Below are 55,616 nucleotides of genomic sequence, written 5' to 3'. Positions count from 1 at the left end.
TTCCCGGCGCCGTTGGGCCCGGTGATCCCGATGCGCTCGCCGGCGTCGACCTGGAGCGAGACCGGCCCGAGCGTGAAGGAGCCCTGCGTCACCGATGCGTTGTTGAGGGTCGCGACGACGGCGCTGGAGCGCGGCGCGGAGCCGATGGTGAACTGCAGCTGCCACTCCTTCCGCGGCTCCTCCACCTCGTCCATCCGCGCGATGCGCGACTCCATCTGCCGCACCTTCTGCGCCTGCTTTTCGGACGACTCGACGCTCGCCTTCCGGCGGATCTTGTCATTGTCGGGCGCCTTCTTCATCGCGTTCCGCACGCCCTGCGAACTCCACTCTCGCTGCGTCCTCGCCCGAGAGACGAGGTCCTGCTTCTTGTCCGCGTACTCCTCATAGGCTTCGCGGGCATGTCGGCGCGCAACGGCACGCTCCTCCAGGAAGGCGTCGTACCCCCCGTCGTACACGGCCACCTTGTTCTGCGCGAGGTCCAGTTCGACGACGGTGGTGACGCAGCGGGCGAGGAACTCGCGGTCGTGGGACACGAGCACGACGCCGCCGCGCAGGTTCTGGATGAACTGCTCCAGGCGCTCGAGGCCGGCGAGGTCGAGGTCGTTGGTCGGTTCGTCGAGGAGTACGACGTCGAAGCGGCTGAGCAGCAGGGCCGCCAGGGCAACCCGAGCGAGCTGGCCACCCGAGAGGGCGGCGGTCAGGGACGCGGGGTCGATGCCCCTGGCGACGTCCGCCAGCACCGACGGCAGGCGGTCCTCCAGGTCGACGGCGCCGGACGCCATCCAGTGATCGAGGGCGAGCGCGTAGGCGTCATCGGCGCCCTTCGTCCCGTTGCCGAGGGCCGCCGCGGCGTCCTCCATGGCGGTGGTCGCTGCCGTCGTGCCGGTGCGGCGGCCGATGTACGCGGCGACCGTCTCGCCCTCGAGGCGCTCGTGCTCCTGCGGCAGCCACCCCACGAAGGCGCCCGGCGGCGTGGTGCGCACGGTGCCGGCGAGCGGCGTGTCCGCTCCCGCGAGCAGGCGCAGGAGCGTGGTCTTCCCCGCCCCATTGGCTCCCACGACGCCGACGACGTCCCCGGGCGCGACCGTGAGGTCGAGCTTCGAGAAGAGGGTGCGGTGGGCGTGGCCCCCGGACAGGTCCTTCGCCACGAGGGTTGCAGTCATTCCTCCAGTCTAGGAGTCGCGGCACCTGCCCATCGAGGTGGCCCCGTCGGTGGGTATCGATGCGGGTGCCTCCGGGGACGGCCCGGTCGATGGGCAGGGCCGCTCCGGGCGCCGTCCGGCTGCCGACGTTCCGATCAGCCGACGTGCCAGAGGCTGTAGTCCTCGTGGTGGAGGATGGCGCGATGGCCGGTGAGCTCGTCGCGGATCCAGACGACGCCGAGGGCCGGTGAGGTGTGCTCCACGCACCCGCGGTAGTGCACCTCGTTCCTGCGGCGTGCCTCGATGACGGTGCCCGCACCGAGGGCGGAGAGGTCGAGGATGCGGGCGGTGGCAGTGGCGAGGATGGTCATCGGTGCTCCTTGGTGGTTCAGGGACGCCCGCTGAGACGGTGGGCGCCTTCGTCCATGATTCTGGAGCGGTGTTGCGGGAACGTTTCCGGGAGGTTATCTTCTCCGGGCGCCGGCCGCAGTGTTACCCGGGATGTACTCGGAGGCCTGCGCAGGCCTCGAACACTTGCCTAAGCTACTCGAATGGACCAACCCACCCGACCGGACACGGCCTACCTGACGTCGATCGACGAGCGGACACGACGGCTCCTGGCCGACGCCGTCCCGGACCCGTCCCCGTTCGCGGGAGCGCCGTCGGACCTGACCGACACCGTCGAGCAGGGCGTGGACGCCGTCGCCGACCGCCTGCGCCACGTGGTCCGGCACCTGCACGCCCACCCCGAGACCGCGTTCCAGGAACATGCCAGCGCGATGCTCCTGCACCAGGAGATCACCCGCCACGGCATCGACGCGCGACTCGGGCAGTACGGCGTCGAGACGTCCGTGCGCGCCGAGGCGGGCCGTGCGGAGGGGGGACCCACCGTCGCGATCCTCGCCGAGTACGACGCCCTCCCGGGGATCGGCCATGCCTGCGGCCACAATGTCATCGCGGCGGCCGGCCTCGGTGCCTTCCTGGCCCTGGCCTCCGTGCAGGACCGGTTGCCGGGACGCGTCGTGTTCCTCGGCACCCCCGCCGAGGAGGGCCACTCCGGCAAGGAGGTGATGGCACGCCACGGGGCGTTCGACGCCGTGGACGCCGCGATCATGGTGCACCCCTACGGCTACGACCTCGCCGACCAGGTCTGGCTCGGCCGGCGGCTGCTGACCCTCACGTTCACGGGAGTGGAGGCGCACGCCTCCGCGCAGCCCTTCATGGGACGCAACGCGCTCGACGCAGCGAACCTCGCCTACCAGGGCATCGGGCTGCTCCGTCAGCAGTTGCCGCCGTCGGACCGCGTGCACGCGAACATCACGACCGGCGGCGAGAGCCCGAACATCATCCCGGGCACCGCGGTGATGAAGCTGTACGCGCGGTCCCAGCAGCCCGCGACGCTGCGGGACCTCAGCGCACGGCTCGAGGACGTGGCGCGCGGTGCGGCCCTCATGACGGGGACGAGCGTGGACGTGCGGTGGGACGAGCACCCGCCCTCGCTGCCCATCCGCACCAACAGTGCGCTGACCGGCCGCTGGGTCGCCGCGCAGCAGCGGCGGGGCCGGTCCCCGCTGCCGCTCGGCGTGGTCTCGGAGACCCTCGCGGCGTCCACCGACTTCGGGAACGTCAGTTATCGCGTGCCGGGCATCCACCCCCTGATCCGCATCGCCGAGCCGGCCACCGCGCTGCATACGCGCGGGTTCGCCGAGGCGGCGGGGAGCGAGGCGGCCGAGCAGGGCGCGCTCGACGGCGCCGTCGGCCTGGCGCTCACGGCCCTGGACTACCTCCTCGATGCCTCCCTCCGGGATGCGGTACACGAGGAGTTCGAGACGCAGGGCGGCGCGATCGACGTGCCCGCCTACTTCGACTGATCCCCGCCCGACCCCCGACCGACCGACGCAGCAACCGCGAAGGAGAACGCATGGCATCCAGCGCAGCCACCCGCCCTGGACTGGCGGACCGCTTCCTCACGGGCGTGGAGAGGGTCGGCAACAAGCTGCCCGATCCGTTCATGCTCTTCCTGATCCTCTTCGCCATCACGGCCGTGCTCACCACGGGCATGGCGCTCGCGAACGTGACGGTCCAGGTGCCCGGCGCCGAGGAGGCCACCGTCATCAAGGGCCTGTTCACCGCGGAGGGCATGACGTGGCTGACCGAGAACCTCGGCGCGAACTACCTCGGCTTCCCGCCGCTGGCCACGGTGCTGCCCATCCTGCTGGCGGTCGGCGTGGCCGAGAAGTCAGGCCTGCTCGGCGCCCTGATCCGCCGTGTCTTCGGCTCGGCGCCCCGTTGGGCGCTGGCGTACGCGGTCGGTCTCGTGGGCGTGGTCGGATCCGTCATGTCGGATTCCGCGTTCGTCGTCATCCCGCCGCTCGCGGCCCTCGTGTTCAAGGCCGCAGGCCGCCACCCCGTGGCCGGCCTGCTCGGGGGATTCGCGGCCGCGGGGGCCGGTTACTCCACCAACCTGCTCGTCACGAGCCTCGACGCCCTGTTCGCCGGCATCACGACGGCGGTGACGGAGAACCTGCCCAACCCCGGCGCCCCCGTGACGCCGCTGTCCAACTACTACTTCAACATCACCTCGTCGGTGATCCTGATCCTCCTCGCCGGCTTCATCATCGACCGGGTGCTCGAGCCGCGGCTCACCCGGCAGGGCGTGCCCGTCGACGAGCTCGTCGAGGACGGCGAGCACGCGGCCCCGGTGGTCCTGAAGGCCGAGCTGGAGCCGCGGGAGGCCCGCGGGCTGCGGTGGGCGATGATCGCGGGCGGCGTCGTGGCCCTGGTCATCCTCGTCGCCGTGATCGTCCCGGACTCGCCCTGGCGCAACGAGACGGGCGGGTTCCTGCCGCGCTCGCCCCTGCTGAGCTCCATCGTCTTCATCGTGTTCCTGCTCTTCGTCGTCCCGGGGCTCGTCTACGGGCGGATCGTCGGCACCATCACCACCGGGCGCGACATACCCCGGGTCATGGGTGAGGCCATCAAGGACATGGCGGGATTCCTGGTGCTGGCGTTCATCCTCGGCCAGTTCATCGCGCTGTTCAACTGGTCCGGCATCGGCTCCTGGATCGCCGTCGCCGGCGCCTCGGGCCTGCAGGCGATCGGACTGACCGGCTACCCGGCGGTGATCGCGTTCATCCTGCTGGCGTCCGTCCTGAACCTGTTCATCATCTCCGGGTCCTCGATGTGGACGCTCATGGCGTCGGTGTTCGTGCCCCTGTTCGCCCTGCTCGGCTACGAACCCGCCTTCATCCAGGGCGCGTTCCGGGTGGGCGATTCGGCCACCCAGGTCATCACGCCGCTGAACCCCTACATGATCGTGCTGCTGACCATGCTGCGGAAGTACGAGCCGGACGCCGGTCTCGGCACCCTGATGGCACGGATGCTGCCCTTCGTGGTGCCGTTCTGGCTCGCCTGGGTGGCCATCCTGACGGTGTTCTTCTACCTCGACCTGCCGCTGGGTCCGGGCAACGACATCTTCATCGAGCAGTAGGCGAGCGGGTCCGCCCGCCGTCGGACCCGCCCGCTCAGCGGACGACGTCGTACACGGCCAGTGAGATCCCGTTCGAGTACACGGCGTGCTCGGTGAGGGAGAGCTTCGTCCTGGTGGCCTGCGCCGCGTCGTCGAAGAGTCGCTTGCCGGACCCCAGCAGGACGGGGAACACGAGCAGGTGGTAGCGGTCCACGAGGCCCGCTGCCGCGAGGCCCCTGGCGAGGGTGCCGCTGCCGTGCAGCAGGATGGCGCCCTCGCCCTCCTGCTTGAGGCGTGCGACGTCGTCCAGGGACCGGAGGACCGAGGTGTTGTTCCACTGGGGATCCGTCAGGGTGCTGGAGACCACGTACTTCGGCATCTCGTTGTACTCGGCGAACTCCTCCATGGTGGGCCAGACGGGGGAGAACTCGTCGTAGCTGACCCGCCCCAGGAGCAGGGCGGAGGCCTCCTCCTGCTCGCGGCCCTTGATCTCGTAGGCGGCCTCGTCGAACTCGATGTCCTGGAAGGTCCAGCCGGCGTGCGGGTGGTTGCCGCCGCCCGGGGAGTCGATGACTCCATCGAGTGACATGAACTCGGTGACGATCAGTGTGCGCATGGTCTCCCTCTTCCGGGTCTCGGGCGGTGCCGGGTCACCGGCGCCTCGATGCGCCCGTGACCCACGATCAGACTGTAGACGGACGCCGCCCGCCGAACTCATCGGACGCGCGGTGCCCGCCGGCCCGGCGACGCGCCGCGGTGCCGTCGCCGGGCTCCCTGCGGAATAGGTACCCGGGTACACCGGTTATCCCACCAAGCCCCACCCTGACGGAAGGATCGCCGTGACCACGGTCTACGCCCTGCACGAGAACCCCGAATGGTTCCCGCCCTTCGCCCGAGCTTTCGAGGCCGAAGGGATCGAGGTGGTCGAATGGCTGCTCACGGACGGGGTGCTCGACCTCGACGCGGTCCCGCCGGAGGGCATCTTCTGGTCCCGCATCAGCGCCTCGGCCCACACGCGCGATCACGGTCTGTCCAAGGACTATGCCCGGTCGGTGCTGTCCTGGCTCGAGGCGCACGGGCGCCGCACGGTGAACGGGCGGCGTGTGCTCGAACTCGAGATGAGCAAGGTCGACCAGCTCACCGCCCTCAGGGCCGCCGGTATCGAGACGCCCCGCACGGTGGCAGCCGTCGGCCGGGACCGCATCCTCGAGGCGGCCGAGGGCTTCGGCACGCCGTTCATCGTCAAGCACAACCAGGGCGGCAAGGGCCTCGGCGTCCGGAAGTTCGACTCCCACGAGGAACTCGCCGAGTACGTGGCCTCCGCCGAGTTCGAGGAGCCGCAGGACGGCATCACCCTGGTCCAGGAGTACATCCAGGCCGCCGAGCCCTTCATCACCCGCGCGGAGATCGTGGGCGGCACGTTCGTCTACGCCATCAAGGCCGACACGGCGCGGGGCGGCTTCCAGCTCTGCCCCGCCGATGCCTGCGCCATCGACCCGACGACGGGCAGGCCCATCATGCCGCCGGGCGCCACGATCGCCCCCGAGCCGGACCAGCAGCTCTTCAGCCTCCGCGAGGGGTTCGACCACCCCGTGATCGCCCGCTTCGAGGAGTTCGCGCGGCGCAACAACCTGGAGGTGTGCGGCATCGAGTTCATCGAGACCGCGGACGGACGGGTTTTGACCTACGACGTCAACACGAACACCAACTACAACGCCGCCGTCGAGGCCGTGGCACCGAAGTCGGCACCCCGCGAGCTCGTCCGGTACCTCGGGACCCTCGCCTGACGCGTGCCTCGTTCATCGCAGCGCGACGGCGCCCCCGCCCCGCGGAGGCGCCGTCGTCGACTCGAGGTGATGACGGGGTGACCGGGATCGCCGGCACCTGCAGTCCTCGCGGATGGACGGTGGCCGACCCCATCGATGGGTAGCGCCGGCTGCGGTAGCGTGCTTGTAGGGCCGGCCGTCCTGACCGGGCGGGCTGCCGCGACGCGAAAGGATGCTGCCGATGTCCCGTTTCAGCAAGGACGGCAAGGTCAAGGCCGAGACGCTGCCGAGCACGTTGCAGCGGTCCGACGAGAAGGCCCAGGACACGTTCGCGGCGACGCTCGACGCCGCCGAGGAGCAGTACGGCGACGGCGAGCGCGCGCGGCGCACGGCGTTCGCCTCCCTCAAGCACGGCTTCGAGAAGGTGGGGGACCACTGGGAGCCGAAGGAGCACAGGGGACCATCCGACGAGCAGGCGGCCGGCGGCGGTGGGGACGCGCGTCCGACGGCGGGCGGCGTGGATGCGAACTCCTCGAAGCGGCACCTCTACGACCTCGCGAAGAAGCTCGAGGTCCCGGGCCGCTCCACGATGTCCAAGGATGAACTGGTGGCCGCGCTGCAGAAGGCGAACGACCGGGCGACGCGGAAGGCGCGCGAGTCGTAGCCATTACGCAACAGAAGTATTTCCTAATCAAACTCTGCTTAGGCTAGCCTTACTTCTATCCGTCCACGGTCCCATGAGGGTCATGGAAGCCCATAGAAGCCGAGGAGCCCCATGGCACCCCTACGCCTGCGCGGCCTGATTGCCGCCGCCGTCGCCGTACTCGCCCTGTCCGCCTGCTCGACCGGCCCTGCCGACGACACCGCGGCGCCCGCCGGTGGCAGCAGTGCCTCCGCCGATGCCGGGGCCTTCCCCGTCACGATCGAGCACGCCTTCGGCGAGACCACCCTGACGGAGAAGCCCGAGCGCGTGGCCACCGTGTCCTGGGTGAACGCGGACGTGTCCCTCGCCCTCGATGTCGTGCCCGTGGGGATGCCCGCCGACACGTACGGCGGCAACGAGAACCAGTCCACCCCGTGGAAGGACGCGAAGCTCGAGGAGCTCGGCGCGACCATCGGATCGGAGAACGCGCCCGTCCAGTACTCCGAGACCGACGGCATCGCCTTCGAGGACATCGCCGCGACGAATCCCGACGTCATCCTCGCCGCCTACTCCGGGATCTCCCGGGAGGACTACGACACCCTGAGCAAGATCGCACCGGTGGTCGCCTACCCCGAGATCGCGTACGGCACCGCCTGGCAGGATTCGACGCGCATCATCGGTGAGGCGCTCGGCCTGACGGAGGACGCCGAGCAGCTCGTGAGCGAGACGGAGCAGGCGATCGACGACGCCGCGGCGGAGTACCCGCAGCTCGAGGGCAAGACGTTCATCTACGGCAACCTCGAGCCCGCCAGTGCCGAGGGAGTCAATGTCTACACGGCCAACGATAACCGTCCCCGGTTCCTGACGTCGCTCGGCATGGTCCAGGCGGACGTCGTCACCGAGAACACGAAGGGCTCCGAGGAGTTCTTCATCCCGTGGTCCGCGGAGCGAGCCAACGAGCTCGAGTCCGACATCTTCGTCACCTGGGTGCCCGACGAGGGCACGAGGGACGCCATCGCCGGCGACCCGCTGCTCGGCCAGATCCCCGCCGTGGAGCGCGGGGCGCTGGTGGCGGACAGCGACAACACGCTGACGCTCTCCATCTCGGCCGCCAACCCGCTGAGCCTGGTCTGGGCACTCGACCGCTTCCTGCCGATGCTCGGTGAGGCGGCGGACAAGGCCTGAGGCGCGGGCGATTGCCCTCCGGCAGTATCTGGGCTGGAATGGGAGCGGACCGACATCTCGTCCTACGAAGGGAACCCGATGGCCCAGTCGGAAATCAACAAGCTCCAGGCGGCAACCGCCTGGGACAGCAACGGCAAGAAGCTCGGCGACGTGAACGACGTGCACCTCGAGAAGGAATCCGGCATTCCGGCGTGGATCACGGTGTCACTCGGGCTGCTGAACTCGCGCAAGCACTACGTGCCCCTCGCCAATTCGCGCTTCGAGGGTGATGCCCTGTACCTCGCGTGGCCGAAGAGCACGATCACGGGGGCGCCCGGCGCACTGAGCAGTGTGAAGCTCTCTCCCGAGGAGGAGTCCGCGCTGATCGACTACTACCGGCTCCGTGACGACGCCGCGACGACGCCGTGACCGCCTAGCAAGCCCGAGGCGTTGCACGAAGAAGCCCCCTTCCGCTCAGGCGGAAGGGGGCTTCTTCGATCGGAAGCGCTCAGAACATCTGGAAGATGCCGACGATGTTCCCGATGATGAAGACCAGGACCAGTAGGACGATGAGGCCGATGACGCCGAGCCAGAGACCCGTGACACCCTTCGACTGCGTCTTGTCCTCGACGTCCGGCTGCTGCCAGGTGGTGCTGGCTTCGCCCGGAGGTGTCTCGCCCGGGGGAACGCCCCCGCCCGGTTCGAGTCCGGTGAGGTTCATCTCGTCCGGGTCCGGATTACCGGCGTTCGACGGATCGGGGTTCTTTCGTTCGCTCATGCTGTCCTCCGCGTGGTTGGCCGGGTGAGTCTTTTTCACCCTACCCCGCGGATCGTAAGTGTGCTTATCAGTTGTGTGGCGTCCGCCGTACTGGACTATTGGCCGAGACCTGCTGTGCTGCCGCCGGTGGGATCGAACCTCTGGCCCGCGGCGCTGTGCTGGAGGTCGTTGCCGTCGCCCGATCCGGCGCCATTGCCTACCGCAGCACCGGCGGATGCCATGACTGCCTCCTCGCGGGGTGTCCATGACATCGTGATGTTCACGCCCTGCTCGGTGTCCTCCACGAAGAGGTGGAGGTCCTCGCCGATCAGCGCCTCGTGGTGCACCGGGTCACCTGCCTCCCGTGCCATGTCCGCGAGGCGGCAGATCGCAACCGACATGGCGCGTCCCCAGTCGTGCGGGTGCTTGCTCGTCGACGCCTCGGTAGCGCTGAATTTCCTATCGGTCATCGCCATCGTCTTCCCTGCCGTTGGAGAGGAATTAGAGACCTGCCCTTTCGGGTGAGAGCAACTGTAGCAGCGCCCGCCGAGGGGTAGAACCTGCTCGCGGATGAACTTTCGGTGCCGGAACGGGGGTGTCCGGGGCGCCCGACCTCCTGCCCTGTCTCCTGTCGGTGGCATCGGCTACTGTTCCTCGTGCCGGGGTCTAGAAGCAGGCTGCGGCTCCTGACCATCATCGGATCCCCCCTATGACAGAGTCCCTGCCCGTTCCCGATGTCGCTGACGCAGTCGGTGGCACCTCCCTTCGTCCTGCCCTGCAATCGCCGCTCATCGTCGACCGGGAATCCTCCGTGGACGCGCCGACGCCGCGGGAGCGCGAGACCCTCTGGATGGAGGCCGCCCTCGACGCCGGAGACCTGGCGTGCGTCCCGCTCGCGGAACTGCGCGTGCTGGCGAACAGGATGTTCCGCCTGCTCGACACCGACCACCCGCCCCAGCAGGCCGCCGAACGCTATGCCGCCCTGGTCACGGAGATCGAGGACCGAGCCCGCCGGGCCGCCGCGCGCGCGGACATCCGGGAGGTGTTCAAGGACTCGCCCTTCAACTCGCGCTTCGAGCTGTACTTCGACGGCCACCTCGCCGCGTACATCCGGTACTCGATGCTCGGCGGCCGCCTCACCCTCAGGGCCCTGGTGGAGAAGGCAGGTTTCGAAGGGCGCGGGCTGGGCGTGGTCCTGATGCGCCGCGCCATGCTCAATGCCCACAAGCGGCGCCTGAGCGTGGTGCCCGGGTGCCCCTCGGCGCAGGCGTTCCTCGAGCAGAACCCGCAGTACCGGACGCTGGCGCGCACCTCGGACTGATGCCGATCTCGGGGGCCCCGCCCACACCCGTGCACGTGAGCACAGCATCCCCCGCGGGGAATCCAGGGCCTAGCTGCGCAGGGCCGCCCGCGCCGCGTGCCCGATGACCGCGCTGTACGTGGGATAGGCGAACTTGACGCGCGCGAGCGTCGCGAGATCGGTGCCCGCCGCCATCGCGGAGGCCACCGCGGTGATGACCTCGACGGCGTTCTCCCCGACCGCGTGCGCGCCGAGGATCAGCTCCCGCCGCCGGTCGATGACGAGCTTGAGGAAACCCTGCTCGCGGTCGTCGATGATGGGCCGCTCCACAGCGGCGTAGGGCATGGTGACTGCGTGACATTCGGCGTCGCGCTCCCTCGCCTTCGCCTCGGTGAGTCCCACGCCGGCGTAGTCCGGGTCGGTGAAGCCGCCCTCGGGCAGGAGGTGGTGCGGCGTGGTGCGGGTGGCGCCCAGCACCGCGTTCTCGGCTGCCGTCTCACCCTCGAAGACGGCAGCCTGCACGAGCATGCTGCTGCCGTTGGCGTCACCGGCCACGAAGATATGGGGGACGTTGGAGCGCAGGTACTCGTCCACCGGTATGAAGGAGCGCGCCGTGCGGACGCCGGCGGCGTCGAGTCCGAGACCGGGGAGGTTCGCGGGCCAGCCCGCGGCCATGACGACGGCGTCCACCGTGCGCGACTGCGGTTCCCCGTCGCGCTGCCACGTGAGGCTCAGGGCGCCGTCCTCCCGGCGGATGCTGTCCACGCCGCCGATGCCGGTCTCCACCTGCACCCCCTTGCCGGTGAAGCTCGCGGTGACGGCCGCGGCGACGTCCTCGTCCTCCGTCATGAGGATGCGCGGAGCGAGATCCAGCAGCAGGACCTTCGAGCCCAGCGCGTCGAAGATGGTGGTCATCTGCGCACCGGTGTGGCCGCCGCCGATGATCGCCACCGTACCGGGCAGTTTCTCGAGGCTCAGCACCTCGTGCGGAAGGACGGCGAGTTCGGCACCCTCGATGGGCAGGCGGCGGCCGCTGCCGCCGATGCACAGGATGATCGAGCCCGCCGTGATCTCGCGCCCGTCCACGGTGACGGAGTGCTCCCCGGTCAGCTCGGCGTCGCCCTCGATCAGTTCGATGCCGAGGCGCTGCATCGTGGGGCCGTACCCCTTCGCATCGAGGACCCGGGCCACCGTGGCGCGCACCCGCTGCACGGTCTTGTCCCAGTCCACGGACGGCTCGTCCACGACGATCCCGTAGTCGTACGCCGTCCGGACCTCGCGGTAGAGCCGTGCGGTCTTCGCGAGTACACGGGTGGGCACGCAGCCGGAGTTCACGCAGGTGCCGCCGAGGGCCGAGCGCTCCACGACGGCGGTCCGCGCCCCCAGCTCGGCAGCCCGGGTGGCTGCCGCCATGCCGGCAGGCCCACCACCGATCACGAGGACGTCGAACGTGTGGTCCATGGAGGCTCCTTCGGAGGTCGGGTGGCTCGTCCCATCCTCCACGGATGCGGCCGGGGCCACAACGGCGCGCGATTCGGCACGGGAGGTGGTGCACCGGGGGCACTCCTGCGCCTAGGATCGGAACTCACCCTCGACGGGAACGGATGCGGATGCCTGGGGACGCTGGGGAGCGGTCACGCTACACATTGACGGACGACGGCGCCTTCCTGCGCCTCCGATGGGCCGCGGGGGTCACCATCGAGGCGGACGACGTACGCTCCACGATGGCTGCCGTGACGGCGGCGTCCCCCGCGGGCAAGCGGCCCCTCCTGGTGAACATCGGTCTGGTCGACGCGATCACCCTGGAAGCCCGTCACCTCCTCATCGAGGACACGTGTTCCCTGCGCACGGGCGTTGTGGGCGTCGACGCGGTGGGCAAGGTGCTCACGGCCTTCAACTACCGGTCCGCGACCCCGAGCAGGTACTTCACCGTCGAGGACGAAGCCATCGCGTGGCTGCTGGGGAAGGCCGAGGGCGGAGAGGCCACCAGCCGGGAGGCCCTGGATCCCGATCCGTTCAGGGCCCGGCTGGAGGAGGGCATCGTGCTGGTCGACTGGGACCACGGCACGAGCGTGACGACCGAGGCGGCGGAGGCGCTCGTCGCCGCCATCGCGGCCCTGGATCCTCCCCGGAGCCTTCCGATGCTCGCGCTCAACAACGACATGGTGTCGCTCACGCACGAGGCACTGAGCGTGTTCGCCGAGCGGCTGGACGTGACGGCGCTGGCGATCGTCGGGGCGGCCGGCGACCGGACGATCGCCACCTACTACAAGCAGCTCCATGCACCTCCCTACCCCACGAGGTTCTTCACCACCGAGACCGAGGCCCGGCAGTGGCTCGCCTCGGAGAGGCCTTCCTGACGGCGACATGCAGACCGGGGCGCGGCGGGCGAGGCCTGTGCCGGTTCCGGACCGATTCTCCGGCACCGGCGGATCCGACCTACCGTTGGGGGAGTGAGCCTTCACGCGGGCGGCCCGGTCCGACCCCGCCCGCCGATCCCCGATCCCTCAGGAGAATCCATGAGAACCGTCAAAGCATACGCAGCCCCGTCCGCCACGGAGCCGCTCGTCCCCACCACCATCCAGCGGCGTGACGTGGGACCGAAGGACGTGCTGATCAAGATCGCCTACGCCGGCATCTGCCACTCCGACATCCACACCGTCCGCGGTGAATGGGGACCGCAGCAGTACCCGCTGACCGTCGGCCACGAGATCGTCGGTGTGGTCGAGGAGGCGGGCTCCGACGTGACCCGCCACAGGGTCGGTGACCGCGTGGGCGTCGGCTGCATGGTCAATTCGTGCCGCGAGTGCGCCAACTGCCGGGCGGGCGAGGAGCAGTACTGCCTGAACGGCAACGTCGGCACCTACGCCGGCGTGGACCGCGACGGTTCGATCACGCAGGGCGGCTACTCCACGCACATCGTGGTGGTCGAGGACTTCGTGTTGTCCGTGCCGGAGAGCATCCCCTACGAGGCCGCGGCGCCGCTCCTGTGCGCGGGCATCACCACCTACTCGCCGCTCGCCCACTGGAACGCGGGACCCGGCAAGAAGGTCGCCGTCGTCGGACTCGGCGGACTCGGGCACATGGCCGTCAAGATCGCCTCCGCCATGGGCGCAGAGGTCACCGTGCTGTCGCAGAGCCTCAGCAAGCAGGACGACGGCAAGCGCTTCGGCGCCGAGCACTACTACGCGACCAGCGACCCGGACACCTTCAAGCAGCTCGAGAGCACCTTCGACCTCATCATCAACACCGTGAGCGCGAAGATCGACCTGGACGCGTACCTCTCCCTGCTCCGCCTCGACGGGACCATGGTCAACGTGGGTGCTCCGGCCGACGCCCTCCCCCTGCACGTGTTCACCCTGTTCAACCAGCGGCGTTCCTTCGCGGGCTCGGGGATCGGAGGGATCCGCGAGACGCAGGAGATGCTCGATTTCTGCGCCCAGCACGGCATCGCCCCCGAGATCGAGGTCGTCTCCGCCGACGCCATCAACGAGGCCTACGAGCGCGTGCTGTCCTCCGACGTCCGCTACCGCTTCGTCATCGACACGGCGACGCTCGGCTAGTCCGCCGGCCCGACGGGAGCAGGGGCGCGGTGGCCGTCCCTGCTCCGAAGCCGATGGACCCACCCGCTCCACCCGGCCTGCCGTCCGCCGCACGGTAGGAGCCGTTGGCCCGCCCGACCCCGGCGGGGCAGCGCTGGACGGGGGCGACAGCAAGTATGCTGTCCATCGGTGGCCGCTCCCGGCCACGTCTCCGGTCCTGGTCCGATCGCGGCAGGACACGGGTTCCCGGTGGACGGATAGGGATGGGCGAGGAGCGCATGCAGGTGGTCGCGCGGAGGCTGGCAGCGCTTCCCCCGGTATCGGTCCACCTCCTGTTCGCCGTCCTCCTCACCGCCGCAGCATTCTTCGGCCGCCACACCAACCTCGAGGCCTCCGGGCTCGCCCTCGTCTGGCCGGCGGCCGGCATCACCTTCCTGTGGGGCCTCTGGGCCTCGCGCGCCCGGCGGGATCTCGCCGTCGCCCTCGCGGCGACCGTGCCCATCCTCGCCGCTGTCAACCTGGTGACCGGCCTCAGCCCGGCGCTCGCGCTCGCGGTCGCGTTCGGGAGCGCCGCCCAGACGGCCGTGGCCGCCGCCCTTTTCCGGCGCGTCGTACCGGAACTCACCGTGCAGTCCGTGGGGGACTACCTCCGACTCAGCGCGGTGGCCCTCGTGGCCTGTTCGGTCGGCGCCCTGTTCATCGTGGCAGGCAGCGCCCTCGACGGTATTTCGGAGCCCGTCAGGGCCTTCATCCCCTGGCTGGTCCGCCACGCGGTGTCCCTGACGGCGCTCGGATCGCTCGGCATCGTTGTCGCAGCGGGCATCAGGGCGCGTGCCGTGGGCGAGGCGCATCCGACGCTCACCCCCGCCCGCCGCGCCGAGTACGCCCTCCTGGTCGTGGTCTCCGTCATCCTGTACGTCGCGACGTTCGGTGCCGAGGCCGCCCTGCCGGTGGCCTACGCCACCATCCCGGCGCACATGTGGGCCGGGCTGCGCCTGCGCGCGGGCTGGGCGATGCTGCACGGCCTGGTGAGCGGCGCGTTCCTGCTCTTCTTCACCCTCGCGGGCCTCGGGCCGTTCCAGGAGCTGGGCCCCGGGACCGGCGTCTATGTGGCCCAGTCCTTCATGTTCATCGCCTTCTCGCTCTCGGCGGTCCTGGCGCTCAGCATGGACGAGCGGCGCCGTCTGATCGCGCGGCTCTACCGCGCCACGGAGGAGGCGAAGGCGGCGGCCGAACTCCGCGACCTCGTGATCGGCAGGATGAACGACGGCGTCCTCGTCGCGGCACCCGACCGCCGGCTCATCTTCCAGAACGCGGCGAGCGAGCGCTGGCTGGGACCGGGGACCGCCCGGCCAGGCGAGACGTGGCGGCGCGAGTACGAGGTCACAGCCCCGGACGGGCAGCCGCTGAGCGAGGAGGAGAACCCTCTGACCCTCGCGCTGCAGGGGGCCGTCACCGAGCGCAGGGACCTCGACCTCACCCACCGGACGGGGGAGGTGGTGCACCTCTCGGTCGACGCGGTGCCGCTCCCCGGGGACCGGGGCGCCGTGATCGTCATGCGCAATGTGACCGGCGAGCGTCTGTACCAGCGCGACCTCAGCCGTTTCGCGTCCGTGGTCGCGCACGACCTCCTGACACCGCTGACGGTCTTCGACGGGTGGCTCGAGCTCCTCGAGGACCCGGACCTGCCGCAGGCCGAACAGCAGGCCAGCATCGAGCGGCTCCAGCAGGCGAGCCTGCGCATGAGGACGCTCATCCGCAACCTCCTCGCCTACAGCCTCGCGAAGGAGGAGCGGCTCACCGCGTCGAGGATCGATGTCGGTCGGGTGGTCGAGGGCATCATCGACCTGCGCACCGCCCTGCCGGGCACGCAGCTGCCCGAGGTCCGTTTCGCGGTGGACGCGCCTGATCCCGTCTACGCGGATGAACGGCTCTTCCTGCAGCTCATGGAGAACCTCGTGGGCAACGCCATGAAGTACGGCAGGACCGACGGCACGGGGGAGGTGACGGTGACCACCTCGGTGGACGCCGCAAGCGGCCGGACGCTGGTGCATGTGCGCGACAACGGGATCGGCGTTCCCATGGGTGATCTCGAGCGCGTCTTCGACGAGTTCCACCGCTCCGAGAACGGCCTCCGACAGGCGACGGGAACGGGCCTCGGGCTGGCCATCTGCCGTCGCATCGCCGAGGGCCACGGCGGGTCCATCAGCGTCAGGAACCTCGCAGAGGGCGGCGCGGAGTTCACTGTCGGACTGCCGGGCGCACCGGACCAGCTGCCCGAGGGCATCCCGCTGGTCAGCGACGAGCGCACCCCCCGCGTGCCCGCACCCTGACGCCCTCGGGCCTACTCCCCGGAGCGCGGGTACAGCTTGGGCGACGCGCCGAGACCCCGGCCTCCCCGCAGGCCCGCCAGGACCTCAGCCATCGCCTCGCGCGAGGAGTGCCCGGCCTCCCAGCCCAGGACCTCGCGTGCCCTCGAGGTGTCCATGACGGGACACAGTGCGGCCATGTCGATCCAGCCCGGATCGGTCCGCTGGAGGCCGAGGCTCCAGCTCGCGCCGACGATCCACCGCAGGAGACGCGCGGGGAAGCCGATGACCCGCCGGGCGCCCAGGAGGTCGGCGACGCGCTCCGGCGTGAGCTCGGGCTCTGCCGCGATGTTGAAGGCGCCGGAGGCGCGGCGTGCCACCACGCGCCAGTAGGCGTCGGCGACGTCGTCGGCGTGCACGGCCTGGAAGACGAACGACGCCGGGACGGGCACCAGCGGCAGCGGCAGGCCTCCCAGCAGGACCTTCGGCACGAGTGGGCCCAGGAAGTAGCGCCCGATCTCGCTGCCGGCCCGGCCCTGGAAGATCAGTCCGGGCCGCAGCCGTGCCACGGGGATCTCCGGGAAGTCGTGCTCGAAGGCATCGAGCAGCCGCTCCTGTTCGGCCTTGTGGCGGCTGTAGTGGGAGGAGCCGATGCCCCCGGTGGGCCACGACTCGTCCTTGCGCGTGTCCTTGTCGGCGGGGGAGTAGGCGCCCACCGAGGAGGCGCACACGAAGTGGCGCACGCCGGCGGCGCCGGCAGCGGCGAGGGCATTGGCCGTGCCGGTGACGTTCGTCCTGTGCATGGCCGCCTCGTCGCGGTTCGGCTGGATGGCCCACGCGAGGTGCACGACGGCATCGGTGCCCGCGAGCGCCAGGGTCAGGGCCTCGCGGCCCTCGTCGGTGCCGATGTCGATGGCATGCCAGTCGACGCCGTCGTACGGTGCCTGGGACGTGTCCGGCACGGTGCGGGCGATCGCGGTGATCGAGATGCCGCCTGTGTCCTGCGAGGTGTCGAAGCCCGAGCGCTGGATCGCCTCGCGGTCGGCGGCGGCACGCTGGAGCCGGGAGAGGACTGCCGTGCCGACGTTTCCGGTGGCACCGATGACTGCGATACGCATGGTTCTACTCCTGGCCGGGGGAAAGGTGGGACACGCTGCCGTGCCGGTCGCTACTGGACTACTAAGTAAGCTTATGGTGCAGTTGAAGCAGACGTACAGTCGTAAGCACGCCCCACGCGGATGTCGGGGCCAGACCGGGAGGTATCCGTGAGCAGCAACAGCAGGGTACAGGGCGAGCCGCGCAGTGACACGGCCAAGAAGGCCCAGAACGCACCCGATCCCAATGATCCACGCAAGCCGGACGATCCGAAGGACGTCAAGAAGCCGGCCTGGAAGTACGTCCTCAAGCGCTCCGCCAACGAGTTCGGCAAGGACCAGTGCACCGATCTCGCGGCGGCGCTGACCTACTACGCGGTCCTCGCGATCTTCCCCGGCATCCTCGCGCTGCTGTCCCTCCTCGGACTCTTCGGGCAGGCCCAGAACACCACCAACCAGGTGCTGGAGATCGTCGGCCAGTTCGCCCCGCCGGACACGCTCGACACCATCAGGCCCACGATCGAGGGGCTCGCCTCGAACCAGGCGGCCGGGCTGACCTTCGTCATCGGCCTCCTCGGTGCCATCTGGTCCGCCTCGGGCTACGTCAACGCGTTCTCCCGCGCCATGAACCGCGTGTACGAGGTGGAGGAGGGCCGCGGCTTCATCAAGCTGCGCCCCCAGATGCTGCTCATCACCGTCATCGTCCTCGTCCTCATCGTGGCGATGGGTCTGATGCTCGTGCTCTCCGGCCCCGTGGCCGAGGCCGTCGGCAACACCATCGGCCTGGGCAGCACCGCCGTGACCATCTGGAACATCGCCAAGTGGCCGGTCCTGGTCGCCTTCGCGGTCCTCATGATCGCCGTGCTGTACTACGGGGCGCCGAACGTCAAGCAGCCCAAGTTCCGTTGGATGAGCCTGGGCGGCTTCATCGCTCTCATCGTCCTCGCGATCACCACGGCGGCGTTCTCCCTGTACGTGGCCAACTTCGGCAGTTACGACAAGACCTACGGCGCCATCGCCGGCGTCATCATCCTGCTCCTGTGGATCTGGCTCGCGAACATCTCGCTGCTGTTCGGCGTCGAGTTCGACGCCGAGATGGAGCGTGGACGCCAGCTGCAGGGCGGGATCGAGGCGGAGGAGACCATCCAGCTGCCCCCGCGCGACAGCAAGGCCGCCGAGAAGAAGGCCGAGAAGCACCTCAAGCTCGTCCGCGAAGGGCGGGAGCTCCGCGAGAAGTACGGGCGGGAGTCCGCGCAGCGGTAACCCCTGCACCCGTCCGCCAGGAGGCCCGGCCGTGTTCTTCGGCCGGGCCTCCTGCACGTCCGCCGCCCTAGACTGGCACCATGACCGACACCGAGCAGGCCGAGACGTCCGAGCACAGCACCAAGGGGTCCTACGTGACCGACGGGGCGGAGTTCACGCGGGACACCCAGTACATCGAGACGCGGATCACGCGTGACGGCGCCGACGGCTACCCCGTGGAGGCAGGACGCTACCGGCTCATCGCGGCCCGGGCCTGTCCCTGGGCCAACCGGACCATCATCGTGCGCCGACTGCTCGGCCTCGAGGATGCCATCTCCCTCGGCACCCCCGGCCCCACGCACGACAGCCGGTCCTGGACCTTCGACCTCGACCCGGACGGCAGGGATCCGGTGCTCGGCATCGAGCGCCTGCAGGAGGCCTTCTTCAAGCGGGATCCCGACTACTCGCGCGGCATCACCGTGCCGGCCGTCGTGGACACCACCACGGGCGCCGTGGTGACCAACAACTTCCCGCAGATCACCCTGGACTTCTCCGGCGAGTGGAAGGACTTCCACCGCGAGGGCGCTCCCGACCTGTACCCCGAGGCGCTCCGGGAGGAGATCGACACCGTGAACCGGCGGGTCTTCACGGAAGTCAACAACGGCGTGTACCGGTGCGGATTCGCAGGTTCCCAGGAGGCCTACGACGCCGCCTACGACCGCCTGTTCACGGCGCTCGACTGGCTCGAGGAGCGACTGACCTCCCAGCGATTCCTCGTGGGCGACACCATCACGGAGGCCGACGTCCGCCTGTTCACCACGCTCGTCCGCTTCGACCCCGTGTACCACGGCCACTTCAAGTGCAACCGGAACAAGCTCGTCGAGATGCCTGCCCTGTGGGGCTACGCACGGGACCTGTTCCAGACGCCGGGCTTCGGGGACACCGTCGACTTCGAGCAGATCAAGCAGCACTACTACATCGTCCACGAGGACATCAACCCCACCAGGATCGTGCCCAAGGGTCCGGACCTCGCAGGGTGGACCACGGCGCACGGACGGGAGGCGCTCGGTGGGCGGCCCTTCGGCGAGGGCACGCCACCGGCCGCCGCCTAGGCAGTCCGGAGGGGCCCGGCGGGCACTCCCGCCCGGCCCCTCCCGGACCCCGCATTAGGGAACAAAGTCGTTTCTTAATGGCCCGGAACGTAGGCTAGCCTTACTTCAGACCGATCGTCCGTCTGAGGGAGGCACCATGGCAGTCCAGGCCTCCGCCCTGCGCCCCGGTCCCGCCGCCCCCGATCGTCCCCGCCGCCGCTCCTCGACGCCGCGCACCCTCGCCAAGCTCGTCCTCACAGCGATGGTCCTCCTCGCGTTCTGCCTCGCGTCCCTCACCATCGGCGCCCGATCCGTCGGCGTCGGCACCATGCTCGACGCCGTCACCGCCTTCGACCCGTCGAACGGCGACCACGCCGTGGTGCTCTCCCGTGTCCCGCGGACCGTGATCGGACTGCTCGTCGGCGCGGCGCTGGCCTGCGCCGGGGCCGCCCTGCAGGGTGTGGCCCGCAATCCGCTGGCCGACCCCGGCATCCTCGGCATCAACGCCGGTGCGTCCCTCGCCGTCGTCGTCGGTATCCACCTCTTCGGCCTGACCGGCGCCTCCGGCTACATCTGGTGCGCGTTCGCCGGGGCCGGTACGGCAGCCGTCGTGGTCTACGCCGTGGCCAGCCTCGGACGGGAGGGTGCGACGCCGGTCAAGCTCGCGCTCGCCGGTGCAGCCCTGGCGGCGGGCCTCGCGAGCCTCACCAACGCCGTCCTGGTCTCGAGCCAGGAGACGCTCGACGCCTTCCGGTTCTGGCAGGTCGGCACGCTGTCCGGGCGCGGCTGGGACGTCATCGGCACCGTCGCCCCGTTCCTGGTGGTCGGCCTCGCGCTGACGCTCGCCACCGGCAAGGTCCTCAACAGCCTGGCGCTCGGCGACGACGTGGCCCGTGGTCTCGGGCAGAACGTGGGGCTGGCCCGCGGCGTCACGGCGCTCGGCGTCGTGATCCTGTGTGGTGCCGCCACGGCCGCAGCCGGGCCGATCGCGTTCGTGGGGCTCGTCATCCCGCACATGGTGCGCCTCGTCGTCGGCGCCGACTACCGCTGGATCCTGCCGTTCTCCGCACTCCTGGGACCCGTGCTGCTGCTCGGCGCGGACATCCTCGGCCGTGTCGTCCTGCCGCCCGGCGAGGTGCAGGTGGGCATCATGACCGCCGTCGTGGGTGCCCCCTTCTTCATCTGGCTCGTGCGGCGCCGCACCATGGCGCAGCTGTGAGCGCGTCGCTGACGGGTGCACGCCCCGCCCCGCGGCTGCCGGTTCGTCCCGCGACCGCTCTCGCCGCCGTCCGGATACGCCGCCGCCGGAGCACTGGCGCGCGACTGGCCGCGGCGGGAGCCGTCGTCGTCGTGCTGTTCGCCGCGAACGTCCTCCTCGGCTCCTACACCGTCACCGTCCCCGACTTCTTCCGCATCCTCGCCGGCGCCGACATCCCCGGCGCCAGTTTCATCGTGCTGGAGACCAAGCTGCCCCGGGCCGTGATCGGCGTGCTGATCGGGGTCGCCTTCGGCATCGCGGGCTCGGTGTTCCAGACGATGCTGCGCAACCCGCTCGCGAGCCCGGACATCATCGGCATCAGCTACGGCGCGAGCGCGTCCGCGGTGACGGCGATCGTGCTCTTCGGGGCCGCGGGTGCCGCGGTGTCCCTCTCGGCGCTCGCCGGAGCCCTGGCCGTCGCCGCGGCGATCTACCTCGTCTCGCGGCGCGGGGGAGTGGCGGGCTACCGGCTCATCCTCGTCGGGATCGGCTTCGCCGCGGTGCTGCACGCCCTCGTGAGCTTCCTCATCACGCGCACGGACCTGCGGACGGCGAGCGAGGCCGTCTTGTGGCTCGGCGGGTCCCTCAATTCCAGCAGCTGGGATCGTGCGACGGTCCTGGCGCTCGCGCTCGTGGTGCTGCTCCCGGCCGCGGCCGTCCTCTCGCGCAGCCTGCAGGGCCTCGAACTGGGCGACGACGCCGCCGCCGGCCTCGGTGTCCGCGTCGAGGCGTCGCGGCTGGGACTGATGTCCACCGCCGTCGCCCTCGCCGCCGTCGCCACCGCCGCCGCCGGGCCCGTGGCCTCCGTCGCGTTCCTGTCCGGGCCGATCGCCCGCCGGCTGCTCGGCAACCGGCCGTCCCTCGCCATGGCGGCCCTGGTGGGTGCCGTCATCGTGCTCGCCGCGGATTTCGCCGCCGCGAACCTCGTCCCCGGGATCTCGCTGCCCGTCGGCGTCGTCACCGGTGCCCTCGGCGCCCCGTTCCTGCTGTGGCTCCTCGCCACCGCCAACCGCTCAGGCCAGGGAGGCTGATGATGGTCCAGCCCATGGACACGAGGACGCCGGACACGCTGTCCGCCGCCGGGCTCACCCTCGCCTACGACGACCGCACCGTGGTGGACGGGCTCACGGTGCAGCTGCCCGCCGGCAAGGTCACGGTGATCGTCGGCGCCAATGCGTGCGGCAAGTCGACGCTGCTGCGGGGGCTCGCACGTCTGCTCAGACCCGTCGCCGGCACCGTGGTCCTCAACGGCGCGGACATCTCCACGCAGTCCACGAAGGCAGTGGCCCGCGTGCTGGGACTCCTCCCGCAGACGCCGATCGCTCCCGACGGCATCAGCGTCGCCGATCTCGTGGGCCGGGGCCGTTACCCGCACCAGGGCTGGTTCCGTCAGTGGACGCCGGAGGACGACGGCGCCGTGGCCGACGCCCTGGAGGCCACCGATACGCTGGCCCTCGCGGACCGCACCGTGGACGAGCTCAGCGGTGGGCAGCGCCAGCGCGTATGGATCGCCATGGCCCTCGCCCAGCAGACCGGGATCCTGCTGCTGGACGAACCCACCACCTTCCTCGATGTCACGCACCAGATCGAGGTGCTGGACCTCATCACCGATCTCAACCGGCGCTCCGGGACCACCGTCGTCATGGTGCTGCATGACCTGAACCTCGCAGCGCGCTACGCCGACCACCTGATCGCGATGCGCGAGGGCCGCATCGTCGCAGAGGGCGCGCCGTCCACCGTGGTCACCGAGGAGACGGTCTCCGGGGTCTTCGGTCTCGACTGCCGCGTCATCGAGGACCCGGTGTCCCGCACCCCGATGGTGATCCCCGTCGGCCGGCACCACGGTGCCCCGGCAGCCGTTCCGCCCGACCCGTCCCCGACCGTCCGCGAGGCGGCACGGGGCTACCGGCCCAATCCGCAGGACACCGTTCCTGCACGCATGGAGGCATCATGACCGACGTGACCCAGCGAAGCGCGCGGAGGACCGCCGCCGACACCGAGCCCATGGTGCTCGCGTTCGACGTCGTCGTGACCGCCGTGCAGGACCTCACGGCGAACTTCCGCCGCATCACCTTCGGCGGTGCGTGCCTTGAGGCCTTCGGCGTCGCGGGGGACACCCTGGACCTCCGGATCAAGATCGTCATCCCGACGGCGGGACGCGCGTGCCCGGACATCGCCGGGATGATGCGCGGCAGCGTCGCGTCCAGCTGGTACCAGCTGTGGCTCGGCATGGACGCCGAGGAACGCGGTTCCATGCGCACCTACACCGTCCGCGAGTCGCGCTGCACCGGGCCGCAGCCGGAGATCGACGTGGACTTCGTGATGCACCTCGACGGCGACGGCCGCGGCGGACCCGCCTCCGAATGGGCCGCCGCAGCGCAGCCCGGTGATCGCGTGTGCATCATCGGCCCCAACTCCTCCGCCGCGCAGTGCACGACGGCGGGAGCCTACGGCGGCATCGAGTGGAGCCCCGGACTCGCCCAGCACGTGCTCCTCGCGGGCGACGAGACGGCCGTGCCGGCGATCAGCGCCATCCTCGAGGCGCTCCCCGCGGACATGAGCGGCCACGCGATCCTCGAGGTGCCGGACGGGCAGGACGTCCAGCCCATCAGGACGTGCTCCGCGGTCACCATCACCTGGCTCGCCCGCGGGCAGCGCCCCCACGGGGAACTGCTCGAGGCGGCCGTCCGGAACGCCATCCGCGTGCCGGGCTGGGTCTCGCTCTCCGGTCGCGGTGCTGCCAGCGGCGGGAGCGAGCCCGAGGAGGTCGACATCGACCGGGCGATCCTCTGGGAGACCCCGCAGCTGCTCGAGACGGCGATCGTGCAGTCCGGCGTCAATCCCGGACGCCCGCCCGGAACCCAGCCCTTCTACGCGTGGATCGCAGGCGAGGCGGCCGTGGTGCGGGGGCTGCGCCGCTATCTCGTCCGTGACGTCGGCGTGGACCGAAAGCAGGTCGCCTTCATGGGCTACTGGCGCAAGGGGCGCGCCGAGCTGTCCTGACGCGGACGGGCTGAGACGCAGGTCCCGCTGGGCATTCCGAAGGATTTCTGGAGCGGGAGGCAGTGTCGCACATCTGATCCACAGGCAGGATAACGGAATTGTAACTCCGCATTCCGTCGCCTAGTGTTTGAGCGGTCGATGCTCGTTCATCCGATCCAGGTCCGCACGCCTGACCCTGTCAGCGGACCGCCAGGACAACCCGGTGACAGGGGTGGAGGAGCCAGGTTCCGGCGGCACCCGTTGCCTCGCCGGTAGTGCCTCGCATGGTCCATCCGCTCTGCCCATCCCGCGGTCCTCCCGCGATCACGGCTGCGCCGACGGGGCTCGCCGACTCCCGCTCGAGTCCGACGGCCGACGACGCAGGCGTCGAGAAAGAGGTAGTCAGTTGACCCAGACGGTCATGTCCGGGCGCCGCCGCGCGTCCGACGATCGCGCGCAGCATACCCCTCCGGCCCCGCGCCGCTCTGCACAGACCCCTCCTCCGGGCCGTCGCGCGCTCCGCACGGACCACGCGCGTACGGACCGTGCCATCGCCCGGCCCACATCGGGCGCCGTCGCCGAGGCGGCCGCCGCCCTGCCGTCGCGCCGCAGTGCCCGCCCCGCCGCCGTGCGGCCCCGGCCCCGGATGCGGTGGCGACCGGCGGCGCATCCCTCGGCCGTCCACCGGGTAGCCGGCCGTCCGACGCCGTTCGTGCGCCTGCGGGACAACGCGGCCACCGCGGGCATCGTGCTCGCCTCGGCCGGCCTGCTGATGGGCGCCGTCGCGCCGTCGGCCACGTCCACCCCGGCGGACGGGGCCGAGATGACGGTCGCCACCGGCGTCGCACAGGCCGTCACCGCGCCCGCGAACGTCACGGTGGACTTCGGGCTGGAGACCGCCGGTCCTGCAACCGAGGGCATCGCGCCGAGCATCGCCGACGCGCGGGCCCTCTCGGGCTCCCTCACACCGGCGGCGGAGGAACGCACGGCGTTCAGCGTACCGGTGGAGAACCCCGTGCTGGCCTCGACCTTCGGGTACCGCGTCGATCCCATGGGCGGTTCCGGATCAGAGCTCCATACGGGCCTCGACTACGCCAGCGCCTGCGGTACCCCGGTGAACGCGGCGGACGCCGGGACCGTCGTCGACTCGGGCTGGCACGCCCACGGCGGAGGGCAGCGCATCGTGATCGACCACGGCGACGGACTGAAGACCACCTACAACCACCTGGGCGTGCTCGAGGTGCCGGCGGGCACCGCGGTGCAGCGCGGCCAGCTCCTCGGCGCCGTGGGGAGCACCGGCAACTCCACCGGCTGCCACCTCCACTTCGAGGTCCTGGTCGACGACGAGAAGGCCGACCCGCAGCCCTGGCTCTAGACGAGGGCGTCACGAGCGCCGACGCGGCTCAGGGGAGCGGCTCGCTCACGACGGCCGGATCCTTGTAGCCGAGCGGCATCCTGAGTCGGAGCGAATCCGGCTTGACCTCGAAGGTCATGTGCGTCGCCTTGCCGAGCGGATCGCCGTCGAGCTGAACCTCGAGCGGTTCGCGCAGCGTGACCTCGGCCGTCCTGCACTGGAAGTACTCGAGCGAGGGGTCCTTGCCCTTCCCGCGGGTGAACAGCTTGCCGGCGACAGCCAGCCACCCCAGCTTGCCCTTCGGCGCCACCGTCATGAGGTCCATGAGGCCGTCGTCGATCCTGGCACCCGGGAAGATCTCCAGGCCGCCCATGATCTTGCCGCAGTTGCCGCCCATCACGCTGCGCAGGCGGCGCTCGAAGGGCTTGCCCCCGTTCACGGAGATGGTGGTGCGCGAGGGCCTGCCGGGCAGGTTCCTGATCCCGGCGTCGACGTAGGCCAGCCAGCCCACCTTGTCCTTCAGGTCGTCGCGCGTGTCCGACATGATCGCGGCGTCGTAGCCGATACCCGCCATGACCAGGAACACGTGGGCGTCCTGCGCGCGATCCACGGTGACGTGGACGACGTCGATGGTCCGCTCGGTGCCGCGGAACGCGGACTCGACGGCGGCGTCGGGATCATCGACGGCGATGTCCAGGTTGCGGGCCAGCAGGTTGCCCGTGCCCAGCGGGACGAGGGCCATCATGGTCCCGCTCCCCGCGAGCTCCTCGGCCACGCAACGGACCGTGCCGTCCCCGCCGGCCGCGATCACCAGGTCCACCCCGGCGGCGAGCGCCTCGCGCGCCTGGCCGTGCCCGGGATCATCCGCGGTGGTCTCGATCACGAGGGGTTCCTCCCAGCCGTCCTCGGCGGAGATGCGCCGGACGGCGCTCTCGACGTCGACGGTGGTGGCCTTGATGGGATTGACGATGAGCGCGGCGCGACGGCCGCCCGATCCCGCGTCCGTGACGGTGTCGGGGGCCGCTTCGGTTGTAGCGTCGGTGGGCATGGTGTCCTTCGTGCGGGGTGTCAACGGATGGCTCCGTCGAGCTTATCCCGGCGGTCCCAGGCGCTGAGGGTAATCTTTGGGACGTGAACTTTCCCCAGCGATACGTGGCCCTCGGCGATTCCTTCACCGAAGGGGTGGGTGACTGGGATCCGGCGTCCCCCAACGGTGTGCGCGGCTGGGCCGACCGCGTCGCCGAGCAGCTCGTCCTCGCGGACCCCTCCTGGGGCTATGCGAACCTCGCGATCCGCGGGAAGAAGATGCGCCAGATCCTCGACGAGCAGATCGACGCCGCCCTCGTGCTGCAGCCGACCCTCGTCACCGTCTACGCGGGTGCCAACGACATCCTGCGGCCGCGTATCGACATCGACGCCCTCATGAAGCACTACGACGACGGCATCGGGCGGCTCCGCGAGGCGGGCGCCGCCGTGGTGCTCTTCACCGGCTTCGATGCAGCCGGTTCCGCCGTCTTCGGGAAGACCCGCGGACGCACCGCCGTCTACAACGAGTGGGTCCGCGAGATCGCGGACAAGCGCGGGGCCACGATCGTCGACTACTGGCGACTGCGCGAGTTCCAGGACTGGGGCTACTGGGACGTGGACCGGATGCACATGTCCACGGCAGGGCACACGCTCATGGCCGCGCGGGTGCTGGAGGCCCTGAAGGAATCCCACCGGATCGACCTGCCCGAGCTCGAGGCCAGGCCCGTCCTCAGGCGGACCGAGCAGCTGCGGGCCGATGCCCAGTGGGCGCGGGAGTACCTGAAGCCGTGGGTGGGACGACGGCTGCGCGGCGTCTCGTCGGGTGACGAGCTGACCGCGAAGTACCCGACACCGGTCCACCCGCGCGGGGCCTCGGTCACCGCCTGAGGCTTCCGACGACGTCGGGCCGCAGTCCGCTCCCCCATGGGGACCTCGCCGGCCTCCCGGTCCGGGGCCTCGGGGGGCCGTGTGTCGGCGCATGTGACGGGCGATCCATGGGAACGACGACGTCCTCGCGCATGATGGTGGCATGACGCATTCCACGCGGGAGGACGCATGATCCTGCCGGGTACCCGGGACCCCCGCCTGGTGACGATCAGGCGGGGTGGCTCGCTGACGGACGCGGACCACCGGGCGCTCGCCCTGTGGTCCGCGGACTGCGCCGAGCACGTCCTGTCTTCCTTCGAGCAGGTCCGGCCCGCCGATGCCCGGCCGCGCCGGGCGATCGACGCAGCCCGGGCGTGGGCGCGCGGCGAGCTCGCGATGATGAGCTGCAGGGCATCGGGCGGGCACGCCATGGGTGCAGCACGGCCGCTCCGGGGCGCCCCTCGGTTCGCCGCCTATGCCGCGGGGCAGGCCGCGTGCGTCGCCCATGTCCCCGAGCACGACCTGGGTGCCGCGGCCTACGCCATCCAGGCCGCCCGGGCCGCAGCTCCGGGCGGACGGCACCACGAAGCGGGCAGGGCCGAACGCGACTGGCAGCGTGCCCGGTTGCCCCAGCACCTCGAGGACCTCGTCCTCGAGGACCAGCGGCGGCGCAACGACATCTGCTGGAACGTGTTCGATGACTGACGGGGGTGCCGGTGCGACCGTGCCTCCGGTGGTGCTGCAGTACCCGCTCCTGGGGCACTTCCGCGCCCGGAACAGCCCGGCACGGCGGGTGCCGAGCCACGGGACGCACCTGATGGGCACCACCTACGCCATCGACCTCGTCCCCGTGGACGCCCGGGGCCGCGTAGCGGCCAGGACCTGGCGAACCCTCGTCGCCTCGGAGTCGGCCGAGGGGTTCGTCGGCTTCGGGGCCCCGGTCCTTGCACCGCATCCCGGCATCGTCGTCACGGCGCACGACGGCGAGGAGGACCACCTGGCGCGGAGGTCGCAGCTGGCACTGCTGCCCTACATGGCGGGCCAGGCGCGCCGACTGCAGGACGGGCCGGGCGCGATCGCGGGGAATCACGTGGTCATCGCGATCGACCGGGACGGACCGTTCGTACTGATCGCCCATCTCCGCAGGGGCTCGCTCCAGGTCCGTGTGGGGGAGCGCGTTGCTGCGGGCCAACCCATCGGCGGATGCGGGAACTCCGGCAACAGCACCCAGCCCCATGTCCACCTCCAGGTCACGGACAGCACCGATTGGGTCACCGCACGGGGCCTGCCCCTGGCCTTCCGGACCCCCGCGGGCTCCGAGGTTCCGGCGGAGTCGCAGATCATCCACCGGTGACGGGCAGCCCCTCGCCCCGGGAAGCACAGACGATGCCTCGGACATCCCGGACCGCAGGGCGGCTCGCATCGAGGGCGTCGACCTCCCTGGGAAGCAGCACCCGGCGGGCTCCCGCACACCGGCCCGGCACCGGCCCGGGCGCTGCGGCGCCCGGGAACCGGTGTGCCAGAATGGGCCCATGGCGGCGCAGTGGCTTGACCCCGACGAGCGGCGGGCATGGCTGGCACTGTATGCCCTGACGTCACTGGTCCCCGCGAGCCTCGACGCGCACCTGTTCCGCGAGGCGCGCATCACCCTGTTCGACTACCACGTCCTCGCGATGCTCTCCGAGTCGCAGGGCCGGCGCCTGCCCATGAGCGAGCTCGCGGCACGCTCGACGGCGTCGCTCTCGCGCCTGAGCCACGTGGTGAAGAAACTCGAGGGACGCGGCTGGGTCTCCCGGCTCCCGTCGGACTCCGACGGCCGCGTGACCACGGCAGCCCTGACTCCTGCCGGCTTCGACATGCTGACCGGGCTCGCGGTGTCGCACGTGGCGCAGGTGCGGGCCACGGTCTTCGACCCGCTCGACGCGCAGGACGTCGCCGACCTCGAGCGGGTGGGGCGCAAGATCCTCCGCGGCATGGACAGCGCGCACTGGACTCTGTCCGACGGCGAGGCGGCCGGCGAGGACGTGGCCGAGTCCGCCGCCCGTGCACCCGAACAGGACGAAGCGGCATCCTCCAAGCAGCACACCTACAGCACCGGGCACTGACCCGGGCAGGACAGGACGGCAGATGGGTCGGCACGGACAGTTCGGGCATCAACCGCGCGTTCTCGCGATCGTCCTGGCGGGCGGTGCGGGAGGCCGGCTCGGTGCCCTCACCGAGCACAGGGCCAAGCCGGCCATGCCCCTGGGCGGCAGCTACAGGTTGATCGACATCGCCCTGTCCAACCTGCAGCACAGCAGGATCTCCGATGTGTGGATCATGGAGCAGTACCAGCCGAAGACCATCAACGACCACCTCCGCAACGGCCGCCCGTGGGACCTCGACCGCACGCGCGGGGGCCTGCTGGTGCTGCCACCCTTCAGCGGCAACGAGGGCGAGGGCTTCGCCGACGGGAACGCGGACGGCCTGCTCCGCCAGGCGTCGTTCATCAAGGATTTCGGGCCGGACCTGGTCCTGGTGCTGAGCTCCGACCACCTGTACCGCTTGGACTTCCGCGACGTCGTCGACACCCATCTCGCCACGGACGCCGACCTCACCATGGTCACGGTCGACTTCGACGGGGACGCATCCCATCACGGGGTGGCGACCGTGGGCGACGACGGCCGGGTCACCGACTTCGCCTACAAGCCCGAGGACCCGCCCACGAGCATCGTCGCCGCGGAGATCTTCCTCTACACGGCCGATGCGCTGCTCGACACGCTCGAACGGCTGCAGGACACCGAGGACGGACTCGGCGACTACGGGCACCACCTGGTACCGCGCCTCGTGGAGAAGGGAACCGTGGTGGAGCACCGGCTCGAAGGGTACTGGCGCGACCTCGGCACGCCGGTGAACTACCTCCGCGCCCACCTCGACCTCCTGGCCGGCACGGGGTTCGACCTCGCAGATCCGCAGTGGCCCATCCTCACCGAGCCCCCGCAACTGAACCCGGGGTTCATCGGCGACGGCGCCGTCGTGGCCGATGCGCTCATCGCACCCGGAGCCACGGTGCGCGGCACCGTCCGCAGGAGCGTCGTCGGCTCCGGGACCACGGTCGAGGCCGGTGCCGTGGTCGAGGACTCGGTGTTGCTGAACCGGGTGCGGGTCACCTCCGGAGCCGTGGTCCGGCACGCGATCGTCGACTCGGACGCCGTCGTGTCCCGAGCGTGCGAAGGTGCGGGACCGGACGACCCCGCCGTCGTCGACCGGGACGGCGGGATGGGCGACTGACCCGTTTTGGCCAGGCCTGATCCTGCCGGTAGTATGGTAGGGCGTTTGGCTGTGGCCGACGCCGCCCCTTCTCCGGACGGGACGGAGTCTGCCCTGCTACCCGCGACTACCTGGAATTCCAGGCTGCATCGGCCGTGAGGCCGTGCTGCCTGATCTTCACCGTCTTCCCCGCGGCGAGGCGCTTCGGCAGGTTCTCACCCTGCCAGGCCAACCTCCGGAAAGCTGCAGTAATAACGGTGTCATTACTGGTGGCGGGACGCCCAACAAGTGATTCCGTCACGTTCATCTAATCTGGAGGAGAGTTATGGCAGCCCACTGCCAAGTGACCGGAGCCGAGCCCGGCTTTGGACACAGCATTTCGCACTCGCACCGCCGCAACAAGCGCCGGTTCGACCCCAACATTCAGAAGAAGCGCTACTACGTGCCTTCCCTGCGCCGCAACGTGACGCTGCAGGTCTCTGCCCGCGGCATCAAGACGATCGACGTCCGCGGCATCGACGCTGTCGTCGCGTCGATCCTCGCGAGGGGAGTGAAGCTCTAATGGCAAAGGACAAGGACGTACGTCCGATCATCAAGCTGAAGTCCACCGCAGGCACGGGCTACACCTATGTGACGCGCAAGAACCGTCGTAACGATCCGGACCGCATGGTCCTGATGAAGTACGACCCCAAGATCCGCAAGCACGTCGAATTCCGAGAGGAGCGCTAAACCATGGCCAAGAAGTCAAAGATTGCTCGCAACGAGCAGCGCAAGGTCATCGTCGAGCGCTACGCGGCCAAGCGCCTCGAGCTCAAGAAGACCCTCGTCGACGAGAACGCGACCGACGAAGCACGCGAAGCGGCACGCCTCGGCTTGCAGAAGCTTCCCCGCAACGCCTCGCCGGTGCGCCTGCGCAACCGCGACCAGATCGACGGGCGCCCCCGTGGCACCCTCCAGAAGTTCGGCATCTCGCGTGTCCGCTTCCGTGACATGGCACACCGGGGCGAGCTGCCCGGCGTGACGAAGTCGAGCTGGTAACAGCCTCCGGCGCTCAGCGCCTTCTGCACGGCACGTCGGAAGCCGGCAACCCTCGGGTTGCCGGCTTCTGCGTTCTCCGGTGGTCGCACGGACCCCGAAGAGGCCGAAACGGGCCCGAAATTGCCGTGTTCGGGCCGAAAAGCCGCGTAAACACGCGGAACACGGCACGCAAGCTGATAGGTTTCCGAACAGAGGCTTTTCGAATACCGCGGAAAGCTCGTTCCGAAGAGTACGTCCAGGAGGACCTAAATTGGCTAAGAACCGTAGTGAACTTGTCTCCGAGGTAGCAGCGAAGGCTGACACCAGCCAGGCCGCAGTCAACAGCGTCCTCGACGCGCTGTTCGACGTCTTCGCCGAGTCCATCGCCAAGGATGAGAAGATCACCATCCCCGGCTGGCTCGCCGTCGAGCGAACGAGCCGCGCAGCGCGCACCGGCCGCAACCCCCAGACCGGCGAGACCATCCAGATCGCAGCCGGTCACAGCGTCAAGCTGACCGCCGGATCGAAGCTGAAGGCGTCCGCCAAGTAGTCCGCGGATCATCGGAGGGCCGCTGCCGGGAAGGCAGCGGCCCTCCGTCGTCCATGTGCCCATGCCTCGTCCGGAGGGCCGGACACGCGGAGATTGGCCCTATTTCTACTGCGGGTAGAGAATGGTGTATGTGTCGACCACTGCGAAGTACCCGCGCGAGACGCGTGCCGGCGTCTCCTCCGAGCGCGCGATCGGCCCCACCTGGCTGATCCTCGCCGGCGTCGCCGTCCTCGCCGCCCTCGTGGTGGCCCTGTTCTTCTCGGGAGCCGCGGCAGCCCGCCAGCTCGGGGATCCCGGCGCCCTGACCCGGTGGGGCCTGCCCGTGGCGAAGGTGCTCAACAACACCGCAGCGGCCGCCACCATCGGCGCCCTGGTCTTCGCCGTCGTCATGCTGCCACGGCAGGTCGGCACCGGGGGGCGCAAGCCCCGCGACGGCGCCGCCGAGCACCCGGCCTTCACCCGCGTGATGCTCCTCGCCTCCGTCTCCGCGGTCGTCTGGACGCTCGGTGCGCTCGGTGTCATGGTCTTCACCTATTCCGACGCCGCAGGGCTCCCGCTCAGCACCGACCCCGCCTACACGCAGGGGCTCGCCGCCTTCCTCACCGACTTCTCCACGGGGCGCGCCTGGCTCGTGACGTCGATCGTCTCCGCGGTCCTGGCCACCGTCCTGTTCGGGGTGCGCTCGCAGACCGGACTGGCGCTGGCCATGGTGCTCGCCCTCCTGAACCTGCTGCCCATGGCACTGATCGGCCACTCCGCGAGCGGCGACGACCACAATGCGGCGGTCAATTCGATCGCTCTCCACCTGGTGGGGGTCTGCCTGTGGGTGGGCGGCATCGTCTCCCTCGCCGTCGTCAGCGGCACGCTGGGCGATCAGGCGCTGGCGGTCCTCAAGCGCTTCTCGGCCCTGGCCGGCTTCGCCTTCCTGCTCGTGGTGGCCTCCGGCGTGGTGAACGCCAGCCTCCGGATCACGGACCTGGCGCAGCTCAGCTCGCAGTGGGGCCTGCTCGTCACGTTCAAGACCATCGCGACGCTGCTGCTGGGCGGGATCGGCTGGATGCACCGGCAGTGGATCATCCCGCAGCTCCAGGCCCCGGCGGGCACCGCCGCATCGAAACTCTCCGCCCGCCGCGTGCTGTGGCAGCTCATCACCGTGGAACTCGTGATCATGGCCGCGGTCTCCGGCGTGGCCGGCGCGCTGGGCCGCACGGCGCCGCCGCGCGCCGAGGAGCTGCCGACGGAGGCAGGACCGGCCCGGATCCTGACCGGCTACGACCTCCCGCCGGAGCCCACCGCGGCCCGCTGGCTCACCGAATGGCGGCCGGACTGGCTCTGGATCACCGTCGCCGTGACCCTCGGCACCGCCTACCTCCTCGGCATGGTGAAGCTGCACCGCCGCGGCGACTCGTGGTCCCCGCTGAAGCTCATCTGCTGGCTCGTGGGTCTGGCGCTGCTGACCTACTTCACCTCCGGCGCCCCCGCCATCTACGGCATGGTGCTGTTCAGCGCCCACATGATCGACCACATGGCCCTGACCATGGTGGTGCCGCTGTTCCTCGTCCTCGGCGCACCCGTCACCCTGGCACTCAAGGCGCTCGGCGCACGGCGCGACGGAACACGTGGCATCCGCGAGTGGATCCTCGTGATCGTGCACTCCCGGCCATCCAGGATCATCACGCACCCGCTCTTCGCGGCCGGCAACTTCGTGGCCTCCATCATCGTGTTCTACTACTCACCGCTGTTCGGGTTCGCCCTGCGCGAGCACGTGGGCCACGAGCTCATGATCACGCACTTCCTCCTCACCGGGTACGTCTTCGTGCTCTCGATGATCGGCACGGACCCCGTACCACTGCGCGCGCCCTACCCGCTGCGCATCCTGCTCCTGTTCGCGACCATGGCCTTCCACGCCTTCTTCGGTGTGACGCTCATGGGGTCCACGTCGCTGCTCGAGGCGTCCTGGTTCGGCAACATGGGACGCGAATGGGGCGCCTCCGCCCTGGCGGACCAGCAGGTGGGCGGCGCCGTCACCTGGGGCGTCGGCGAGCTGCCCACGCTCCTGCTCGCCATCGGTGTGGCCGTCATGTGGTCTCGCTCGGACGCCCGGGAGACGAAGCGCAAGGACCGCGCGGCGGACAGGAATAACGACGCCGACCTCACGGCTTACAACAGCATGTTCGCCGACCTCGCTGCGCGCGACCCACGCCGTCCCGCGCAGCAGTCCCCGGCGCGAGCCACCACGACCGCAGGAGACCCTGCAGGGGAGACCGAATGACCGAGACCACCGTGCGCACCGGCTACCGCGTGCGCGGTTCAGCCCTGACCGGCCGCAACTGGCTCAACACCGGCGGCAGGCAGCTGCAGCTCGAGGACCTGCGCGGGAAGATCGTCATCCTCGATTTCTGGACCTTCTGCTGCATCAATTGCCTGCACGTCCTCGACGAGCTGCGACCCCTCGAGGAGCAGTACTCGGACGTCCTGGTCACGGTCGGCGTGCACTCCCCGAAGTTCGAGCACGAGGCCGACCCCGTGGCCCTCGCGGCCGCCGTCGAGCGCTACGACATCCACCACCCCGTCCTCGACGACCCCGAGCTCAGCACCTGGCAGGCCTACACGGCGCGTGCCTGGCCCACGCTCGTGGTCATCGATCCCGAGGGCTACATCGTTGCGCACCTCTCCGGTGAGGGCCACGCCACGGGGCTCACGTCGCTCGTCGAGGAACTCGTCGCCGAGCACGAGGCCAAGGGCACGCTGCACCGCGGAGACGGGCCCTACGTCCCGGCCGAGAGCACCGCAGGGGACCTCAAGTTCCCGGGCAAGCTCCTCGCGCTGCCGGCGACGGGCACCTTCCTCGTCGGCGACACCGGACACCACCGGCTCGTGGAGCTCGAGGCGGACCTCGTCACCGTGCGCCGCACCATCGGTTCGGGCACGAAGGGCTTCCGCGACGGCGGCGCCGACGAGGCCGAGTTCAACGAGCCCCAGGGCGTCGCGCTCCTGCCGGCCGGACTGGCCGCCGAGGTGGGGTACGACGTCGTCGTCGCCGACTCCGTGAACCACCGCCTGCGCGGAGTGGACCTCGCCACGGGGGAGGTGCGTACCCTCGCCGGCAACGGCACGCAGCGCCTCCTCGACGCCGGGAACCACACCAAGACCGGACGGCAGGAGAACGCGCACGAGGTGGGCGCCGAGAGCGAGACCCCGCGCCTGACGGAGACCCGGCTCGGCACCGATGCCCTGAACGTGTCACTCTCCTCGCCGTGGGACGTGCTCTACTCCACGGTGCTGGACCGCGTGGTCATCGCCATGGCCGGCACCCATCAGATCTTCACCTACGACCCCCGCAGCCACGCGGTCGAGGTGCTCGCCGGCACGGGCCTCGAGGGACTGCTCGACGGCGACGCCTCGGCGGCCTGGTTCGCCCAGTCCTCCGGCCTCGCCGAGGACGCCAACGGCACCATCTGGGTCGCGGACTCCGAGACGTCCTCCGTGCGGCTCCTGTCCTTCCTCGAGGTCAACGGGCGCAGCCGGGTGCAGGTGCAGACGGCCGTCGGGACCGGTCTCTTCGACTTCGGGTTCCGTGACGGCGACGCCGACCAGGCACGCCTGCAGCACCCGCTCGGTGTCACGGCCCTGCCCGACGGCTCCATCGCCGTCGCCGACACCTACAACGGTGCCGTCCGCCGGTACGACCCGGCCACCCGCCAGGTGTCCACGCTGCTGCGCGGCCTGTCCGAGCCGTCGGACGTCCTGGTGGACATGACGCCCGTGGCCGACGGCGGCGACCCGCTGCTGATCGTCGTCGAGACGAACCGGCACCAGCTCGTCCGCGTCCCGCTGCCCAAGGAGGCCCTCGCCGTCGACGAGGGCGCGTCACAGACCCAGCGGCCGAAGACACCCATGGCCGCGGGGCCCATCGGGCTGACCGTCCGCTTCACCGCGCCCAAGGGCCAGAAGCTCGACGACCGCTGGGGTGATCCCACCCAGCTGAAGATCAGCGCATCCCCGGAGTCCCTGCTCGTGTCCGGCGGCGGCACGTCCACGGGCCTGACCCGGGAGCTCGTCCTGTCCCCGGAGGCGGGCGACGGCGTCCTGCACATCACCGCGCGGGCGGCGTCCTGCGACGGCGAGCCGGGCGGGGAGATCCCCGACCACGCGGCCTGCCACCTGTACCAGCAGGACTGGGGCATCCCGGTGTCCGTGACGGCCGACGGCGACACCGCCCTGACGCTGGACCTGCGCGGCCTCGACTGACGGTCCGGATCCACCCCGGCACGGACTTCGCCGACGGACGGTCGGCAGCATCACGACGAGGAGCGCACCATGACGATCGACGACGGAGCAGCAGCACAGGACCAGGGGACGGCCCTCGTGGTGGGAGCCACCGGCATCGCCGGTTCGGCGCTCGTCGACAGGCTCACCGCGGAGGGGTGGCAGGTCCTGGCGCTGTCCCGCAGGCCCGGTGCCGAGCGCGACAGCGTCCGCTGGCTGTCCGCGGACCTGACATCGGCGGAGGCGCTCGCCGCCGTCCTCGCGCCGGAACACCCGACCCACGTCTTCTTCACCGCCTGGTCCCGCCGGGATACCGAGGAGGAGAACATCGAAGTCAACGCCGGCATGCTGCGCGACCTGCTGCTCGCCCTCCGCGGCAAGGACGTGGCCCACGTGGCCCTCATGACCGGGCTCAAGCACTACCTGGGCCCGTTCGAGGCGTACGCCGCCGGGGAGATGGCGGATACGCCGTTCCACGAGGAGGAACCGCGCCTGCCGGTCCGGAACTTCTACTACGCGCAGGAGGACGAGCTGTTCGCGGCGGCGGGCGAGCAGGGCTTCACATGGTCGGTCCACCGCGCCCACACGGTGATCGGCCACGCGGTGGGCAACGCCATGAACATGGGGCTCACGCTCGCCACGCAGGCCACCCTCTGCCGGGAGGCGGGGGAGCCGTTCGTCTTCCCCGGGTCCGAGACCCAGTGGAACGGGCTGACCGACATGACCGACGCCGGGCTCCTCGCCGAGCACATGCTGTGGGCCGGTACCACGCCCGCCGCCGCCGACGAGGCCTTCAACATCGTCAACGGTGACATGTTCCGGTGGCGCTGGATGTGGCCGCAGCTGGCCGACTACTTCGGCGTCGCCTGGGAGGGGTACGCCGGAGCGCCGCGGCCGCTCGAGCAGACCATGGCAGCACGGGAGGAACAGTGGGCCGGGATCGCACGGCGCCACGGGCTCTCCGAGCCCCGGCTGGACAGGATGGCCTCCTGGTGGCACACCGACGGCGACCTCGGACGGGACATCGAGGTGGTCACCGACATGGGCAAGAGCCGCGTGGCCGGTTTCACCGGATACCGGAGGACCCCGGATGCCTTCTTCACGCTGTTCGACCGCTACCGGGCCGAGCGTCTCATCCCCTGACGCGGCGCGCGGGCCAGGACCTGATCCTGACGCGGGACCGGGCAGTATCGGGGCCCTCGGCCAGCGCGGCGGGGACTAGTAGCGCACCACGGGCGTGACGGTGATGGCGTCACCGGTCACCGTGAGCTCGGCGTCGAACTCGAAGGGGACGGGTTCGGAGACGTTCCGGACGGCGCCGGAGAAGAAGTCCTGGAGCCTCGTGTCGATGCGGGCCGTTCCGCGCAGCGGCCCCAGGAGCCATCCGCCGTCGCCGGGTGGGATGGACGCGGACGGGTACTCCTCGATGGACCAGGAGATGTCGCCGGCCAGCCGCTCGTCGGTCGGATAGGTGAACGGGCAGTTCCTGGGCTGGAAGACGGTCTGCTCCGCGCAGCCGTCCAGGAAGGCATGCAGCTGCTCGTCCACCGCGCGGGTCAGCTCCGGCGTGGCTTCGGTGGCGAGGGCCAGGGGTGGCGGTGTCCCGCGTCCGGTCACCGCCGCGTGCTGCTCGGGCGCCGCGAAGTACTTCCCCTGGTACTGCGCGGTGACCGCAGCCGGGTAGAAGGACGCGAGCGCTGTGACACCGCCCGGGAGCCCGACGTCGACGCCGTTCACCACGGCCTGGACGCTGTTCGCCGCCGAGACCTCGATGGTCGGCAGCGCCGTCCGCTCGAACTCCCACACGTCGAACAGTCCCCACTCGGTGCCGGTGCGCTGGAGGGGGAACACGGTGGTGGTCTCGGCGCCGTCGAGCGTGTAGGTCACCGGCACCTCGACGCGGTCGGGCGCTGTCCTGCGTGCCTCGCCGACCGTCGCGTCCTCGAGGGGTGCGCTCGCGCGCCGGAGGGCGTCCCCGTCGAGCAGGGTCGGATCGGAACCCTCGGGCACGGAGGCGTGGAGCAGGCCCAGCGCCTTCCCGCCGTCGCCCTCGCGCAGCGCGTCGAGGTACAGGCCCACCTGGTGTTCGGGGCCGTAGAGCCGCCCGTTGAGGAAGGACACGGTGGCGAGGAACGCGGCCACGACCACCAGGACGCAGAGCAGCCAGGCCGCGATCACCTTCACGACGGGAGTGGTTCGCACCCCTCCACGGTACCGGGTGCGCCCGGTCAGCCCGGCAGGAAGCCCAGCAGCACCCCGGCGACGGCGCACACGAGCCCGACGACGGCGACCACCCGGGTGCCTCCGTACGGCTCCTCCAGGGACCAGCGGGTGGGGTTGCGGGCGTGGTAGAAGATCGTGACGTCCCTGCCGGGTGCGAGGGGCGGCGGCGGGCCCTGGGCCTGCTGCCGCCGCCGGATGCCGCTGGCCCAGAGAGCCTCGACGATCCGGAACCGGTGGTCGTGCCAGCGCAGGTAGGGATGTCCCTCGTGGTCGTACGTGATGGCCTGCGTGCGGGTCCACGAGCCGTAGAGCAGGCGGATGACGAGCGCGGCGAGGAGCAGCCCCACCCCCAGCGCCGTAAGGGCCGCCGAGACGAACTCGATCACGACCATCGGGGCATGTCCTCGGCGGTAGCCGGAATCCGCAGCCTCAGTACCATCTGCGCTTGCGGTGCTTGGTGCCGAAGAGGCCGCGCGCCAGCTCCTTGCCGATCACCCCGGCGGCCTTCAGGGCCAGATCGGCCATCTCGTCCCTGCCCGGGCCGCGCTGGGCGGTGGTCCGGCCGGTACCGTACTCCGCCCCGTACTCCGCGGCACGGTCCTCAGGGCGGGGAGCGGGGACGTCGTCGTACCGTCCGTCCGTGCTGCCGGCGGGACGCCCGGCGGCGCCGGGGTTCTCCTGCCGGTCACGCCTCCGTGCCGGACGGGACGGTACGCCGAGGATCTCCTCCTCGATGCGGCGGGCCTCGGCGTCGCGTTCCTCCCGCGAACGCTCCGCGACCGGTGCGCCGGTGGGGGGAGCGATGTCGGTCCGGCCGCCCAGCTTCTCGAACGCGGAGTGGCTGTCCACGGCCTGGCCGTACCGGGGGAGCAGGGGGGAGGCGGCGACGACGGCGGACACCGTGCCCTCGGGCGCCCTGCCCATGACGGACTCGGGGGAGCGGAGCCGCGTCCACGCAACGGGGGTCGGGGCGCCGTGCTCGTTCATCACGGTGACCACGGCCTCACCGATCCCGGCCGAGGTCAGCACCTCCTCCAGGTCGTAGGCGCTCGTGGGGAAGGTGGAGACGGTGGCGCGGAGGGCCTTGGCGTCGTCGGGCGTGAAGGCGCGCAGCGCGTGCTGGACACGGTTGGCGAGCTGCCCGAGCACCTCGCCGGGCAGGTCCTTCGGGGTCTGGGTGACGAAGAAGATCCCTACGCCCTTGGAACGGATGAGCCGGACGGTGGTCTGGATGGACTCGCGGAAGGCCTTCGAGGAGCCGGTGAAGAGCAGGTGCGCCTCGTCGAGGAAGAACACGAGCCGGGGTTTGTCGGCGTCGCCGATCTCGGGCAGCTCGGCGAACAGGTCGGCCAGCAGCCACATCAGGAATGTCGAGAACAGCCGCGGCTTCTGCTGCAGGGCGACGAGTTCCAGCGCCGTGATGACACCGCGGCCGTCCGGTGCGGTGCGGAGGAGGTCTGCGGTGTCGAACTCGGGCTCGCCGAAAAAGGCGTCCATGCCCTGCGCCTCGAGCGTGACGAGTCCGCGCAGGATGACACCGGCCGTCGCCCTGGACAGACCTCCGAGCGAGTCGAGGGCCTCCTTGCCCTCGTCCGAGGTCAGGAAGCCGATGACGGCGCGGAGGTCGGCGAGGTCGTAGAGCTCCAGCCCGTTCCTGTCCGCGTAGTGGAACACGAGCTGCAGGCTCGATTCCTGGGTCTCGTTGAGGTCCAGGACGCGGCTGAGTAGGAGGGGGCCGAAGGACGAGATGGTGGCGCGGACGGGGATCCCGCCACCGCCGAGGGTGAGGAACTCCACGGGGAAACCGGTGGGTGTCCACTCCTGGCCGACGCTCGCGGTCCGCTTCGTCAGTCGGTCGGAGGCTGTCCCCGGCATGGTGAGGCCCGTGAGGTCGCCCTTGATGTCCGACAGGAAGACGGGCACTCCATGGGCCGACAACTGCTCCGCCATGACCTGCAGGGTCACGGTCTTGCCGGTGCCCGTGGCTCCGGCGATCAGACCGTGGCGGTTCATCATCGCGAGGGGCAGGCGCACCTGCGCGTCGGCGTGCAGTGCGCCGTCCACGAGGGCCGCCCCGAGATGCAGGGTCGGTCCCTCGAAGACGTAACCGGAGGTGATGTCGGCGACCTGCGCGCCGCCGTCGTGTTCGACCATAGGGTCAGACTACACAGCAGGACCGGCACCTGAACCGGTGCCGGTCCTGCTGGTGGGGCTGCCCAGAAGGGGCGGCCGGACGGGCCGGATCAGCCTGCCGCGTGCTTGCCGCCCGCGGCTGTCGCACCCCCGGAACGGCCGGCCCCGGCGTCGACGGTGGCGTTCCCGGAGGCCGACGTCCCGTTGCCGGAGGTGCCGTTGCTGCCGAAGGCACGGCCGCCGTCGCGGTCGGCCTGCTGGGCGGTGGTGATCTCCTCCGCACGGTCCTCCGCCGCCTCGCGCGTCAGCTGGGCCCCGGCCTCCGCGTCCCGCGTGAGGTTCTCGCCGCTCTCGGCGTCGAACAGGTGGAGCTTCCGGGTGTCCAGCCAGATCTCCGCCTCCCGCCCGCCGCGGATGCGGCTCGCGGCGTCCAGGGTGACCACGACCTGCGGGCGCAGCTCGTCGGCATCCATGTCGCGGGCGAGACTGTTGAGCAGCTCCCTCATCTCGGGTGCCGGGTCGAAGTTGATGTACCCGTACTGCTCGTTGCCCAGCCACTCGGTGTGCGTCAGTGTGGCCATGAACGTCGAGCCGTGCGAGCGCTTGCTGTCCTCCACGAGCTTGGCGTCCTCGAAGAACTCCGGACGGACGCCCACCAGGACCACCCTCTTGCCGGCCGCCTTGCGGGCCTTGTCCTCCGGGATGCTGATGTCCCCGAGCGCGGTCCTGAGGGTGGTGCCCTCGAGGGTCGCCGGCAGGAAGTTCATCGACGGCGAGCCGATGAAGCCGGCGACGAAGAGGTTCACGGGCTGCTCGTACAGCTCCCGCGGAGAGGCGATCTGCTGCAGCTCGCCCTTCTTGAGCACGGCCACGCGGTCGCCGAGGGTCATGGCCTCGGTCTGGTCGTGCGTCACGTAGACGGAGGTGACGCCGAGGCGCCGCTGCATCTGGGAGATCTCGGACCGCATCTGCCCGCGCAGCTTCGCGTCCAGGTTGGACAGGGGCTCGTCGAAGAGGAACGCGTCCGCCTGACGGACGATGGCCCGACCCATCGCGACGCGCTGCCGCTGGCCGCCGGAGAGGTTCGCGGGCTTGCGCTGCAGGTGGTCGGTGAGCTCGAGGGTCGCCGCGGCCTCGGTGACGAGCTTGTTCACCTGGTCCTCCGAGTGCTTGCCCTTAGCCAGGCGCAGGGGGAACGCGATGTTCTCGTACACCGTGAGGTGCGGGTACAGGGCGTAGTTCTGGAACACCATCGCCAGGTTGCGGTCCCGGGGCGCCTTGTCGTTGACCCGCTGGCCGTCGATGAGCAGGTCGCCGTCCGTGATGTCCTCGAGGCCCACGATCATGCGCAGCAGCGTGGACTTCCCGCAGCCCGAGGGGCCGACGAGGATGATGAACTCCCCGTCCGCGATGTCGATGCTGATGTCATTGACGGCGGGGAAGCCGTCGCCGTACTTCTTGACCAGGTGGTTGAGGGTGATTGAAGCCATGGTGCGATTCCTTTTCTTGAGCGCGCCGGGAAGGGCCGTCAGCCCTTGACGGCGCCCGAGGTCAGGCCGGAGACGATCTGGCGTTGGAAGAGGAGGACGAGGAGGACCACCGGGATCGTGACGATGATCGCGGCCGCCGAGATGGCTCCGGTCGGGGACTCGAACTGCGAGGCCCCGGTGAAGAACGCCAGCGCGGCGGGCACGGGGCGCGCCGCTTCGGTGGACGTCAGCGAGATGCCGTACACGAAGTCGTTCCACGCGATGAAGAACGCGATGATCGCCGTCGTGAACACCCCCGGCAGGGCGAGCGGGACGATGGCCTTGCGGAACGCCTGCCACGTCGTCGCGCCGTCCACCTGGGCCGCCTGCTCCAGTTCCCAGGGGATCTGCCGGAAGAACGCGGCGAGGGTCCAGATGGAGATGGGGAGCGTGAGCGACAGGTACGGGATGATGAGCCCCAGCCACGTGTCGTACAGGCCGATGGTGCGCCACAGGTTGAACAGCGGGGTCACGATCGAGATGACGGGGAAGATCGACACGGCCAGCGCCGTGGTCAGGATGAGTTTCTTGCCGGGGAAGTCCAGGCGGGCGATCGCGTAGGCGCACAGCGTCGCGAGGACCACGGCGATGAACGTCGCGATGAGCGAGATGCCGATGGAGTTGCGCAGGGCCGAGAGGAACAGTCCCTGGGCGTCGCCCACGAGGATCTGCTCGTAGTTGCTCGTGGTGGCCGTGCCCGACGAGGGGAGGAACTTGCCGCTCGTCAGGTCGCTCGGGGACTTGAAGGACGTGGCGAGGATCGAGGCCACCGGGAAGAGCGCGTAGACGAGGACGAGGATGGTGGCGATCGCCCAGAGGACCTTGTTCCTGGTGCTGGTGTTCGTCATCACTTTCCTCCCTGCGTTCCGGCGAGATCGACCTTGAACAGCTTGATCGCCACGAAGCAGATCAGCAGGACGCAGAGGAACAGGAGCACGGACACGGCCGAGCCGAGTCCGATCTCCAGTCTGCTGATGGACTGCCGGTAGGCGAGCAGCGAGAGCACTTCCGTGCCGTAGGCACCGTTGGTCATGATGAACACGTTGTCGAAGATGCGGAAGGCGTCGAGGGCCCTGAACAGGACGGCGACCATGATCGCGGCCTTCATGTTGGGGATGATGACCTTGCGCATCTGCTCCCACCAGGTGGCGCCGTCGACCTTCGCCGCCTCGCTGAGCTCGTCCGGAACCTGTGCGAGGCCGGCGAGGAGGAGCAGCGAGATGAACGGCGTGGTCTTCCAGATCTCGGAGGCCATGATGACGAACAGGGCCGTGGGGCCCTGGGCGAACCAGTTGAGGTTCTCGTCGATGCCCGGCAGCCAGGCGAACCAGCTGTTCACGTAGCCCGAGTTGATGTCGAAGGCGTAGAACCAGGCGAACGCGGAGACCACCGTGATGATGCCGTACGGCACGAGGATCGCGGTGCGCAGCAACCCCCGGACCGATTTGAGCGCCTTGTGCATCACGAGCGCGAGGGCGAACCCGAGCACGAGCTCCACGAGGACGGTGACGACGGTGATGAAGACCGTCGTCCACAGCCCTGACCACCAGACCGGATCCGACAGGATCACGAGGTAGTTCTCGAGGCCGATGAACGCCCGCTCGTCGGGCGCCGTCAGCCGGAAGCGGAACAGCGACTCGTAGATGGCCTGCAGGATCGGGTACAGCGTGACGAGCAGCATGATGATGAACGCCGGGCCGGCGAGGATCCAGCCGAGCCGCCGCTCCGCACGGGTGCGGTCGCTGTACTGCTTCGGTGCCCTGCCGGTCTTGGTGCGGTTGCCGTTGCCGCTGCCTGCCTCGAGGCGCGGGCCGGCTTCGGCGGGTGACGCCGTCGTCGTCTTCGCTGGGATGGCGGAGGTCACAGGAGTTGCTCCCCTCTGAGGACCGATGTGATGAAGTCGCTCGACGACGCGGGCGTGCTGTCCGGGTCGACGGCGGCGGGTGGCGCCCAGCGCTGCTGGATACCGGTGGAGACCTCGTTGTAGAACGGGGTCTGCGGACGGGGAGCCGCGACCTGGAGGGAGTCCCTGATGGTCTCGGCCATGGGGAAGGACTCCTCGATCCGGGGGTCCTCGTAGGCCTCGGTGTTCGCCGGCGGGTTGCCGTTGGTCACGAAGTACTCCGACTGGTTCTCGACCGAGACGATGCACTCGATCGCCTCGTAGGCGAGCTCGGGATTGTCGCTCGCCGCTCCCACGCCGAGATTGATGCCCCCGAGCGGCGGGGCCGCCTCCTGGTCCTCCGACATCCTCGGGTAGATGCCCCAGCCGATGTCGTCGAGGACCGCCTGGTCGAGGGTGCCCGCCTCGACGGCGGCGACGGTGGCGGGGTAGACGAACGGCCAGTTCACCATGAAGGATCCGGTGTCCCCCTGGAAGGCGATGAGGGAGGCGTTCTCGTCCTGCGTGGGGAGCCCCGGGCCTCCGAGGCCGTCCTTGCCGATCGTGGAGATGACCTCCGCTGCGGCGATGCCGGCGTCGGTGTCCAGTCCGAGTTCGACGGTGTCCGCCGTGGCCTCGGGGTCCACGATGATCGACCCGCCGGCGGATTCGATGAGGGCGTTGAGCCAGACCGTCATCGATTCGGCCTGGGCGCCCTGCACCCCGAGGGTCTTCTCCTGGGTGCGGGCCGCCTCCATGACCTGCTCCCAGGTCACGGGATTCGTCGTGTCGATCCCGGCCGCCTGCGCCACGGATTTCCGGTACCAGAGGATCTGCGTGTTCGCCCAGAACGGGACGGTGACGAGCTCGTCCTTCCAGGTGGCCCCGGCGATGGCGCCCTCGACGACGTTCTCCGTGGTGGCCTTGGCGACGTCCTCGGGCACCGGTGCCAGGAAGCCGGGTTCGGCGAGTTCGGGGATGAAGGGCGGATCGAGGCTCATGATGTCGAGCGAGGTGTCGCTCGCAGCCAGGCGGCGTGCGAGCTGTTCACGCTGCGAGGCGGCGTCGTTCGGGAGGAGCGAGGTCTCGATGCTGTAGCGTCCGCCGGACTCCTCGCTGCACTTCTCGGCGATGGCCGCCTGGCCGCCGGCGTCCGGGTTGATGTACCAGGTGAGGGTGTTGTCCGCCTCCGCGGGGCCGCAGCCGCTCATGACCAGCGTTCCCATGACGAGGCCCGCCAGGACGGTGCCTCTCGGACGGGTTCTCACGGGGGTGCGTGTTCGTCGACTACTGGGCATTCGTACCGAGCCTCCACATCTTTGTAGACAACCCGGCTGACGCCCCGGTCGGGCCGTCAGCCTGAGCGACCTTGCTTTTTCGACCCTATGCCTTGGCGCGGTAAATCGCTAGACAGGCTGCTTACGATCCCGCAACGCGCGGACGCGTGCCGGCAGGACGTCAGGAGACGGCGGAATTGTCCAGGGCGAACGGGGGGCGTTCGACGTCGCCGGTCACGGCCTCCGCAGGATCGGAGCCGAGCTCCACGATCCGGTTGTCCGCGTCCACGTGCACGACGACGGGCGTGAACGCGCGCGCTTCCTCGGTGGTCAGCTGCGCGTAGGTGATGAGGATGACGAGGTCGCCGCGCTGCACGAGATGCGCGGCGGCGCCGTTGATGCCGATGACACCGGAGCCGCGCTCGCCGGCGATGGTGTAGGTCTCGAGCCGGGCGCCGTTGGTGATGTCCACGATCGAGACGAGCTCGCCGGGCAGGATGTCCGCGGCCTCGAGCAGATCGAGGTCGACGGTCACGGAACCGACGTAGTGGAGGTCGGCGTGGGTGACCGTGGCGCGGTGGATCTTCGACTTGAACATTGTGCGATTCATCGCCTCAAGAATACTGCCGATTCCGCGCCCGGAGCCGGGAGGGGAAGGTGTCCTTGGGCACACCGCATGGTCCTCCCCGAGGGGAGCAAGAGCGGGCGACGGGAATCGAACCCGCGTATCGAGCTTGGGAAGCTAGCGCTCTACCATTGAGCTACGCCCGCACGGTGCTTGAACCGCTCCATCACCTTACAACAGTTCTTCCGGCTTCCCGGGATCCGCACTGCTGCTCCGTGCCGGACCGGCGTCACGCAGGCTGGTGCCGGTGCCGGTGCCGGTGCCCGTGCCCGTGCCCGTGCCCGTGCCCGTGCCCGCGCCGTCGTCCGTCCCCGCCGCCCGCGCGCGGTCGATCAGTTCCCGCCACGGATCCCCGAGGCGGCTCTCGGGGAGGTCGACCTCCGTGTAGCCGATCGCGATCCGGTAGGTGAAGCGGTCCCGCGCCGGCCCCGGACCCCGCGGGCCGGCGCCCCCACCCGCCGCACTGCCGTCGGACGGCGCTCCGCCTGCTCCCTCGTCCGCCGCGGCCTCCGCGAGCGGGAGCCAGCGCTGCTCGGCCTCCGTCCGGCTGACCTCGAGGCTCCAGGTCCGGGTGAGGCCGCCGAAGCCGCCCGAACGGGTGATCTCGATCCTCACGGGAGCACGCCGACCTGCACCCAGGCCTCGGCCACCGCGCCGGCTTCGCGGCTGTCGGTCCCGAAGCGCTTCTCGGCCGCCTCGTTCGTCGCTGCGGCGAACGTGCGGAAATCGCACTGCGGCGGGATGCCCCCGCCGAGGACGGCGTCGAACCAGATGCGGCCCGCCCCCTCCCACGCCGGGCCGCCGAGGGTGGTGGCCGCGAGGTAGAAGGCGTGATTGGGGATACCGGAGTTGATGTGGACGCCGCCGTTGTCCGCGGCCGTCTCCACGTAGTCCGCCATGGTGGCCGGTTGGGGGTCCCTGCCGAGGATGTCGTCGTCGTAGGCCGTGCCGGGAGCCTTCAGCGAGCGCAGGGCGGTGCCCTCCACCGCCGTCGTGAAGATGCCGGCCCCCACGAGCCAGGAGGCGTCCGCGGCGTCCTGGCCGAGTTCGCGCTGCTCCACGAGGACGCCGAAGACGTCCGACAGCGACTCGTTGAGGGCCCCCGACTGGCCCTGGTACTCGAGGTTGGAGGAGTACTGCGTGAAACCGTGGGTGAGTTCGTGGCTGATCACGGTGAGGGAGGCGGTGAAGCGTCCGAAGATCTCGCCGTCGCCGTCGCCGAAGACCATGCGCTCGCCGTCCCAGAAGGCGTTGTCGTAGTTCGAGCCGTAGTGCACGGTCGCCTCGAGGGGCTTGCCCGCGCCGTCGATCGACGACCACCCGTACTCCTCGCTGAAGAGCCGGTAGGTGGCACCGAGGCCGTCGTACGCCTCGTCCGCGGCGGCGTCACCCGTGGCGGGGGCTCCCTCGCCCCGCACGAGGTTCCCCGGGAGCTCCTCACGGCTGCCGGCGTCGTACACGCGGCGGGTCAGGGTGCCGACGACGGCAGAGCCGCGGCGCACCGGCGCACCGAGTGCCTCCGCGCGGATCTGCAGGAGGGGATCGAGCTCCAGCAGCGCGTGCCGGGCGGCGTCCGAGGCGACGGACAGCCGCGGATCCCGGAGGGCGGCGAGGCGGGTGAGCAGGTGCGGCGGGACGATGCTGCAGCGGATGTGCATGAGGGCCTCCTTCGGCTGGTCCCAAGGTAGACCCGCCGGCCGACACTCTGCCGTTCGGGCGGCCGATCATCGCCCCACGTAGGCTTGCCGCATGAGCGTGGAGCGGAACACCCGCAGGCTGGAACAGGGCATCGAGCGGGACTTCTCGGACAGGATGAGCTACGGCTCGTACCTGGACCTGGACAGGCTGCTCGACGCGCAGCACCCGGTGAGCTCGCCGGAACACCACGACGAGATGCTCTTCATCATCCAGCACCAGACCTCCGAGCTGTGGCTGAAGCTCGTGCTGCACGAGCTGCGCGCCGTCCGCCTGCACCTGCGCGCGGACGACCTCCGGGCCGCGATGAAGGGGATCGCCCGGATCAAGCACATCCAGCGCTCGCTGACGGAGCAGTGGTCCGTGCTGGCCACCCTCACGCCGTCCGAGTACGCGGAGTTCCGCGGTGACCTCGGTTCCGCGAGCGGTTTCCAGTCCTACCAGTACCGGGCCGTGGAGTTCCTGCTCGGCAACAAGAACGCGGCCATGATCGAGGTGTTCGACGCCGATCCGGTGGCGCGGGCGCTGCTCACCGAACTCCTGGGGCAGAGCAGCGTGTACGACGAGTTCATCGCCCTGCTGGCGAGGCGCGGCTATGCCGTGCCGGCGGACCTCCTCGGGCGCGATGTCGGCGTGGCCCACGAGTTCACGCCCGCGCTGGTCGCCGTGTACAAGCAGGTGTACGAGGACGCCGCGGGGAACTGGGACATCTACGAGGCGTGCGAGGAGCTCGTGGACCTTGAGGACAACTTCCAGCTCTGGCGGTTCCGGCACCTCAAGACGGTCGCGCGGACCATCGGGTTCAAGGCGGGCACGGGCGGTTCGTCCGGCGTCGGTTTCCTCCAGCGAGCCCTCGAGCTGACCTTCTTCCCCGAACTCTTCGCCGTGCGCACCGAGATCGGGCGCTGAGGCGGGTCCAGCAGGGCTGGTAGCTTGGGACGGTGCTGATCTCAGACCGCGATATCCGAGCAGAACTCGACGCCCAGCGGATCGTCCTCGACCCGCACGATCCCGCGATGGTGCAGCCCTCCAGCGTCGACGTGCGCATCGATCGCTACTTCCGGCTCTTCGACAACCACAAGTACGCGCACATCGACCCCGCCGAGGACCAGCCGGACCTCACGCGCCTGGTCGAGGTGGCCCCCGACGAGCCGTTCATCCTGCACCCCGGCGAGTTCGTGCTCGGCTCCACCTACGAGACGGTGACGCTGCCCGACGACATCGCAGCGCGCCTCGAGGGCAAGTCCTCGCTCGGCCGCCTCGGGCTCCTCACCCACTCGACGGCCGGGTTCATCGACCCGGGGTTCTCCGGCCACGTGACGCTCGAGCTGTCCAACATGGCCACGCTGCCGATCAAGCTCTGGCCCGGCTCGAAGATCGGGCAGCTGTGCTTCTTCAAGCTCACCTCGCCCGCCGTGCACCCCTACGGCTCGGGCGAGTACGGGAACCGCTACCAGGGCCAGCGGGGGCCGACGGCGTCGCGCAGCCACCTGAACTTCCACCGCACCGAGATCTAGGGGATCAGGCCTCCGGCACGACGGCGCGCGTCACGCGCGCGGGCGGCTTGACCGGCAGCAGGACCAGGAGCCCGGCGAGCAGGACCACGAGGATGCCGATCACGCCGTAGAGCTGGGACCCGAAGATCCCGATGCACAGCGCGAAGAGGGTCGGGGCCAGGAAGCTCACGGCCCGGCCCGTCGTCGCGTACAGCCCGAACAGCTCGCCCTCGTCCCCCACCGGGGCGAGGCGCGCGAGGTAGGCGCGCGACGACGCCTGGGCCGGACCGACGAACAGGGTCAGCAGCAGGCCGAAGACCCAGAACGTGGTGTCCGAGGTCCATTCCATGCCGAAGAAGGAATGCGTTCGGGTGCCGAGCAGGAGGATCGCCGTCCCGGCCACCAGCAGGCCCACGAGGGCGGCGATGATGACGCGCTTCGGCCCGATGCGGTCGTCCAGGAAGCCGCCGATCACCGCGCCGATCGCCGCGACCACGTTGGCGGCGATCGCGAAGACGATCACCATGCTCGCCGAGAAGCCGAAGGCGCCCGCCGCGAGGATGCCGCCGAAGGTGAAGACGGCGGCGAGTCCGTCGCGGAAGATGGCGCTCGCGAGCAGGAAGAAGATGGTGTGCGGGCTCTCGCGGTAGATGGTTTTCACGCGGCGCGCCAGCAGGCCGTAGGAGGCCAGGAAGTTCAGCTGCGCGGCCCTGGCGCGCCGCGGCACCTCGGGCACCGCGAACATCACCGGCAGCGCGAAGGCGGCGAACCACAGCGCCGAGAAGACGGCCACCAGGCGGATGTTCAGCCCGTCCTGGCTCGAGGCGCCGGCCCAGTCGACCACGGGCTGGATGAACACCACGAGGACCACCACGAGCGCCGCGATCCCGCCCACGTAGCCCATGGCCCAGCCGAAGCCGCTGACCCGGCCGATGGTCGCCGGCGTCGAGATCTGGGTCAGCATCGCGTTGTAGTTGACCCCGGCGAACTCGAAGAAGATGTTCGCGGCGGCGATCAGTGCGACACCGAGGGTCAGCATCCCCGGGCTCGGGAAGACGAAGAAGCACAGGGCCGTGAGGACGGCGACGATGACGGTGTTCACGCCGAGCCAGAGCTTCCGCCGCCCACCGCTGTCCGAACGCTGGCCGGTGACGGGCGCGAGGAGGGCGATCAGCAGGCCGGCGGCGGCGAGCCCCCAGCCGAGCACCTGCGACGTCCGTTCCTCTCCGCCGAAGGCCTCCGACGTGAGGTAGACCGTGAAGACGAACGTGGTCATGATGGCGTTGAACGCAGCCGAGCCCCAGTCCCAGGAGGCCCACGCCAGGACGGGCTTGCTGAAGATGCGGCCGGAGCCCGCGGTCGGCAGCGGTGCAGGGGCCTCCGCGGGCGGAGGTAGCTGCTGGTGCGTACTCATAGGGGAAATGCTAGCGCCGCATGACGCACGTCACGCCCGGGCCGCTCCGGCGGCGTCGGGTCGACGACCGGCTCCGTATCGGTGGAAGGTTGAAGTAATTCCTTCGGTAGACTGGGTGGAGCCCGACCGTCCCCCAGTGGAAGATCGAGACTCCCATGCTCTCCGTGCTGATCGCGATGTTCGCGCTGGCACTAGTGGCGCCCGTCCTCTTCTCCCGGCTCGGCAGGTCCGCCTTCTTCGTCCTCGCCGCAGCCCCGGCGGCGGCCTTCGTGTGGCTCCTCGTCGAACTCCCCGGCGTCCTCGCCGCCGACCAGGCCGCGCCGAACGGTGCGCCCGGTGCGCCGCCGTCGCTCGTCATCCCCTGGATCCCCAGCCTGCAGCTCGAGCTCGCCTTCCGGCTCGATGCCCTGGCAGCCGTCCTCTGCATCCTGATCCTCGGCGTCGGGGCCCTCGTGCTCTTCTACTGCGCGCGCTACTTCAAGAACGACGACCCCGACGTCGGGGCCTTCGGGGCGCAGCTCCTCGCCTTCGCCGCCGCGATGTTCGGGCTCGTCCTCGCCGATGACCTGATCCTGATGTTCATCTTCTGGGAACTGACCACGATCCTGTCCTACCTGCTCATCGGCTACTCGCGGCACCGGCTCTCGGCCCGCCGTTCCGCGCTGCAGGCCCTCATCATCACCACCTTCGGCGGCCTGGCCATGCTCGTGGGACTGGTGATGCTCGGGCAGGAGGCCGGGACCTACCGCCTCTCGGAGATCCTCGCGGATGCCGGCGCGCTCGCGGCACGGGGGACGCTGGTCGACGTCGCCATCGCCCTGGTGCTGGTGGGAGCCGTCACCAAGTCGGCGCTCGTACCCTTCCACTTCTGGCTGCCCGCCGCGATGGCGGCGCCGACCCCGGTCAGCGCCTACCTCCATGCTGCGGCGATGGTGAAGGCCGGGGTGTTCCTCGTGGCGCGCTTCGCCCCCGGTTTCAGCGAGACGGCCTTCTGGCACCCGGTGATCTTCGTCCTCGGGATGGCCACGATGCTGCTCGGAGGGTGGCGGGCGCTCCGGCAGTTCGATCTCAAGCTCGTCCTCGCCTACGGCACCGTGAGCCAGCTCGGCTTCCTCACCATGGTGGTGGGGCTCGGTGGACGCGACGGCGCGGTGGCCGGTCTGGGCCTGCTCCTCGCGCACGGCTTCTTCAAGGCGACGCTCTTCCTGGTGGTCGGCATCATCGACCACCAGGCCGGCACCCGCGACCTCCGGGTCCTGTCCGGTGTGGGAGCCACGTCGCCGGTGCTCTTCGCCGTCGCCCTCGTGGCCGCGGGGTCCATGGGTGGCGTGCCGCCGCTGCTGGGTTTCGTCGCCAAGGAATCCGTCTTCGAGGCCTTCGCGCATCGTGCCGAGGACGGCGCGGCCGGGACACTCCTGCTCGGTGGGATCGTGGTCGGCTCCGTCCTCACCTTCGCCTACAGCGCCCGGTTCGTGTGGGGGGCCTTCGCGCTCAAGCACGGCGGGCCGCGGACCGCCTTCCCGCGCGTGCGGACCTCGTTCCTGCTGGCACCGGCCGTGCTCGCCGTCGCCTCCGTGGTGTTCGGTGTCTGGCCGGGGCCGCTGGATGCACTCGTCCAGCCGTACGCCGCCCTCTTCGCGTCCGACGACGCCGCCCCGCACCTGGCCCTGTGGCACGGCTTCGGACTCCCGCTGCTGCTCTCGGGCGTCACGCTGGTGGCGGGAGGGGCGCTCTACCTCCTCCGCCGCCCCTTCGAGCAGTTCCAGGAGCGCCTGCCGTCGATGCGTGAGGCGGAGGTGGTGTACCGGTCGGTGATCGGCGTGCTCGACGACGTCGCGGTCTGGATCACCGGACGGACGCAGCGCGGTTCCCTGGCGTTCTACCTCTTCGTCATACTGGCCACCGCGGTCGTCACCCCGCTGACCGCGCTCATCATCTTCGACGCCCCGCTGCCCACGAGCTTCCGGATCGCGCAGTCCCCGGCGCAGATCGTGGTGGTGGGTGCCATCATCGTAGGGATCATCGCCGCGCTGCGCTCGAACAAGCGCTTTATGGCGGTGCTCATGGTCGGGATCACCGGCTACGGCATGGCTGCCGTCTTCGCCCTGCACGGGGCGCCCGACCTCGCGCTCACGCAGATGCTCGTCGAGACGATCGTGCTGGTGGCGTTCGTGCTCGCGCTGCGCTCGCTGCCGGCCCGCCTCTGGAACCGGGCCGAGAGCCGGCACCGCCTGCTGCGTGCCGTCCTCGGCATCGCGTTCGGCGGGATCATGGCCGTCATCGCGATGTCGGCGATGGCGTCCCGCAACGCCGCGCCCATCTCGCTCGCCTACCCGCAGATGGCCTACGACGATGGCGGTGGCGCGAACGCCGTCAACGTGCTGCTCGTGGACATCCGCGCCTGGGACACCTTCGGTGAGATCACGGTCCTGGCCCTCGCCGCGACCGGCATCGCCAGCCTCATCTTCATCCGCGGGCGCAGCGACCACCGGCGCCGGGCCGACGGCGTCGAGGACGGGTCGGTGGACAGGGGACAGGAACTCCTCGACGCCCGCGGGCGGTCGGGCGCCGCGCTGGCACTGGCGGCCCGCTTCGCCGACGTCCCGCGCGACCCGTGGCTCGTCGCCGGGCGGACCCTCGCCCCAGAACGCCGCTCGATCGTCTTCGAGGTGGTCACGCGGCTGATCTTCCACACCATGATCGTGCTCTCGATCTACCTGCTCGTCGCAGGCCACAACCTGCCGGGTGGAGGCTTCGCCGGAGGTCTCACCGCCGGGATCGCCCTGGCCATCCGCTACCTCGCGGGAGGCCGCTTCGAGCTCGCCGAGGCGAGCCCCGTCAGCGCCGGCGCCCTGCTGGGTGCCGGGCTCGCGATCGTGTCCCTGACCGCCGCGGCGCCGCTGCTGCTCGGCGGGGCGGTCCTCGAGAGCTACATCCTCGAGTTCTGGCTGCCGGTGTTCGGGGACGTGAAGTTCGTGACGTCCACGATCTTCGACATCGGCGTGTACATCATCGTGGTCGGCCTGGTGCTCGACGTGCTCCGGAGCCTCGGCTCGGAGATCGACGAGCGCAGCGAGGCGGACGATCCCGTCGAGGAGGACGCCGGGGTGGATGCCCTCGTCCCGCCCGCCACCGAGGGGGTCAGGCCATGACCGTCGACATCACCCTGATCGTGCTCATGGCCGTCTTCTTCGCGGCCGGGATCTACCTCCTGCTGGAGCGCAGCCTCACCCGGGTGCTGCTCGGTCTGATCCTCCTCGGCAACGGCGCGAACATCCTCCTGCTCGCGATGAGCGGAGGCGGGGGCAGATCCCCCCTGTACGTCTCCGGGATTGCGGCGGAGGACTACACCGACAGCCTGCCGCAGGCGCTCATCCTGACGGCGATCGTCATCACGTTCGCCGTCACGGCGTTCATGCTCGGCATCATCTACCGGTCGTGGGTGCTCGGGCGGCAGGACGTCGTCCAGGACGACCCCGAGGACCGCCGCGTCGCGGACCAGCCCAGCTACGACTACGAGGACGACGCCGACATCGCCGCAGACACCACCGAATTCTCCGACGACGGGTCGGACACCTCTGACGCATCGGACGCGCCCCCTTCCGGGGCGGTTCCCGCCGACCGGTCCGGGGACGCCCGGTGATCGCCGCCGATCTCGCGCCGCTCGCCGTCGTCCTGCCGTTCCTCGGGGCCGCCGTCACCTTCCTCCTCATCCGGCATTCGCGCGCCCAGCGGGCCGTCAGCATCACGACGCTCAGCGTCACCCTGCTGATCGAGGTCGTCATGCTCCTCGCCGCGCCGGCCGCCGGGACGCACGCCGTGAAGCTCGGCGGCTGGGAACCGCCGTTCGGGATCGTGCTCGTGGTGGACCAGTTCTCGGCGCTCATGCTCGTGGTCTCGTCCGCCGTCAGCCTCTCGGTGCTGATCTATGCGGCGGGGCAGGGCATGGCCGACGGTGACGAGGACGGCCCGGTCTCGATCTTCCACCCCACCTACCTGATCCTGGTCGCCGGGGTGTCCAACGCCTTCCTCACCGGCGACCTCTTCAACCTGTACGTGGGCTTCGAGATCCTCCTGACCGCGAGCTACGTGCTGATGACGCTCGGGGGGACCGCGCCGCGCATCCGCGCGGGTGTCACCTACGTCGTCGTGAGCGTGGTGTCCTCGATGCTGTTCCTCATCGCGATCGCGATGATCTACGGAGCCACGGGCACCGTCAACATGGCGGACCTCGCAGTGAAGCTCGAGGACGTCGATCCTGCCACGCAGATGGTGCTCCACCTGATGCTGCTCGTGGCGTTCGGCATCAAGGCCGCCGTGTTCCCGCTCTCCTTCTGGCTCCCGGACTCCTACCCGACGGCGCCGGCGCCGGTGACCGCCGTGTTCGCGGGCCTGCTGACCAAGGTGGGCGTGTACGCGATGGTCCGGGTCGAGACGCTGCTCTTCCCCGGTGACCGCATCAACTCCCTCCTGATGGTCGTGGCCCTGCTGACCATGGTGGTGGGCATCCTCGGTGCCCTCGCGCAGTCGGAGATCAAGAGGCTGCTGTCCTTCACGCTCGTCAGCCATATCGGGTACATGGTCTTCGGTCTGGCCATCTCCACGCGGATCGGGCTCGGGGCGGCCGTCTACTACGTGGCGCACCACATCACCGTGCAGACCAGCCTGTTCCTCGTCACGGGACTCATCGAGCGTCGGGGTGGGACCGCGAACATGGACCGGCTCGGCGGACTCGCGCGGCTCTCCCCGCTGCTCGGCGTCCTGTTCTTCCTGCCCGCCATGAACCTCGCCGGGATCCCGCCCTTCTCGGGCTTCCTCGGCAAGCTCGGGCTCATCCAGGCCGGCGTGGACCTCGGCACACCCCTGGCCTACCTCCTCGTCGCGGGTGGGGTGGCCACGAGCCTGCTGACGCTCCTGGTCATGGCGCGCGTCTGGAACCGCGCGTTCTGGCGCAGCCCCGCCGATGCCGACGACCCGGACCCCATCCTGCTCGCCAGCAAGGCCGACGGCACCAGCATCGGCACGTCCCGCCACGTGACCGGCGAGGACACCGGGAAGTTCGCCGGCAAGGACCCGGTCACCCTGCTGCCCCGCACCATGACCGGTCCGACGATCGGCCTGGTGGTCCTCGGACTCGCCCTGACGGTCCTTGCCGGCCCGCTCTTCGCCCTCAGTGACGACGCGGCCCAGGAGATGCTCGACCGCACCCCCTACATCGAGGCAGTCCTCGGACCGGGAGCCGACCGATGAG

The 55,616-nt window shown here is 70.2% G+C and carries 54 protein-coding genes and 1 tRNA gene (2 of these 55 cut by a window edge); 35 read left to right on the top strand and 20 right to left on the bottom strand.

Annotated elements, in window-relative coordinates; translation table 11 throughout:
* Both ACX80N_RS03000 and ACX80N_RS02995 read right to left on the bottom strand, forming a co-directional pair.
* Nucleotides 1-1,163, bottom strand: partial view of an ABC-F family ATP-binding cassette domain-containing protein gene (locus tag ACX80N_RS03000; RefSeq protein ID WP_459338220.1) — the 5' portion only. Its footprint begins 475 nt before the window's first position; the window shows 1,163 of its 1,638 coding nt (coding positions 1-1,163); its start codon is at nucleotides 1,161-1,163; its stop codon lies beyond the left edge, outside the window.
* A gap of 134 nt (nucleotides 1,164-1,297) precedes the next feature.
* Nucleotides 1,298-1,513: a hypothetical protein gene (locus tag ACX80N_RS02995; protein ID WP_105031776.1), complete on the bottom strand. Its 216-nt coding sequence runs from the start codon at nucleotides 1,511-1,513 to the stop codon at nucleotides 1,298-1,300.
* A gap of 180 nt (nucleotides 1,514-1,693) precedes the next feature.
* Between ACX80N_RS02995 and ACX80N_RS02990 the strand changes: the two genes are divergently transcribed.
* On the top strand, nucleotides 1,694-3,013 hold the full coding sequence (locus tag ACX80N_RS02990; protein ID WP_105031775.1) for a M20 family metallopeptidase: 1,320 nt from the start codon (nucleotides 1,694-1,696) through the stop codon (nucleotides 3,011-3,013).
* Nucleotides 3,014-3,063: 50 nt separating this feature from the next.
* Nucleotides 3,064-4,632: an AbgT family transporter gene (locus ACX80N_RS02985; RefSeq protein ID WP_459338219.1), complete on the top strand. Its 1,569-nt coding sequence runs from the start codon at nucleotides 3,064-3,066 to the stop codon at nucleotides 4,630-4,632.
* 34 nt (nucleotides 4,633-4,666) lie between these two features.
* Here the strand turns inward: ACX80N_RS02985 and ACX80N_RS02980 are convergent, their stop codons facing one another.
* Nucleotides 4,667-5,227 carry a dihydrofolate reductase family protein gene (locus ACX80N_RS02980; protein ID WP_459338218.1) on the bottom strand — a complete coding sequence of 187 codons (561 nt, stop codon included), beginning with the start codon at nucleotides 5,225-5,227 and terminating at the stop codon, nucleotides 4,667-4,669.
* Nucleotides 5,228-5,450: 223 nt separating this feature from the next.
* Here ACX80N_RS02980 and ACX80N_RS02975 point away from each other — a divergent pair, with 223 nt between their 5' ends.
* From ACX80N_RS02975 to ACX80N_RS02960, 4 genes are all read left to right on the top strand, one after another.
* On the top strand, nucleotides 5,451-6,398 hold the full coding sequence (locus tag ACX80N_RS02975; RefSeq protein WP_105031772.1) for an ATP-grasp domain-containing protein: 948 nt from the start codon (nucleotides 5,451-5,453) through the stop codon (nucleotides 6,396-6,398).
* Nucleotides 6,399-6,618: 220 nt separating this feature from the next.
* Nucleotides 6,619-7,041, top strand: coding sequence for a ChaB family protein (locus tag ACX80N_RS02970; RefSeq protein WP_459338217.1), 423 nt, complete (start codon nucleotides 6,619-6,621; stop codon nucleotides 7,039-7,041).
* A gap of 111 nt (nucleotides 7,042-7,152) precedes the next feature.
* Nucleotides 7,153-8,205 carry an iron-siderophore ABC transporter substrate-binding protein gene (locus tag ACX80N_RS02965; RefSeq protein ID WP_459338216.1) on the top strand — a complete coding sequence of 351 codons (1,053 nt, stop codon included), beginning with the start codon at nucleotides 7,153-7,155 and terminating at the stop codon, nucleotides 8,203-8,205.
* Between the two features lie 78 nt (nucleotides 8,206-8,283).
* Nucleotides 8,284-8,613, top strand: a complete 330-nt coding sequence (locus ACX80N_RS02960; RefSeq protein WP_105031769.1) for a PRC-barrel domain-containing protein — start codon at nucleotides 8,284-8,286, stop codon at nucleotides 8,611-8,613.
* 79 nt (nucleotides 8,614-8,692) lie between these two features.
* Here the strand turns inward: ACX80N_RS02960 and ACX80N_RS02955 are convergent, their stop codons facing one another.
* The gene (locus tag ACX80N_RS02955) at nucleotides 8,693-8,962 is read right to left on the bottom strand and encodes a DUF6480 family protein (RefSeq protein WP_105031768.1); all 270 of its coding nucleotides are present in this window, start codon (nucleotides 8,960-8,962) and stop codon (nucleotides 8,693-8,695) included.
* 95 nt (nucleotides 8,963-9,057) lie between these two features.
* Nucleotides 9,058-9,411, bottom strand: a complete 354-nt coding sequence (locus ACX80N_RS02950; RefSeq protein WP_459338215.1) for a hypothetical protein — start codon at nucleotides 9,409-9,411, stop codon at nucleotides 9,058-9,060.
* A 239-nt stretch (nucleotides 9,412-9,650) separates the two neighbouring features.
* Here ACX80N_RS02950 and ACX80N_RS02945 point away from each other — a divergent pair, with 239 nt between their 5' ends.
* Nucleotides 9,651-10,262, top strand: coding sequence for a GNAT family N-acetyltransferase (locus ACX80N_RS02945; RefSeq protein WP_459338214.1), 612 nt, complete (start codon nucleotides 9,651-9,653; stop codon nucleotides 10,260-10,262).
* 69 nt (nucleotides 10,263-10,331) lie between these two features.
* Here ACX80N_RS02945 and ACX80N_RS02940 read toward each other — a convergent pair whose 3' ends face one another.
* Nucleotides 10,332-11,702, bottom strand: a complete 1,371-nt coding sequence (locus tag ACX80N_RS02940; protein ID WP_459338213.1) for a dihydrolipoyl dehydrogenase family protein — start codon at nucleotides 11,700-11,702, stop codon at nucleotides 10,332-10,334.
* A 149-nt stretch (nucleotides 11,703-11,851) separates the two neighbouring features.
* Here ACX80N_RS02940 and ACX80N_RS02935 point away from each other — a divergent pair, with 149 nt between their 5' ends.
* From ACX80N_RS02935 to ACX80N_RS02925, 3 genes are all read left to right on the top strand, one after another.
* Nucleotides 11,852-12,601, top strand: coding sequence for a DUF7793 family protein (locus ACX80N_RS02935; RefSeq protein WP_157940213.1), 750 nt, complete (start codon nucleotides 11,852-11,854; stop codon nucleotides 12,599-12,601).
* A 159-nt stretch (nucleotides 12,602-12,760) separates the two neighbouring features.
* Nucleotides 12,761-13,804 carry an NAD(P)-dependent alcohol dehydrogenase gene (locus ACX80N_RS02930; protein WP_105031763.1) on the top strand — a complete coding sequence of 348 codons (1,044 nt, stop codon included), beginning with the start codon at nucleotides 12,761-12,763 and terminating at the stop codon, nucleotides 13,802-13,804.
* A gap of 242 nt (nucleotides 13,805-14,046) precedes the next feature.
* The gene (locus tag ACX80N_RS02925) at nucleotides 14,047-16,116 is read left to right on the top strand and encodes a sensor histidine kinase (RefSeq protein ID WP_459338212.1); all 2,070 of its coding nucleotides are present in this window, start codon (nucleotides 14,047-14,049) and stop codon (nucleotides 16,114-16,116) included.
* An 11-nt stretch (nucleotides 16,117-16,127) separates the two neighbouring features.
* On the opposite strand, the gene ACX80N_RS02920 is transcribed toward ACX80N_RS02925, so the two are convergent.
* Complete coding sequence (locus tag ACX80N_RS02920) at nucleotides 16,128-17,210, bottom strand: NAD-dependent epimerase/dehydratase family protein (protein ID WP_459338211.1); 1,083 nt, start codon at nucleotides 17,208-17,210, stop codon at nucleotides 16,128-16,130.
* A 147-nt stretch (nucleotides 17,211-17,357) separates the two neighbouring features.
* Here ACX80N_RS02920 and ACX80N_RS02915 point away from each other — a divergent pair, with 147 nt between their 5' ends.
* The 7 genes from ACX80N_RS02915 (at nucleotide 17,358) to ACX80N_RS02885 (ending at nucleotide 25,134) form a co-directional block, all read left to right on the top strand.
* On the top strand, nucleotides 17,358-18,449 hold the full coding sequence (locus ACX80N_RS02915) for a YihY/virulence factor BrkB family protein (protein WP_240615101.1): 1,092 nt from the start codon (nucleotides 17,358-17,360) through the stop codon (nucleotides 18,447-18,449).
* A gap of 80 nt (nucleotides 18,450-18,529) precedes the next feature.
* Nucleotides 18,530-19,540, top strand: coding sequence for a glutathione S-transferase family protein (locus tag ACX80N_RS02910; RefSeq protein ID WP_459338210.1), 1,011 nt, complete (start codon nucleotides 18,530-18,532; stop codon nucleotides 19,538-19,540).
* A 136-nt stretch (nucleotides 19,541-19,676) separates the two neighbouring features.
* The gene (locus ACX80N_RS02905; protein ID WP_105031758.1) at nucleotides 19,677-20,738 is read left to right on the top strand and encodes a FecCD family ABC transporter permease; all 1,062 of its coding nucleotides are present in this window, start codon (nucleotides 19,677-19,679) and stop codon (nucleotides 20,736-20,738) included.
* Between the two features lie 74 nt (nucleotides 20,739-20,812).
* Nucleotides 20,813-21,808 carry a FecCD family ABC transporter permease gene (locus ACX80N_RS02900; RefSeq protein WP_459338467.1) on the top strand — a complete coding sequence of 332 codons (996 nt, stop codon included), beginning with the start codon at nucleotides 20,813-20,815 and terminating at the stop codon, nucleotides 21,806-21,808.
* Complete coding sequence (locus tag ACX80N_RS02895; protein WP_459338209.1) at nucleotides 21,808-22,731, top strand: ABC transporter ATP-binding protein; 924 nt, start codon at nucleotides 21,808-21,810, stop codon at nucleotides 22,729-22,731. Before ACX80N_RS02900 ends, ACX80N_RS02895 begins: the two co-directional genes overlap by 1 nt.
* Entirely contained in the window at nucleotides 22,728-23,780 is a 1,053-nt protein-coding gene (locus ACX80N_RS02890) for a siderophore-interacting protein (RefSeq protein WP_459338208.1), read from the top strand. The genes ACX80N_RS02895 and ACX80N_RS02890 overlap by 4 nt, the downstream gene beginning before the upstream one ends.
* A 385-nt stretch (nucleotides 23,781-24,165) precedes the next feature.
* Complete coding sequence (locus tag ACX80N_RS02885; RefSeq protein WP_459338207.1) at nucleotides 24,166-25,134, top strand: M23 family metallopeptidase; 969 nt, start codon at nucleotides 24,166-24,168, stop codon at nucleotides 25,132-25,134.
* Between the two features lie 28 nt (nucleotides 25,135-25,162).
* Here ACX80N_RS02885 and ACX80N_RS02880 read toward each other — a convergent pair whose 3' ends face one another.
* Complete coding sequence (locus ACX80N_RS02880; RefSeq protein ID WP_459338206.1) at nucleotides 25,163-26,161, bottom strand: diacylglycerol/lipid kinase family protein; 999 nt, start codon at nucleotides 26,159-26,161, stop codon at nucleotides 25,163-25,165.
* A gap of 83 nt (nucleotides 26,162-26,244) precedes the next feature.
* Here ACX80N_RS02880 and ACX80N_RS02875 point away from each other — a divergent pair, with 83 nt between their 5' ends.
* The 12 genes from ACX80N_RS02875 to ACX80N_RS02820 all read left to right on the top strand — a co-directional run bounded on the left by ACX80N_RS02875 (nucleotide 26,245) and on the right by ACX80N_RS02820 (nucleotide 37,234).
* Entirely contained in the window at nucleotides 26,245-27,027 is a 783-nt protein-coding gene (locus ACX80N_RS02875; protein ID WP_105031756.1) for an SGNH/GDSL hydrolase family protein, read from the top strand.
* Nucleotides 27,028-27,195: 168 nt separating this feature from the next.
* Entirely contained in the window at nucleotides 27,196-27,711 is a 516-nt protein-coding gene (locus tag ACX80N_RS02870; protein WP_459338205.1) for a putative immunity protein, read from the top strand.
* The gene (locus tag ACX80N_RS02865) at nucleotides 27,704-28,360 is read left to right on the top strand and encodes a M23 family metallopeptidase (RefSeq protein WP_459338204.1); all 657 of its coding nucleotides are present in this window, start codon (nucleotides 27,704-27,706) and stop codon (nucleotides 28,358-28,360) included. The genes ACX80N_RS02870 and ACX80N_RS02865 overlap by 8 nt, the downstream gene beginning before the upstream one ends.
* 178 nt (nucleotides 28,361-28,538) lie before the next feature.
* Nucleotides 28,539-29,111, top strand: a complete 573-nt coding sequence (locus ACX80N_RS02860) for a MarR family winged helix-turn-helix transcriptional regulator (RefSeq protein ID WP_459338203.1) — start codon at nucleotides 28,539-28,541, stop codon at nucleotides 29,109-29,111.
* A 22-nt stretch (nucleotides 29,112-29,133) separates the two neighbouring features.
* Nucleotides 29,134-30,276 (top strand): glucose-1-phosphate adenylyltransferase family protein, encoded by a 1,143-nt coding sequence (locus ACX80N_RS02855; protein ID WP_459338202.1) that lies wholly within the window; start codon nucleotides 29,134-29,136, stop codon nucleotides 30,274-30,276.
* 304 nt (nucleotides 30,277-30,580) lie between these two features.
* Nucleotides 30,581-30,817, top strand: a complete 237-nt coding sequence (rpmB, locus tag ACX80N_RS02850; RefSeq protein WP_043441573.1) for a 50S ribosomal protein L28 — start codon at nucleotides 30,581-30,583, stop codon at nucleotides 30,815-30,817.
* Nucleotides 30,817-30,984 carry a 50S ribosomal protein L33 gene (gene rpmG / locus ACX80N_RS02845; RefSeq protein WP_019481734.1) on the top strand — a complete coding sequence of 56 codons (168 nt, stop codon included), beginning with the start codon at nucleotides 30,817-30,819 and terminating at the stop codon, nucleotides 30,982-30,984. The genes rpmB and rpmG overlap by 1 nt, the downstream gene beginning before the upstream one ends.
* Before the next feature lie 3 nt (nucleotides 30,985-30,987).
* Nucleotides 30,988-31,293 carry a 30S ribosomal protein S14 gene (gene rpsN, locus ACX80N_RS02840; RefSeq protein ID WP_026545363.1) on the top strand — a complete coding sequence of 102 codons (306 nt, stop codon included), beginning with the start codon at nucleotides 30,988-30,990 and terminating at the stop codon, nucleotides 31,291-31,293.
* 250 nt (nucleotides 31,294-31,543) lie between these two features.
* The gene (locus ACX80N_RS02835; protein WP_104051767.1) at nucleotides 31,544-31,822 is read left to right on the top strand and encodes an HU family DNA-binding protein; all 279 of its coding nucleotides are present in this window, start codon (nucleotides 31,544-31,546) and stop codon (nucleotides 31,820-31,822) included.
* Between the two features lie 130 nt (nucleotides 31,823-31,952).
* Entirely contained in the window at nucleotides 31,953-34,094 is a 2,142-nt protein-coding gene (locus ACX80N_RS02830) for a cytochrome c oxidase assembly protein (protein WP_459338201.1), read from the top strand.
* Complete coding sequence (locus ACX80N_RS02825; protein ID WP_459338200.1) at nucleotides 34,091-36,073, top strand: NHL domain-containing thioredoxin family protein; 1,983 nt, start codon at nucleotides 34,091-34,093, stop codon at nucleotides 36,071-36,073. Before ACX80N_RS02830 ends, ACX80N_RS02825 begins: the two co-directional genes overlap by 4 nt.
* Before the next feature lie 69 nt (nucleotides 36,074-36,142).
* Entirely contained in the window at nucleotides 36,143-37,234 is a 1,092-nt protein-coding gene (locus tag ACX80N_RS02820; RefSeq protein ID WP_459338199.1) for an SDR family oxidoreductase, read from the top strand.
* 75 nt (nucleotides 37,235-37,309) lie between these two features.
* Here ACX80N_RS02820 and ACX80N_RS02815 read toward each other — a convergent pair whose 3' ends face one another.
* The 11 genes from ACX80N_RS02815 to ACX80N_RS02765 form a co-directional block, all read right to left on the bottom strand.
* Nucleotides 37,310-38,293 (bottom strand): hypothetical protein, encoded by a 984-nt coding sequence (locus tag ACX80N_RS02815; RefSeq protein WP_459338198.1) that lies wholly within the window; start codon nucleotides 38,291-38,293, stop codon nucleotides 37,310-37,312.
* Between the two features lie 26 nt (nucleotides 38,294-38,319).
* Entirely contained in the window at nucleotides 38,320-38,706 is a 387-nt protein-coding gene (locus ACX80N_RS02810) for a hypothetical protein (protein ID WP_459338197.1), read from the bottom strand.
* 37 nt (nucleotides 38,707-38,743) lie between these two features.
* Nucleotides 38,744-40,468 (bottom strand): helicase HerA-like domain-containing protein, encoded by a 1,725-nt coding sequence (locus ACX80N_RS02805; RefSeq protein WP_459338196.1) that lies wholly within the window; start codon nucleotides 40,466-40,468, stop codon nucleotides 38,744-38,746.
* Nucleotides 40,469-40,557: 89 nt separating this feature from the next.
* Nucleotides 40,558-41,937 carry an ABC transporter ATP-binding protein gene (locus ACX80N_RS02800; protein WP_459338195.1) on the bottom strand — a complete coding sequence of 460 codons (1,380 nt, stop codon included), beginning with the start codon at nucleotides 41,935-41,937 and terminating at the stop codon, nucleotides 40,558-40,560.
* Between the two features lie 38 nt (nucleotides 41,938-41,975).
* Nucleotides 41,976-42,824, bottom strand: a complete 849-nt coding sequence (locus ACX80N_RS02795; protein WP_105031744.1) for a carbohydrate ABC transporter permease — start codon at nucleotides 42,822-42,824, stop codon at nucleotides 41,976-41,978.
* Nucleotides 42,824-43,840 (bottom strand): carbohydrate ABC transporter permease, encoded by a 1,017-nt coding sequence (locus tag ACX80N_RS02790; protein WP_240615098.1) that lies wholly within the window; start codon nucleotides 43,838-43,840, stop codon nucleotides 42,824-42,826. The genes ACX80N_RS02795 and ACX80N_RS02790 overlap by 1 nt, the downstream gene beginning before the upstream one ends.
* Complete coding sequence (locus ACX80N_RS02785) at nucleotides 43,837-45,156, bottom strand: extracellular solute-binding protein (RefSeq protein WP_459338194.1); 1,320 nt, start codon at nucleotides 45,154-45,156, stop codon at nucleotides 43,837-43,839. Before ACX80N_RS02785 ends, ACX80N_RS02790 begins: the two co-directional genes overlap by 4 nt.
* Nucleotides 45,157-45,316: 160 nt before the next feature.
* Nucleotides 45,317-45,745 (bottom strand): aspartate 1-decarboxylase, encoded by a 429-nt coding sequence (panD, locus tag ACX80N_RS02780; RefSeq protein ID WP_205753591.1) that lies wholly within the window; start codon nucleotides 45,743-45,745, stop codon nucleotides 45,317-45,319.
* A gap of 90 nt (nucleotides 45,746-45,835) precedes the next feature.
* Nucleotides 45,836-45,906, bottom strand: a tRNA-Gly gene (locus ACX80N_RS02775).
* A gap of 25 nt (nucleotides 45,907-45,931) precedes the next feature.
* Nucleotides 45,932-46,375, bottom strand: a complete 444-nt coding sequence (locus ACX80N_RS02770) for a protealysin inhibitor emfourin (RefSeq protein ID WP_459338193.1) — start codon at nucleotides 46,373-46,375, stop codon at nucleotides 45,932-45,934.
* Nucleotides 46,372-47,418: a M4 family metallopeptidase gene (locus ACX80N_RS02765; RefSeq protein ID WP_105031740.1), complete on the bottom strand. Its 1,047-nt coding sequence runs from the start codon at nucleotides 47,416-47,418 to the stop codon at nucleotides 46,372-46,374. The genes ACX80N_RS02770 and ACX80N_RS02765 overlap by 4 nt, the downstream gene beginning before the upstream one ends.
* 91 nt (nucleotides 47,419-47,509) lie before the next feature.
* On the opposite strand from ACX80N_RS02765, the gene ACX80N_RS02760 reads away from it, so the two are divergent.
* A complete protein-coding gene (locus ACX80N_RS02760) occupies nucleotides 47,510-48,364 on the top strand; it encodes a tryptophan 2,3-dioxygenase (RefSeq protein ID WP_459338192.1) in 855 nt (284 codons plus the stop codon).
* A 32-nt stretch (nucleotides 48,365-48,396) separates the two neighbouring features.
* The gene (gene dcd / locus ACX80N_RS02755) at nucleotides 48,397-48,972 is read left to right on the top strand and encodes a dCTP deaminase (RefSeq protein ID WP_105031738.1); all 576 of its coding nucleotides are present in this window, start codon (nucleotides 48,397-48,399) and stop codon (nucleotides 48,970-48,972) included.
* Between the two features lie 4 nt (nucleotides 48,973-48,976).
* Here dcd and ACX80N_RS02750 read toward each other — a convergent pair whose 3' ends face one another.
* The gene (locus ACX80N_RS02750) at nucleotides 48,977-50,365 is read right to left on the bottom strand and encodes an MFS transporter (RefSeq protein WP_459338191.1); all 1,389 of its coding nucleotides are present in this window, start codon (nucleotides 50,363-50,365) and stop codon (nucleotides 48,977-48,979) included.
* A gap of 155 nt (nucleotides 50,366-50,520) precedes the next feature.
* Between ACX80N_RS02750 and ACX80N_RS02745 the strand changes: the two genes are divergently transcribed.
* The 4 genes in view from ACX80N_RS02745 to ACX80N_RS02730 are tightly spaced (each overlapping or abutting the next) and all read left to right on the top strand, a layout consistent with a single transcriptional unit that may run on beyond the window.
* Entirely contained in the window at nucleotides 50,521-53,517 is a 2,997-nt protein-coding gene (locus ACX80N_RS02745) for a Na+/H+ antiporter subunit A (protein ID WP_459338190.1), read from the top strand.
* Nucleotides 53,514-54,008: a Na(+)/H(+) antiporter subunit C gene (locus ACX80N_RS02740; protein ID WP_459338189.1), complete on the top strand. Its 495-nt coding sequence runs from the start codon at nucleotides 53,514-53,516 to the stop codon at nucleotides 54,006-54,008. The genes ACX80N_RS02745 and ACX80N_RS02740 overlap by 4 nt, the downstream gene beginning before the upstream one ends.
* The gene (locus tag ACX80N_RS02735) at nucleotides 54,005-55,615 is read left to right on the top strand and encodes a Na+/H+ antiporter subunit D (protein ID WP_105031734.1); all 1,611 of its coding nucleotides are present in this window, start codon (nucleotides 54,005-54,007) and stop codon (nucleotides 55,613-55,615) included. The genes ACX80N_RS02740 and ACX80N_RS02735 overlap by 4 nt, the downstream gene beginning before the upstream one ends.
* Nucleotides 55,612-55,616: the start of a Na+/H+ antiporter subunit E gene (locus tag ACX80N_RS02730; protein ID WP_459338188.1), read on the top strand. Its footprint extends 544 nt past the window's final position; the window shows 5 of its 549 coding nt (coding positions 1-5); it begins with the start codon at nucleotides 55,612-55,614; its stop codon lies off the right edge, out of view. The genes ACX80N_RS02735 and ACX80N_RS02730 overlap by 4 nt, the downstream gene beginning before the upstream one ends.

It is taken from the genome of Arthrobacter sp. MDT2-16 (genome assembly GCF_054510925.1).
This window is presented reverse-complemented; position numbering and strand designations above follow the sequence as displayed.

Excerpts from the sequence above, each read along its gene's own strand:
- ACX80N_RS02995 (WP_105031776.1), bottom strand. The coding sequence starts at position 1,513 with ATGACCATCCTCGCCACTGCCACCGCCCGCATCCTCGACCTCTCCGCC.
- ACX80N_RS02990 (WP_105031775.1), top strand. The coding sequence starts at position 1,694 with ATGGACCAACCCACCCGACCGGACACGGCCTACCTGACGTCGATCGAC.
- ACX80N_RS02985 (WP_459338219.1), top strand. The coding sequence starts at position 3,064 with ATGGCATCCAGCGCAGCCACCCGCCCTGGACTGGCGGACCGCTTCCTC.
- ACX80N_RS02980 (WP_459338218.1), bottom strand. The coding sequence starts at position 5,227 with ATGCGCACACTGATCGTCACCGAGTTCATGTCACTCGATGGAGTCATC.
- ACX80N_RS02970 (WP_459338217.1), top strand. The coding sequence starts at position 6,619 with ATGTCCCGTTTCAGCAAGGACGGCAAGGTCAAGGCCGAGACGCTGCCG.
- ACX80N_RS02965 (WP_459338216.1), top strand. The coding sequence starts at position 7,153 with ATGGCACCCCTACGCCTGCGCGGCCTGATTGCCGCCGCCGTCGCCGTA.
- ACX80N_RS02960 (WP_105031769.1), top strand. The coding sequence starts at position 8,284 with ATGGCCCAGTCGGAAATCAACAAGCTCCAGGCGGCAACCGCCTGGGAC.
- ACX80N_RS02955 (WP_105031768.1), bottom strand. The coding sequence starts at position 8,962 with ATGAGCGAACGAAAGAACCCCGATCCGTCGAACGCCGGTAATCCGGAC.
- ACX80N_RS02950 (WP_459338215.1), bottom strand. The coding sequence starts at position 9,411 with ATGACCGATAGGAAATTCAGCGCTACCGAGGCGTCGACGAGCAAGCAC.
- ACX80N_RS02945 (WP_459338214.1), top strand. The coding sequence starts at position 9,651 with ATGACAGAGTCCCTGCCCGTTCCCGATGTCGCTGACGCAGTCGGTGGC.
- ACX80N_RS02940 (WP_459338213.1), bottom strand. The coding sequence starts at position 11,702 with ATGGACCACACGTTCGACGTCCTCGTGATCGGTGGTGGGCCTGCCGGC.
- ACX80N_RS02935 (WP_157940213.1), top strand. The coding sequence starts at position 11,852 with ATGCCTGGGGACGCTGGGGAGCGGTCACGCTACACATTGACGGACGAC.
- ACX80N_RS02930 (WP_105031763.1), top strand. The coding sequence starts at position 12,761 with ATGAGAACCGTCAAAGCATACGCAGCCCCGTCCGCCACGGAGCCGCTC.
- ACX80N_RS02925 (WP_459338212.1), top strand. The coding sequence starts at position 14,047 with ATGGGCGAGGAGCGCATGCAGGTGGTCGCGCGGAGGCTGGCAGCGCTT.
- ACX80N_RS02920 (WP_459338211.1), bottom strand. The coding sequence starts at position 17,210 with ATGCGTATCGCAGTCATCGGTGCCACCGGAAACGTCGGCACGGCAGTC.
- ACX80N_RS02910 (WP_459338210.1), top strand. The coding sequence starts at position 18,530 with ATGACCGACACCGAGCAGGCCGAGACGTCCGAGCACAGCACCAAGGGG.
- ACX80N_RS02905 (WP_105031758.1), top strand. The coding sequence starts at position 19,677 with ATGGCAGTCCAGGCCTCCGCCCTGCGCCCCGGTCCCGCCGCCCCCGAT.
- ACX80N_RS02895 (WP_459338209.1), top strand. The coding sequence starts at position 21,808 with ATGATGGTCCAGCCCATGGACACGAGGACGCCGGACACGCTGTCCGCC.
- ACX80N_RS02890 (WP_459338208.1), top strand. The coding sequence starts at position 22,728 with ATGACCGACGTGACCCAGCGAAGCGCGCGGAGGACCGCCGCCGACACC.
- ACX80N_RS02880 (WP_459338206.1), bottom strand. The coding sequence starts at position 26,161 with ATGCCCACCGACGCTACAACCGAAGCGGCCCCCGACACCGTCACGGAC.
- ACX80N_RS02870 (WP_459338205.1), top strand. The coding sequence starts at position 27,196 with ATGATCCTGCCGGGTACCCGGGACCCCCGCCTGGTGACGATCAGGCGG.
- ACX80N_RS02865 (WP_459338204.1), top strand. The coding sequence starts at position 27,704 with ATGACTGACGGGGGTGCCGGTGCGACCGTGCCTCCGGTGGTGCTGCAG.
- ACX80N_RS02860 (WP_459338203.1), top strand. The coding sequence starts at position 28,539 with ATGGCGGCGCAGTGGCTTGACCCCGACGAGCGGCGGGCATGGCTGGCA.
- ACX80N_RS02855 (WP_459338202.1), top strand. The coding sequence starts at position 29,134 with ATGGGTCGGCACGGACAGTTCGGGCATCAACCGCGCGTTCTCGCGATC.
- rpmB (WP_043441573.1), top strand. The coding sequence starts at position 30,581 with ATGGCAGCCCACTGCCAAGTGACCGGAGCCGAGCCCGGCTTTGGACAC.
- rpmG (WP_019481734.1), top strand. The coding sequence starts at position 30,817 with ATGGCAAAGGACAAGGACGTACGTCCGATCATCAAGCTGAAGTCCACC.
- rpsN (WP_026545363.1), top strand. The coding sequence starts at position 30,988 with ATGGCCAAGAAGTCAAAGATTGCTCGCAACGAGCAGCGCAAGGTCATC.
- ACX80N_RS02825 (WP_459338200.1), top strand. The coding sequence starts at position 34,091 with ATGACCGAGACCACCGTGCGCACCGGCTACCGCGTGCGCGGTTCAGCC.
- ACX80N_RS02820 (WP_459338199.1), top strand. The coding sequence starts at position 36,143 with ATGACGATCGACGACGGAGCAGCAGCACAGGACCAGGGGACGGCCCTC.
- ACX80N_RS02810 (WP_459338197.1), bottom strand. The coding sequence starts at position 38,706 with ATGGTCGTGATCGAGTTCGTCTCGGCGGCCCTTACGGCGCTGGGGGTG.
- ACX80N_RS02805 (WP_459338196.1), bottom strand. The coding sequence starts at position 40,468 with ATGGTCGAACACGACGGCGGCGCGCAGGTCGCCGACATCACCTCCGGT.
- ACX80N_RS02800 (WP_459338195.1), bottom strand. The coding sequence starts at position 41,937 with ATGGCTTCAATCACCCTCAACCACCTGGTCAAGAAGTACGGCGACGGC.
- ACX80N_RS02795 (WP_105031744.1), bottom strand. The coding sequence starts at position 42,824 with ATGACGAACACCAGCACCAGGAACAAGGTCCTCTGGGCGATCGCCACC.
- ACX80N_RS02785 (WP_459338194.1), bottom strand. The coding sequence starts at position 45,156 with ATGCCCAGTAGTCGACGAACACGCACCCCCGTGAGAACCCGTCCGAGA.
- panD (WP_205753591.1), bottom strand. The coding sequence starts at position 45,745 with ATGAATCGCACAATGTTCAAGTCGAAGATCCACCGCGCCACGGTCACC.
- ACX80N_RS02765 (WP_105031740.1), bottom strand. The coding sequence starts at position 47,418 with ATGCACATCCGCTGCAGCATCGTCCCGCCGCACCTGCTCACCCGCCTC.
- ACX80N_RS02760 (WP_459338192.1), top strand. The coding sequence starts at position 47,510 with ATGAGCGTGGAGCGGAACACCCGCAGGCTGGAACAGGGCATCGAGCGG.
- ACX80N_RS02750 (WP_459338191.1), bottom strand. The coding sequence starts at position 50,365 with ATGAGTACGCACCAGCAGCTACCTCCGCCCGCGGAGGCCCCTGCACCG.
- ACX80N_RS02745 (WP_459338190.1), top strand. The coding sequence starts at position 50,521 with ATGCTCTCCGTGCTGATCGCGATGTTCGCGCTGGCACTAGTGGCGCCC.
- ACX80N_RS02740 (WP_459338189.1), top strand. The coding sequence starts at position 53,514 with ATGACCGTCGACATCACCCTGATCGTGCTCATGGCCGTCTTCTTCGCG.